This window comes from Nitrospirota bacterium (genome assembly GCA_030684575.1).
Lineage (GTDB): Bacteria > Nitrospirota > Nitrospiria > Nitrospirales > Nitrospiraceae > Palsa-1315.
On record JAUXVD010000022.1, the window covers coordinates 7501 to 64515 of the forward strand.

General features: G+C 57.1%; 55 protein-coding genes and 2 pseudogenes (2 of these 57 cut by a window edge). 28 read left to right on the top strand and 29 right to left on the bottom strand.

Annotation, left to right across the window (positions count from 1 at the left end):
* A protein-coding gene (locus Q8N00_16505) for a hypothetical protein (GenBank protein ID MDP2384386.1) crosses the window boundary here: on the bottom strand, positions 1-56 show its 5' end (the start). The gene continues 184 nt to the left of window position 1, outside the view; 56 of the gene's 240 nt are visible here — the first part of the coding sequence; it begins with the start codon at positions 54-56; the stop codon falls past the left edge of the window.
* An 88-nt stretch (positions 57-144) separates the two neighbouring features.
* Positions 145-483, bottom strand: a complete 339-nt coding sequence (locus Q8N00_16510) for a hypothetical protein (GenBank protein MDP2384387.1) — start codon at positions 481-483, stop codon at positions 145-147.
* A gap of 469 nt (positions 484-952) precedes the next feature.
* Here Q8N00_16510 and Q8N00_16515 point away from each other — a divergent pair, with 469 nt between their 5' ends.
* The 7 genes and pseudogenes from Q8N00_16515 to Q8N00_16545 all read left to right on the top strand — a co-directional run bounded on the left by Q8N00_16515 (position 953) and on the right by Q8N00_16545 (position 5034).
* The gene (locus Q8N00_16515; GenBank protein ID MDP2384388.1) at positions 953-1357 is read left to right on the top strand and encodes a hypothetical protein; all 405 of its coding nucleotides are present in this window, start codon (positions 953-955) and stop codon (positions 1355-1357) included.
* A gap of 167 nt (positions 1358-1524) precedes the next feature.
* Positions 1525-2296 (top strand): annotated as a pseudogene (locus Q8N00_16520) (dienelactone hydrolase family protein).
* Positions 2297-2500: 204 nt separating this feature from the next.
* Entirely contained in the window at positions 2501-2650 is a 150-nt protein-coding gene (locus tag Q8N00_16525; protein ID MDP2384389.1) for a hypothetical protein, read from the top strand.
* An 83-nt stretch (positions 2651-2733) separates the two neighbouring features.
* Complete coding sequence (locus Q8N00_16530) at positions 2734-3096, top strand: response regulator (GenBank protein ID MDP2384390.1); 363 nt, start codon at positions 2734-2736, stop codon at positions 3094-3096.
* 338 nt (positions 3097-3434) lie between these two features.
* On the top strand, positions 3435-3629 hold the full coding sequence (locus Q8N00_16535; GenBank protein MDP2384391.1) for a hypothetical protein: 195 nt from the start codon (positions 3435-3437) through the stop codon (positions 3627-3629).
* Between the two features lie 178 nt (positions 3630-3807).
* Positions 3808-4005, top strand: a complete 198-nt coding sequence (locus tag Q8N00_16540) for a hypothetical protein (protein MDP2384392.1) — start codon at positions 3808-3810, stop codon at positions 4003-4005.
* A 228-nt stretch (positions 4006-4233) separates the two neighbouring features.
* On the top strand, positions 4234-5034 hold the full coding sequence (locus Q8N00_16545) for a class I SAM-dependent methyltransferase (protein ID MDP2384393.1): 801 nt from the start codon (positions 4234-4236) through the stop codon (positions 5032-5034).
* A gap of 573 nt (positions 5035-5607) precedes the next feature.
* On the opposite strand, the gene Q8N00_16550 is transcribed toward Q8N00_16545, so the two are convergent.
* The 4 genes from Q8N00_16550 to Q8N00_16565 all read right to left on the bottom strand — a co-directional run bounded on the left by Q8N00_16550 (position 5608) and on the right by Q8N00_16565 (position 7750).
* Positions 5608-5946 carry an RNA-binding protein gene (locus Q8N00_16550; protein ID MDP2384394.1) on the bottom strand — a complete coding sequence of 113 codons (339 nt, stop codon included), beginning with the start codon at positions 5944-5946 and terminating at the stop codon, positions 5608-5610.
* 307 nt (positions 5947-6253) lie between these two features.
* The gene (locus Q8N00_16555; GenBank protein MDP2384395.1) at positions 6254-6556 is read right to left on the bottom strand and encodes a hypothetical protein; all 303 of its coding nucleotides are present in this window, start codon (positions 6554-6556) and stop codon (positions 6254-6256) included.
* 30 nt (positions 6557-6586) lie between these two features.
* Positions 6587-6850, bottom strand: a complete 264-nt coding sequence (locus Q8N00_16560; GenBank protein MDP2384396.1) for an RNA-binding protein — start codon at positions 6848-6850, stop codon at positions 6587-6589.
* Between the two features lie 21 nt (positions 6851-6871).
* Positions 6872-7750, bottom strand: coding sequence for a fatty acid desaturase (locus tag Q8N00_16565; GenBank protein MDP2384397.1), 879 nt, complete (start codon positions 7748-7750; stop codon positions 6872-6874).
* 650 nt (positions 7751-8400) lie between these two features.
* On the opposite strand from Q8N00_16565, the gene Q8N00_16570 reads away from it, so the two are divergent.
* From Q8N00_16570 to Q8N00_16580, 3 genes are all read left to right on the top strand, one after another.
* Positions 8401-9654, top strand: a complete 1254-nt coding sequence (locus tag Q8N00_16570) for a DEAD/DEAH box helicase (GenBank protein ID MDP2384398.1) — start codon at positions 8401-8403, stop codon at positions 9652-9654.
* 1272 nt (positions 9655-10926) lie between these two features.
* Positions 10927-11307, top strand: a complete 381-nt coding sequence (locus Q8N00_16575) for a PilZ domain-containing protein (GenBank protein ID MDP2384399.1) — start codon at positions 10927-10929, stop codon at positions 11305-11307.
* A gap of 47 nt (positions 11308-11354) precedes the next feature.
* Positions 11355-11705: a PilZ domain-containing protein gene (locus tag Q8N00_16580; protein MDP2384400.1), complete on the top strand. Its 351-nt coding sequence runs from the start codon at positions 11355-11357 to the stop codon at positions 11703-11705.
* A 201-nt stretch (positions 11706-11906) separates the two neighbouring features.
* Here Q8N00_16580 and Q8N00_16585 read toward each other — a convergent pair whose 3' ends face one another.
* From Q8N00_16585 to Q8N00_16610, 6 genes are all read right to left on the bottom strand, one after another.
* Positions 11907-14228, bottom strand: a complete 2322-nt coding sequence (locus Q8N00_16585; protein ID MDP2384401.1) for a GspE/PulE family protein — start codon at positions 14226-14228, stop codon at positions 11907-11909.
* A gap of 207 nt (positions 14229-14435) precedes the next feature.
* On the bottom strand, positions 14436-16136 hold the full coding sequence (locus Q8N00_16590; protein ID MDP2384402.1) for a proline--tRNA ligase: 1701 nt from the start codon (positions 16134-16136) through the stop codon (positions 14436-14438).
* A gap of 126 nt (positions 16137-16262) precedes the next feature.
* Complete coding sequence (gene rseP, locus Q8N00_16595; GenBank protein MDP2384403.1) at positions 16263-17648, bottom strand: RIP metalloprotease RseP; 1386 nt, start codon at positions 17646-17648, stop codon at positions 16263-16265.
* Between the two features lie 29 nt (positions 17649-17677).
* Positions 17678-18838 (bottom strand): 1-deoxy-D-xylulose-5-phosphate reductoisomerase, encoded by a 1161-nt coding sequence (locus Q8N00_16600; GenBank protein MDP2384404.1) that lies wholly within the window; start codon positions 18836-18838, stop codon positions 17678-17680.
* Positions 18839-18848: 10 nt separating this feature from the next.
* Positions 18849-19724, bottom strand: coding sequence for a phosphatidate cytidylyltransferase (locus Q8N00_16605; protein ID MDP2384405.1), 876 nt, complete (start codon positions 19722-19724; stop codon positions 18849-18851).
* Between the two features lie 20 nt (positions 19725-19744).
* Complete coding sequence (locus Q8N00_16610; GenBank protein ID MDP2384406.1) at positions 19745-20530, bottom strand: isoprenyl transferase; 786 nt, start codon at positions 20528-20530, stop codon at positions 19745-19747.
* Between the two features lie 210 nt (positions 20531-20740).
* Between Q8N00_16610 and tldD the strand changes: the two genes are divergently transcribed.
* From tldD to Q8N00_16630, 4 genes are read left to right on the top strand one after another with little or no spacing between them, the layout of a single operon-like run.
* Positions 20741-22171 carry a metalloprotease TldD gene (gene tldD, locus Q8N00_16615; GenBank protein MDP2384407.1) on the top strand — a complete coding sequence of 477 codons (1431 nt, stop codon included), beginning with the start codon at positions 20741-20743 and terminating at the stop codon, positions 22169-22171.
* The gene (locus Q8N00_16620; protein ID MDP2384408.1) at positions 22168-23535 is read left to right on the top strand and encodes a metallopeptidase TldD-related protein; all 1368 of its coding nucleotides are present in this window, start codon (positions 22168-22170) and stop codon (positions 23533-23535) included. Before tldD ends, Q8N00_16620 begins: the two co-directional genes overlap by 4 nt.
* 18 nt (positions 23536-23553) lie before the next feature.
* Positions 23554-24105, top strand: a complete 552-nt coding sequence (locus Q8N00_16625) for a YbhB/YbcL family Raf kinase inhibitor-like protein (protein MDP2384409.1) — start codon at positions 23554-23556, stop codon at positions 24103-24105.
* 50 nt (positions 24106-24155) lie between these two features.
* Complete coding sequence (locus Q8N00_16630) at positions 24156-24611, top strand: hypothetical protein (protein ID MDP2384410.1); 456 nt, start codon at positions 24156-24158, stop codon at positions 24609-24611.
* 902 nt (positions 24612-25513) lie between these two features.
* Here Q8N00_16630 and Q8N00_16635 read toward each other — a convergent pair.
* Positions 25514-27010: an MFS transporter gene (locus Q8N00_16635; protein MDP2384411.1), complete on the bottom strand. Its 1497-nt coding sequence runs from the start codon at positions 27008-27010 to the stop codon at positions 25514-25516.
* Positions 27007-27552: a hypothetical protein gene (locus Q8N00_16640; protein ID MDP2384412.1), complete on the bottom strand. Its 546-nt coding sequence runs from the start codon at positions 27550-27552 to the stop codon at positions 27007-27009. The genes Q8N00_16635 and Q8N00_16640 overlap by 4 nt, the downstream gene beginning before the upstream one ends.
* 137 nt (positions 27553-27689) lie before the next feature.
* Here Q8N00_16640 and Q8N00_16645 point away from each other — a divergent pair, with 137 nt between their 5' ends.
* Positions 27690-28586: a LysR family transcriptional regulator gene (locus tag Q8N00_16645; GenBank protein ID MDP2384413.1), complete on the top strand. Its 897-nt coding sequence runs from the start codon at positions 27690-27692 to the stop codon at positions 28584-28586.
* Between the two features lie 237 nt (positions 28587-28823).
* On the opposite strand, the gene Q8N00_16650 is transcribed toward Q8N00_16645, so the two are convergent.
* The 8 genes from Q8N00_16650 to Q8N00_16685 all read right to left on the bottom strand — a co-directional run bounded on the left by Q8N00_16650 (position 28824) and on the right by Q8N00_16685 (position 36845).
* The gene (locus Q8N00_16650; protein MDP2384414.1) at positions 28824-29477 is read right to left on the bottom strand and encodes a uracil-DNA glycosylase; all 654 of its coding nucleotides are present in this window, start codon (positions 29475-29477) and stop codon (positions 28824-28826) included.
* Positions 29478-29820: 343 nt separating this feature from the next.
* On the bottom strand, positions 29821-30135 hold the full coding sequence (locus Q8N00_16655) for a hypothetical protein (protein MDP2384415.1): 315 nt from the start codon (positions 30133-30135) through the stop codon (positions 29821-29823).
* A 42-nt stretch (positions 30136-30177) separates the two neighbouring features.
* The gene (locus tag Q8N00_16660) at positions 30178-31503 is read right to left on the bottom strand and encodes an FAD-dependent oxidoreductase (protein MDP2384416.1); all 1326 of its coding nucleotides are present in this window, start codon (positions 31501-31503) and stop codon (positions 30178-30180) included.
* Positions 31500-32369: a presqualene diphosphate synthase HpnD gene (hpnD, locus tag Q8N00_16665; GenBank protein ID MDP2384417.1), complete on the bottom strand. Its 870-nt coding sequence runs from the start codon at positions 32367-32369 to the stop codon at positions 31500-31502. Before hpnD ends, Q8N00_16660 begins: the two co-directional genes overlap by 4 nt.
* 4 nt (positions 32370-32373) lie before the next feature.
* On the bottom strand, positions 32374-33300 hold the full coding sequence (locus Q8N00_16670; GenBank protein MDP2384418.1) for a cobalamin-binding protein: 927 nt from the start codon (positions 33298-33300) through the stop codon (positions 32374-32376).
* A 12-nt stretch (positions 33301-33312) separates the two neighbouring features.
* Positions 33313-34008, bottom strand: coding sequence for an HAD family phosphatase (locus Q8N00_16675; protein ID MDP2384419.1), 696 nt, complete (start codon positions 34006-34008; stop codon positions 33313-33315).
* A gap of 206 nt (positions 34009-34214) precedes the next feature.
* Positions 34215-34955 (bottom strand): hypothetical protein, encoded by a 741-nt coding sequence (locus tag Q8N00_16680; protein ID MDP2384420.1) that lies wholly within the window; start codon positions 34953-34955, stop codon positions 34215-34217.
* Positions 34956-35072: 117 nt separating this feature from the next.
* Complete coding sequence (locus tag Q8N00_16685) at positions 35073-36845, bottom strand: adenosylcobalamin-dependent ribonucleoside-diphosphate reductase (GenBank protein ID MDP2384421.1); 1773 nt, start codon at positions 36843-36845, stop codon at positions 35073-35075.
* Positions 36846-36955: 110 nt separating this feature from the next.
* Here Q8N00_16685 and Q8N00_16690 point away from each other — a divergent pair, with 110 nt between their 5' ends.
* The 3 genes from Q8N00_16690 (at position 36956) to Q8N00_16700 (ending at position 39283) form a co-directional block, all read left to right on the top strand.
* Positions 36956-37369, top strand: a complete 414-nt coding sequence (locus tag Q8N00_16690; GenBank protein ID MDP2384422.1) for a secondary thiamine-phosphate synthase enzyme YjbQ — start codon at positions 36956-36958, stop codon at positions 37367-37369.
* Positions 37370-37495: 126 nt separating this feature from the next.
* Complete coding sequence (locus Q8N00_16695) at positions 37496-38509, top strand: hypothetical protein (GenBank protein MDP2384423.1); 1014 nt, start codon at positions 37496-37498, stop codon at positions 38507-38509.
* Positions 38510-38650: 141 nt separating this feature from the next.
* Entirely contained in the window at positions 38651-39283 is a 633-nt protein-coding gene (locus Q8N00_16700; protein MDP2384424.1) for a cysteine rich repeat-containing protein, read from the top strand.
* 11 nt (positions 39284-39294) lie between these two features.
* On the opposite strand, the gene Q8N00_16705 is transcribed toward Q8N00_16700, so the two are convergent.
* The 7 genes from Q8N00_16705 to Q8N00_16735 all read right to left on the bottom strand — a co-directional run bounded on the left by Q8N00_16705 (position 39295) and on the right by Q8N00_16735 (position 46837).
* A complete protein-coding gene (locus Q8N00_16705) occupies positions 39295-40011 on the bottom strand; it encodes an FHA domain-containing protein (protein MDP2384425.1) in 717 nt (238 codons plus the stop codon).
* A 34-nt stretch (positions 40012-40045) separates the two neighbouring features.
* Positions 40046-40846, bottom strand: a complete 801-nt coding sequence (locus Q8N00_16710) for a Stp1/IreP family PP2C-type Ser/Thr phosphatase (GenBank protein ID MDP2384426.1) — start codon at positions 40844-40846, stop codon at positions 40046-40048.
* 27 nt (positions 40847-40873) lie between these two features.
* On the bottom strand, positions 40874-42280 hold the full coding sequence (locus Q8N00_16715; GenBank protein MDP2384427.1) for a serine/threonine-protein kinase: 1407 nt from the start codon (positions 42278-42280) through the stop codon (positions 40874-40876).
* A 124-nt stretch (positions 42281-42404) separates the two neighbouring features.
* Positions 42405-43253: a PHP domain-containing protein gene (locus Q8N00_16720; GenBank protein ID MDP2384428.1), complete on the bottom strand. Its 849-nt coding sequence runs from the start codon at positions 43251-43253 to the stop codon at positions 42405-42407.
* Positions 43250-44200 (bottom strand): dihydroneopterin aldolase, encoded by a 951-nt coding sequence (gene folB / locus Q8N00_16725; protein ID MDP2384429.1) that lies wholly within the window; start codon positions 44198-44200, stop codon positions 43250-43252. The genes Q8N00_16720 and folB overlap by 4 nt, the downstream gene beginning before the upstream one ends.
* Positions 44201-44202: 2 nt before the next feature.
* On the bottom strand, positions 44203-44508 hold the full coding sequence (locus tag Q8N00_16730) for a hypothetical protein (protein ID MDP2384430.1): 306 nt from the start codon (positions 44506-44508) through the stop codon (positions 44203-44205).
* A gap of 448 nt (positions 44509-44956) precedes the next feature.
* A complete protein-coding gene (locus tag Q8N00_16735; protein ID MDP2384431.1) occupies positions 44957-46837 on the bottom strand; it encodes an AAA family ATPase in 1881 nt (626 codons plus the stop codon).
* Between the two features lie 395 nt (positions 46838-47232).
* Between Q8N00_16735 and moaC the strand changes: the two genes are divergently transcribed.
* The 10 genes and pseudogenes from moaC to recN form a co-directional block, all read left to right on the top strand.
* Entirely contained in the window at positions 47233-47727 is a 495-nt protein-coding gene (moaC, locus tag Q8N00_16740; GenBank protein ID MDP2384432.1) for a cyclic pyranopterin monophosphate synthase MoaC, read from the top strand.
* A gap of 6 nt (positions 47728-47733) precedes the next feature.
* Positions 47734-47970 (top strand): annotated as a pseudogene (locus Q8N00_16745) (MoaD/ThiS family protein).
* An 18-nt stretch (positions 47971-47988) separates the two neighbouring features.
* Positions 47989-48429, top strand: coding sequence for a molybdenum cofactor biosynthesis protein MoaE (locus Q8N00_16750; protein MDP2384433.1), 441 nt, complete (start codon positions 47989-47991; stop codon positions 48427-48429).
* A 51-nt stretch (positions 48430-48480) separates the two neighbouring features.
* Positions 48481-49545: a GTP 3',8-cyclase MoaA gene (gene moaA, locus Q8N00_16755; protein ID MDP2384434.1), complete on the top strand. Its 1065-nt coding sequence runs from the start codon at positions 48481-48483 to the stop codon at positions 49543-49545.
* 53 nt (positions 49546-49598) lie between these two features.
* On the top strand, positions 49599-50306 hold the full coding sequence (locus Q8N00_16760) for an urease accessory protein (GenBank protein MDP2384435.1): 708 nt from the start codon (positions 49599-49601) through the stop codon (positions 50304-50306).
* A gap of 221 nt (positions 50307-50527) precedes the next feature.
* The gene (gene accD, locus Q8N00_16765; GenBank protein MDP2384436.1) at positions 50528-51364 is read left to right on the top strand and encodes an acetyl-CoA carboxylase, carboxyltransferase subunit beta; all 837 of its coding nucleotides are present in this window, start codon (positions 50528-50530) and stop codon (positions 51362-51364) included.
* 55 nt (positions 51365-51419) lie between these two features.
* Complete coding sequence (locus Q8N00_16770; GenBank protein MDP2384437.1) at positions 51420-52715, top strand: folylpolyglutamate synthase/dihydrofolate synthase family protein; 1296 nt, start codon at positions 51420-51422, stop codon at positions 52713-52715.
* A 10-nt stretch (positions 52716-52725) separates the two neighbouring features.
* Positions 52726-55182, top strand: a complete 2457-nt coding sequence (lptD, locus tag Q8N00_16775; GenBank protein ID MDP2384438.1) for an LPS assembly protein LptD — start codon at positions 52726-52728, stop codon at positions 55180-55182.
* Positions 55183-55316: 134 nt separating this feature from the next.
* Positions 55317-55664: a thioredoxin gene (trxA, locus tag Q8N00_16780; GenBank protein ID MDP2384439.1), complete on the top strand. Its 348-nt coding sequence runs from the start codon at positions 55317-55319 to the stop codon at positions 55662-55664.
* 20 nt (positions 55665-55684) lie between these two features.
* On the top strand, positions 55685-57015 hold the 5' portion of the coding sequence (gene recN / locus Q8N00_16785; GenBank protein ID MDP2384440.1) for a DNA repair protein RecN. The gene runs 361 nt beyond the window's last position; only the first 1331 of its 1692 coding nucleotides appear in the window; its start codon is at positions 55685-55687; its stop codon lies off the right edge, out of view.

Genomic DNA, 57015 nt, shown 5'->3' on the forward strand with positions numbered 1-57015 from the left:
ATCTGATTGGTGACCAAGATCACTTTCTGGCCTTTGGCGTAGCAGGTCTCTGTCATGGTCGATTATACATCCGGGTTTCTGCGGTAGTCATTTCACGGCGATGGCACGCGCAGTATGAGCGCCACCGCACTCGCTCAAAGCCTGTTAGGCTGGTTTAATGAAGCGATCCGCTGCCAGCACACTGTGGAGCGATTGTGTGACGGCGCGGCGATACGGTGCCTTCTGCCGCAACATAATGACGAGATCTTCATCGTCGATCAGGATAGACAAATCGTCTTCTGTTACGAGTTGGCGATCCGGTGCCCCGATGTTCATGCGATATTGCGTTTTTCCATCCGGGTTCCGGTTGGGGCCGGTGACAATCTCGGTAAGCCCATCGATAAATCCAATGTGTCCTTCATGACGATGTTTGACCTTTGTGCCATCGGGAATACGGACCCAGGCCTTGGCTGTTCGTGGCTGCGCAGGTTTTACGGTATTCATAGTCATGGTCTCTCCCTGTAATCCGATATGGAGTGAAGAAAAACTGCCGGTCTTTTCATCGTGCATCCCACGGTATGGAAATGTCATCGATGCGCGTTGTTCCGGCGAACGGTCTCGAATTAAGCACGAAATGAGTCAGCACGGCGTTGACGGAGAGACGGCGGAGATAGTTCACACGACCGTTCACGGGCGTCGTCAACAGGGAAGGAATAAGAATATTCTTCGTTCAACATAGGCACTGTTACTGTACCATAGGCGGCTCTGGCATAGCTAATAATGGAGGGAATATCTTCGGTCTTACATGGGACATGTGTGCCGTCGTTCTGTGTTCATTCTTGTTCATACCGCCAGGGACAGGCCCATCTGTACCTGCGATTCTCCCCATCCGTTTTTGATCAGTTGGGGTGATATGATGGCGTTCGTTGATCGAAGGCGTGCTCATCCATCTTCTTACGAAGGGATATTAGCGATGACGTTGACTCGTTGCACGATCGGAATTGTGTTGGGTGTCGTGTTGTCTGCCGGGTTCGGCTACGCGGCAGACCCGGCCGAGGTGGAATCGTTTGTGAAAGCCAGGATTGAGATCGGCGAGATGATGACGAGTTATTTTCAAGGCGGGGAGCGATTCAAGGAGGGACAGCGTCCGTCGCCAGAGCAGATGAAGGAAATGGGCGCGGACATCAATGCAAAGCTCAGCACGCTCTTGGCGAAGCATCACCTGTCGATTGAAGAGTATCGGAAGCGCAGCCCGGATGTTTTTGCGGATGAGGCGTCCGTCAAAGCCTACCTTAACGAGCATCAGGACTTAAAGGCTCGTTATGACGCGCTCCCGCTGGATCGAATGGGCCGCGGCAGCAGTGGGCGTGGGTATTAGTGAGACGCAGCAGGGGGACGTAGGTGGTTCTTGCTGCACGGGCTTCCGCTTTTTAATCGAGAATCATGATGCAGTGCTTGTCTCTGTGACCTCTCACGGTCGACGTTGCCCTGTTCTATCTGCGAGCGATGAGGGGTGAGTTTTCTGTTGCTACATTGGAACCTGGGATGATCGTCAACGAGACCGACTCGGCTGATATTCCCACTCCCACTGGGCCTATGCGTACGTAGCTCTTTCGGCCAGCGGCTGAGGGGCGGTATCCTGGCCTTGTGCTGTATTCAGAGACCTTCCAAGTGACGGGGCCCATCCGGTGAACAGCCGTGATGTTGGCGAGCCATGGATTTGTGGTGGCGGTTCCCGAGATCTACCACGAACTGGAGCCGGCCAGCACGGTGCTGGCCTACGATGAGGCGGGCGCCGAGCGCGAGAATCGGCACAAGATGACCAAGATATTGTCGAGCTACGATGGCGATGCGCGTGCAGTGCTGGACTATCTGAAATCCTCCTCGCATTGCACGGGCAAGCTGGGGGTTATGGGACTGTGCATTGGAGGACATTTAGCGTTTCGCGCGGCCATGCAGGCTGACGTGCTAGCGACCACCTGTTGCTACGCAACGGACATTCACAAGCGCAGTTTGGGCAAGGGCATGTACGACAACAGCCTGGGCCGGATCGGCGAGGTCACAGGTGAGTTGCTGATGATATGGGGCAGGCAGGACCCTCACATTCCTCGGGAGGGTCCTGCGCTGCTTTACAACGTGTTGAGTGAGCCGGTATGCGTTTCCAGGGCATGAGTTCAATGCCGCGCATGCCTTTCTTCGCGACGAAGGTCCTCGCTACGATCCGGCTGCAGCCAAAATCTGTTACGACATGGTTCTGGAGCTCTTCACTCGCAAACTGGGAGAAGGCGATCGGAGCACGTCTAGAGCTTCGTTCTAAATAACCCCGTATCGGGCTAGGGTTGGGCTCCTTTGAGGGTTTGGTTCCTCGTCTCGCGTATGCCTATGTATCTTTATCTGCTCCTGCTGACCGCATCAGCCATCCATCAGAAATGCGTGCTCCTAGAACTTCCACCGTCGAAGTCAGACTGCTTCCTGTGGTAGTCTCGTGGCAGATGAGACTACATCACGAGGGGATGTTGTTGTGAAGCAGGGTTATCGCTTGATTATTGTCGATAAAGACGGTGTGTTGGTCTCTGAGTTCCAACTCACGGAGCGCGCGCTGGCCCAGCCAGAGGCTTTTGTTGAGGGGATTAAAGACTCCATTGATGGTATCGAAGAAGAGGAGTCATAAGGGGACGGCGCTGCGTACGTGATTCATGTGCATGGTGCTCAGGAATGTCCTTCTCATCGAGAGCCACGGGAGTGTTTCGTATCATGGCAACGATTCTGATCATCGATGATGAAGAGTCCATCCGTATTCTTCTCCGTTCCGCTCTGGAAGCGGCAGGGCATGAGGTTACGGAGGCTGCCAACGGCCGCCAGGGGCTTGAGTTGTACCGTCGGAAACCAACGGACTTGGTCATCACAGACATCCTCATGCCCGAGTTGAACGGGCTGGACATGCTTCTGGAGCTGACACGTGAATTCCTCAACGCCAAGGTGGTCGCCATCTCAGGTGCGGGAGGGGAAAAGAACGTGTTAGATGTCGCTAAGCTTCTCGGGGCACGACAGACGTTTCGGAAACCGTTTAGCATGCCTCAGCTGCTCGGTGCCGTGCGATACGAATTAGATCATTAGCATAGTTGAAACCGTCTCGCTTCTCTCGCGTCAGGGGCCATGATCTGTGGCGCTGGTGGAACGCCCTGACATCCTGTTAATAGCGCTTGACCAGGCTCTCTATGGCGTCTAGCATAGGGCTGTGCTGGGTTGAGCCTCGCTGACTGTTCTATCCCTCGCGCTAGTTCTGTCCTTCCCGCGCGTCCGATCCCCCAGTCTCCGCCGCTCCTGGTTCAACATATTTGTAGTGTGCTGTGGCTATCGTGTGTGCACCAGGACCGAAGCAGATCGGTTTGTTGGGGACACATGATGACATAGAGGAGCAGCAGGCCTCGAATAATATTTAAAGGAGAGACATCATGACACCGGAAGAACAGATTGTGAAAATGAAGAAGGCGATCACGCAGGCCGTGAAGGTGATGGGTGATCGGTTTGGATCGACTGAAGAAGATGTTACGAGGGCGATTGATGAGCTGAAGGCGTCCATGCAGACGGCGCCGGCCGCAGTAGTTCCGCCACTTCAGAGTGCGGCTGCCGTGTCCGCCGGAGTGTAGTGCGCGCATTTTTAGATTGTGCGGCATAATCGAAATGCCTCCTGTGACTGCGTCGCCACGTAATCAGCCTGCCGGTCATGGGAGGGTTCTCTTCCCGTAGTCGCACTGGATCATATGTTATCGCCGTAGATGCCTGCTTGATTGCAGCACCTATTCACCAAGAAAGAGTACAGCCATCATGTCGGACGATGCCAAAGATAAGAAGGTTCCTGTCCCAGCCAAGCCGTCCAGCACTCCCATACGAAAAGTTATCGATGGCGATCTTACCTGCACTGAGTCCCAGATTGAGGACCTACTCTCTGAAGGCGAGTCCAGTAAACCGCTGAGCAAGAGCGACAAGGGCCTCCATGTGAAACGCCAGCCAAAATCCTCGTAGGTTTCCCGTTGGTCTCAGGGGTGAGGTGCGGCGCCTATTCTCCTGAACCTGCCGAATCCAGGGTAACGTCTCTTTTTTCACGGCCCTCCAGAGTAATCCTGCGAAGTGTTTCTGCTGAAAAGCTTGGCTGCGCTGGGCGGTCGCGGTTGACACTTCGTGAAACGGATGGTGGTTCAGGTCGGGGCATCTTGGGCATCTGGGCCGACATTACGAGAGGGGAAGAGCTCCATGAGTGAACGTACAGCTGATGTGAGTGCCCGGTGGCCTCTCCCTCCCGACGACTATTGGTCCACTCCCTTTGCTGAGTCGTTATTGCAGCATGTAGATCTTCGTCCAGGGCTGTCCATTCTCGACATTGCTTCCGGGCATGGGATCCCTGCGTTCTATTTGGCCGAGCAGGTGGGGCTCACCGGGAACGTCTTGGCTGTCGATCTCAGTGGACGCCAAGTGGAGAGCGCGCGAGTCATCCAAGGCAAACATCTTCCGTGGCTACGGTTTGAGTGTCAGGACATGCGTGCCTTGCCTTCGCACTTGCCCTGTTTCGATCGCATTACGGGCAACCTGTCCGTCATGTTTTTCCGCCCGAACCGTTTCGATGTCCTCCAGGGATTACTGGAGCATCTCAAGCCTGGAGGTCAGCTGGTGCTGACGTTTCCTTCGCTAGGCACGTTTGATTCACTCTGGCGTCGGATCGACCAAGAGATGGCTGTTGGTGGACTCTTGGCTGAGCGTCGTCGGCTTGAGGCCTATCTTGCTGAACGTCCGTCGGCCGAAGACGTTCGTGGTTGGCTGGAGCGGCTGCATCTGACGCGCATGACGGTGGCTGAGTATCCTTTGGAAGTGGCAACTGGAGCGGGCCAGTCGTTTCTTCAACATCCGCTACTTCGTGGTGGATTTCTTGATGATGCGTACGAATGTTTTGATGATCAGAAATTGGCGAATGAAGTCATGACAAGGGTGTCTGAAGATGTGGAAAGCTTCACGCCACTCATTGCGCAGCGATGTGTGTTGTCCGGCTGGAAGTCTTAGCAGGATGGCTCTTTGAGCATTACGCAGGAATATGCTGCACGTATGCCACTGGTGTGGGACACCGGAACTCTGCTGTGCCGTAATGGTATCTCGTAACCTGAAAGGTTGGTAGTGCGTGGTTATTTGTCTGAGGCGTTTTGGCTAAAACTGATATCCAAGCTCTATGATATATATGTCTACGCCAAGGCTGGAGGAGCCGTATAGGCCGGCATCGGAGAAGTGTTGGACCCGAAAGCCGGCACAGTTCTGAGTGAATGGATTGATTTGCCCTCCCGCCTTCACCGCAAGTGTAATCTGGGTGATTGCATAGAATGGCCGGCATCAAAGAGAGCACGTTCTTACTCCCGCATAGATGTGACAGTGTGCAGGCAAGACAGCTGCCGCATTCAAGAGGCCCGCGCATATAATCGATCTGAAGCTGCGACCTGTCATGGCCACTATAGGCCAAGTATTGTTTGCGGCGACGAGCTGAATGTGTTGTTGGAGGAACAGGGTGTGAGTGAATGGGCAATAACATGAAGGGGCGCTTCATGAGAAGCGCCCCTTCTATAGTAGCTGCTGGTAAGCGCTTCGTTAGAAGCGGCTGCGACCGCCGCGATCGCCACCGCCGCCACCGCCGCCAAAACGACCACCGCCACCACCGCTACCGCCGCCGGTACGTGGTTCTTGTGGCTTGGCTTCATTGACAGTCAGGGGACGTCCGTCCATCTGTGAGCCGTTCAACGCCGCAATCGCGGCCTTGGCTTCTTCTTGTGTGGCCATCTCGACGAAGCCGAAGCCTCGTGATTGCCCGGTGAACTTGTCCGTGATCACGCGCGCAGACTCGACGGTGCCATGCGCGGCAAAGAGGGTGGTGAGCTGTGATTCAGTTGCCGCATACGGCAACCCGCCGACATAAAGTTTTGAACCCATGGGGGTTCCTCCTTCTGAAATTGATATTGTCTGCGACTCGAGAACGAATACACGAGGGGAAGGAACGGGCCGAAGACGCGAACGATGGAGCGGCTTGGGTCGAACTTCCGATCAGATTCTCGGCAACAACAATATCGGTGATGGGCCGTTCTATTTGCTGTTTCATGCGAGGCCCGCCGCATGAAACAGGAGCACCTTAACAGAGACGCACGTGAAAAGCTATAGCCGCTATTTCTTCAGCGCGGTGGGGACCTGTGCAGTGGGGAGTGGCGAGCGAGGGCCGGGTCGAGCGATTCAGTTGGCGGTGCTATACATCTGCGTTTCCGGTTGGGCCGGGGCCGGGCCAAATGAGGTAGGGCGGCTTTTTCATCGTCTCAGCCGAGCGCGGGTAGAGGCGCTGGGCATGGTTGTAGGCGTCTTCTTGCGCCACGAGGCAGGTGGCTGCGGCGAGATGGTTGGAGACGACGCGGAAGGCTCCTCGATCATCGGCTTCGATGGTCGCCATGTAGAGGGCACAGGAGAAATTGCCCTCTTTTGAACAGGCTGTGCTGATCAAGAGGTGTGACCCATCGGGAAAGGTCATGATCGGGTCTAAGTTCGTACGGCCCATGGTGATTCCTTCTCCAAGATATGTGCGAGGTTAAGCTGGTTGGTTTGCATAGGGAGTCACGTATAGCCTGAGGAGGTGTCCCTCCCATTCGGTGCCTTCAAGGGCCACCACGGCGCTCAATGCCTGTTCACCGGACCCCATTTCGACGAATCCGTATCCGGCGGACTTTCCTGTATGTTTGAACCGGACCACATAGGCTCTGGCAACCAGTCCATAGGAAGCGAACAGCCCGCGTAGCTCGCAGTCTGAGACCTTGTCCGGGAGTCCTCCCACGTATAGGACTCGTTTCCCCATCGAGATTTCCTTCGTGACGTATTAGGTTGTCCGAGTGAGCGAGTCTTCGACGTACGAGCCTGTCCGCAGCGATGTCGCAAGTCCTAGTGAGTAGAGTCCGAGGATGAGCCATTTCGAGGGATCAAAGTGGTACCAGCGATGGCCGTTTCGGTAGTCGGTCGGATACATATGATGGTAGTTATGGTACCCCTCGCCAAACGTCACAAGAGACACGAGCCAGCTGTCTCGGCTGGAGTCAGACGTGCCGTGTGGCTGCCGTCCCCACAGATGGCAGACGGAATTAATGCAAAACGTGGAGTTGAGCACGGCAAACGTTCGTCCCACACCGGCGAGGAGAAAACAGCCGATGCCGCCCATGATGCCGTTGTGGAGGAAACCGATGAGAAATGTGCCGGCCAAACCCGTAAGGACCAGAAGCGGGTAATGTTGGTGTTGCCAGATCGCAACGGGATCGTTCGCGACGCGCGTCGCATATTTTGGGTCGGCATATTGATCAGGGGTAAAGAGCCATCCGCAGTGGCTATGCCAGAATCCCAGTTGTGCGTTGTACGGATCTTTGACCTCGTCGCAATGTGCGTGATGTCGCAGATGATCGGATGCCCATTTGATAGCGGAGTTTTGCAATGCCCAAGCACCCGCGATTAACAGTGTGCCCTTAACCCAGTTCGGGCAGTCGAAGCTTCGGTGGGCCATCAGCCGATGGTAGCCGACCGTGATGCCCAGCCCACTGGCAACATAGAGGAGTCCAAAGAGCGACCAGTCCAGCCAGCTATAGTGATAAACGTATCCATAGAGCGGAACTCCGATCATGGCACCTATGGCAATGGCGCAAAACAATATGATCGTCCAGACCTTGTTGTAGCGTCGGCTGATCGCAATCGGAAGTCCTGTCGATGTCATAGCGATCGTGGGTGGACGTGGAGTCGCGCGTTGAGGGGCTGTCTGGCTCATAAGGTCTCTTCGTTTCGGGGGATGCGTACTGCGGCCTCAGGCCGATAGTATACGCGGCATTTTTACTCATTCAAGGGCCGTGCGGTCCTGTGGTCGTCTGCCGATCGTACGGCTCGAACAGAGATGAGTACGGCACGGACTGGTCCAGTTGTTCGATCTCTTTGATGAGATCTGTATGCAGGGCAGGGCGGAAACTAGAGCATCGATCGCGCAGGATCTAGGGGGAGGGAGTCATGGCGCGAGGGATAGAGTAGTGACCGAGCTTGAACCTGTTTCAAGATAACACAGTTCATTGAGGATAGCGACCGATCTGTTCTATTGTGCCATGATTCGTATCTCTCAGCATTGGAAGTCCCGGCTAAATTCATGAGAGACTTTGCCGAGCCCTTTGATCTTTCGAGAGAGTTGACGCTGGAATGGGCTTGCTGTACGATGAATGTACATCGTAGTCGCAGTGTCCGGCGGTACGACTGTATACACCATAACGGACTTCGCGATCGCATCGCGACCAGGTCCTGTCGGAGTTGATCCCTTTCTGGTTTCTCTCCCCTCGGCTCTCTGATCCCGTCTTAATGCGATCACACTGAAAGGATAGTGCAGTGGATACCTCTGTTCACACGAGTTTTCACACCCTTGGTTTGTCCGAGCCGCTTCTGCGTGATTTAACGGCAGCCGGGTTGTTGGTTCCTACTCCCATTCAAGCCCAGGCCATTCCCCCAGCTCTTGAGGGCCGTGACGTGATCGGGTGCGCACAAACCGGTACGGGGAAGACGGCGGCATTTGTGGTGCCAATGATCGAGCGCCTCGCAGTCCTGCCAAAAGGTCATCCCCAGGCATTGATTCTCGCGCCAACGAGAGAGTTGGCGCTGCAGATTTTTGGCTCAATCGAGAAGCTCGGTCGTAGCCACAATATCTCTGCCACGGTTATCGTCGGTGGGAGCGACATGCAGGCGCAGATTCGAGGGCTGCGTCAGCGGCCCGATATCCTGGTTGCCACGCCGGGCCGTTTGCTGGATCATATGTGGAACGGGACGGTCAATATGGCCCCCATTAAGATCCTGGTGCTTGATGAGGCCGATCGAATGCTTGATATGGGCTTTGCTCCACAGATCAATCAGATCCTTGACGCGCTCCCGTTGGAGCGGCAGACGTTACTTTTCTCCGCCACGCTTCCGACGGACGTGACTCGCTTGGTTCAGGCGAGCTTGAAGGATGCCGTTCGTGTGATGGTGACGCCGCATTCGACGACGGCAGAGGGTGTGACCCAGGCGGTGCATTATACATCGCCCCAGGAGAAGACCAATCTGTTGGTGTCGTTGTTAGGGGTGGAACGAGGGACCGTTCTCGTATTTGCCAGGACAAAGAGTCGGGTCGATCGACTCGGGCAAACGCTTGAACAGGCGGGTCACCGCGTTGCGGTAATCCATGGAGACCGAACGCTGCCTCAGCGCCTTCGTGCTCTCGATGGATTTAAGCGAGGACAGGTCAGAATCCTTGTCGCGACGGATGTGGCAGCCCGTGGGATTGATGTGGCGAATATCGGTCACGTGGTGAATTACGATTTGCCCAACTCGCCGGAGGACTACATTCATCGTATCGGGCGGACAGCCAGGATGAAGATGACCGGGCGAGCGACTAGTTTTGTGACCGCCGATGATCGCGATCAATTGCGCGCGATTGAAACGTTGTTAGGTCATGCGGTACCGCTTGCAGGGGGAAGTCCTGGCCCTAGTGATCGTGCGCATTCGAGAGTGGGAGCTGATCGTTCAAGAGGTGATCGTCAGCGTTGGGCTCGTCCAGGTGAGGACCGACGTCAGCAGCAGGCTGGTCCTGTCGTGCCAGAGGGAAGCTAGGTTTCGCAGGGCAGCGTCGAGCAAGAGGGATTATGGCAGCGCCGGTATTCCTTGATTGATATTATAGAGTGTAGTGGACATGAGGAGTGCCGTCGATGGGATGCCGAAATTGCTCGTCGGCTCTGACCTACGCTGGAGATCGTGATCGGACAGTAGCGATTAGGACGATGCGCAGATCCTGATAGATGAGAGTGACGTGGTACGAATGGTAAGGCCGAGGGGTGAGCATCGCTAGATAGTCACTGCAGGCGAGGGTAATATTTCCCGCTGATTGTTGTGTGCAGGCGGTGTAGGGCTGGAGTGATGTGATGCGCGAGGTGCGCAGTCACATCACTTCCTAATATAGCGGCTCTTGCGGCCCCCACTGGAGACCGGCCAAATCCGGATCTTCTCCTCCCTCTTCGGTAGAGGGGCGATCTGGCTTTTCAGTCTTGCGTTGCTCTCGTCTGGCGTCTTTATCGCGCCGCTGGACCTGTTTCGCTTTCTCGCGGTCTCGTTTTGCGATGGTCGTTTTTCCTGCTCGTCCGATGATGCCCTCCTTTGCGTGACGACTCGTCGTGATTCGTCAATCGCTTGCCGTTATGGTCTGGCCCCGTCTACGATGGCGACGGTTCCGTCGCTCCTCGGCGTCTCTTGCTGGTTGAGTCAGGAGCATGATTGGTAGTTTTTGCTTCGCGCTCAGCCGTACGCGAGCGAGTGCCCTGGCCGAATCCACGGCTAGCCATGTTTGATACTTGTTGGCGGATATCCTCCATGGAGGTCGTCAGGCTTGGATCGAGAGGACTTGGAAGGCCGAGTACCTCCCACCTAATTTTTGGTTTCCTTGTTGCCCTTGCGCGGTTCTTTCTCGTTTTGTCGGCTCGCCACCCAGTGGATAGCTTCATAGATGCTCCTTTATAGAACCTGGCATCTCCGGTTTGGACCGATGCTCGATGGAGATGAGGGGGTCGGATAGAAATGCTTCAATCACTTCGCCCATCGGTCTGCTCGGTATTTGCGCAGACCTTCAATGGAACGTAAGAGCAGCTCGTCCGAACTGAATCAAGCGCGCTGGGACGATCGAGTGAGATGGGGCCGCGCGAGACAAAAAACTGGCTCGTACGAACAGGCAGAATACCATGGGGTCTGGTGAGAGTCAAACCTGGTATTTGCTGAAGGCGTGGTCATGGTGGAGTGGTTCGTTCCGTGTTATGAGGCAACGAGTGGAATTCTTGAAATGATTTTCTGCGTAGAGTGCTCTGGAGTACAGTAGCGACAGGGTAGGGATGCTCCATGGAACAACTCCCATATCGATCCTCTGGCTCGAATAAGTTTCGCCGACATTCTCGAGTGCGCATCTCTGCTCCGTTCGCCTGTGCTTTGTCTCGCCGTCAGGCCAGGCATTGGTTACGTCGGCCTCCTATCGACCTGGGTGTGGTCTACGATCTTTCAATATGCGGGGCGCGAGTCAGTACAGAGGCTGAGATCAAGCCTGGAGATGAAATCACATTGAGCCTGCGTCTTCCCAAACAAATCAAACCTGCCGAAATTGCCGTGGCTACGGTGCAGTGGACAAAGGATCAATTTTTCGGCCTGGCTTTTACGGAGTTGTCTCCAGCTGCACAGAGCCGTCTGGAAAAGTATGTGGCGGTCATGTCAGCGAGCGTCGCATAATTTCCCCTTGTCCAGGATGCGTGGAAGGTTGTGGATGAGAGGTTGGAATGGGGACTGAGTCAAGACGATACCCGCGTCATCGTATTCCGGCACCATTCGCCTGTTCGTTCGCGCGCATTGGATTACAACGATGGGCAGCGGCTGAACGTGCAGGATTGGGCGTCGTGCTTGATGTGTCGTTGAACGGTGCGAAAGTCATGAGCCCCGCCTCCATGAATCAGGGGGATCAACTCGCAGTCAGTCTTCGCCTGCCGGATCAGGCTGCAACGATGAATGTTGATGCGACGGTGCGATGGGGTAATCGTCATACATTTGGAGTGGAATTTATTGCGCTCTCTCCACGTGTTGAAACTCGCCTGCGGAAATTTCTCTCCCGTGTTTCCTCGCCACAGTCATAAGATCATTTGCTTCAAGGCTTTTCTTAATTAAGGGGCGGCTGATGCCGCTGTCTACCTGAAATATCTGCGGATATACGATCGGCATTCGATCATGCTGAGTTGGTAGGCCTGCATAGTCGTGATGCAGTGAGGGAGGACCCGAGAGGGCTGAGGTTGCTAGGGGAGACAGCGGGCGTTGTGAGGGCAGCTCTTCAGCTGTGCCTACTTGATCGCCACGGCCTTCACTTCTTTGAATGTGGTGTGGCCAAGGAGGGTTTTCTGGACCCCGTCCTGCATGAGGGTCGTCATGCCGTCTTCGATGGCTGCCTTCACCATCTCTTCAGTTTTGGCTTTCGACTGAATCATGCGTTTGATGCGGTCCGATCCTAGGAGCAGTTCGTGCAGGGCCACGCGTCCCTTAAAGCCTGTGCGATTGCAGGTCTCGCATCCCTTTCCGCGTGCCAGGCGGAAAGTATTGTCCTGCGGGATGCCCAGCTTGTCCCAATTTTCAGGTCCGTACCCCTGGCGAATCTCCTCATACTCAACTGCAGTTCCGACGTATTGTTCCTTGCAGTCCTTGCAGATCCGGCGAGTGAGGCGCTGGGCAAGGACTCCTAACATCGCATCGGCAAAACTAAAGGAGTCGCAACCCATATCCAGAAGCCTGGTGACCGTCTCCACCGCGCTGTTGGTGTGGAGTGTGCTCATGACGAGGTGTCCGGTCAATGAGGCTTCAATGCCGATTTCAGCCGTTTCTTTATCTCGCATTTCTCCAACCATAATCACGTCTGGGTCTGCTCGAAGAAATGCGCGCATGGCTTTGGCAAAGGTGAAATCGATCTTGGGTTGAACCTGCACTTGCCGAAGTCCGTATTGCGTGATTTCGACGGGGTCTTCTGCCGTCCAGATCTTGATATCCGGTGTATTGATGAAGCCGAGCACGGAATGGAGGGTCGTGGTTTTTCCGGATCCAGTAGGTCCGACGCAGAGAATGATGCCATAGGGTTTTGCCGCGATCTCTTTGATCGCCGCGAGATTCCGGTCTGAAAATCCCATCTTGTCGAGAGGCAAGGGCTCACTGGCTGCGAGTAGACGCATGACCACGTCTTCGTTATATCCAGCAGTCGGAATCGTTGCGACGCGCAACTCGATTTCCTTGTTTTCCGATAGTTTAAACTTGATCTTGCCGTCCTGAGGTTTGCGCCGTTCTGCAATGTCGAGGCTGGCCATAATCTTCAGGCGCGACACGATGGCCCGGCGATAACTCTGAGGGATCTTCATGTATTCGAAACAATCGCCGTCGACCCGGAAACGAACAAGGGTCTCACGTTTTTCGCCATAGGGTTCGACGTGAATGTCTGAGGCGCCCTGGCGATAGGCATCGGCAATGATTTGATTCGCCAGCCGGACGATGGCGTTGTCGTTTTCGTCGAGCCCGCCTCCGGCGTCTTCCGCTGCGGCTTCTTGGGCTTCGTTGACGAGTTCGCCGAGAATGTCGGAGACGTTTTCGTCCAGCTTTCTGGTGCTGCCGGTATCGCCCTGTCCCTGTCCTGTGGCGGAGCTGAGGAATTGCGCAATATCACGGCGGAGGCTGACGGCAAACCGAATGTTGAGGCCTGGAAACGTGCGCTTGATATCTGCAACACGGTCGAGATCGCCGGGGTCGTCCGTCAAAATCTCGATGGCGGTTCTATCCCGCTTGAGGGGCATCCAATGGTTTTTTCTGAGGTAGTCGACGTTGAGATTTTTGAGGAGTTCGACATCGACAATCGTTCGATCGCTGTACTCGATGTAGGGGCATTTGTGAAACTGCGCGAACGATTTGCCGATCTCAAGCTTGGGCACCTTGTATTTTTCGATCAAGATGCTCTCGAAGTCTGACACGCCTTTCTTGGATTCGGCGAGGGCATTGTCCAGTTCGTTTTGAGTGATACGGCTATTCGTCACCAGAAGATCGAACTTGGTCGGGTTCTTTTTTGAAACCTTGCGAAGATTGAAGAAGGCAATGCCGAGGGCTTTTGCTATTTCGGCGACAGACTCTTCATCTTTTCTGGTAAAGCGGGCGCCACTTTTCTTGTTGAGCAGTTGGAGCACACCCATTAAATACTTATTTTCTGCCACGATCGGATAGGTCAAGACCTGCTTGGTTTTGAATCCGGTTCGCTTGTCGTAGGAGTTGTCGTGCAGGAGTGCAGGGTGAACGCCCTGCAGCTCCGCAATGTTGTATGCGTCGGCGATATTTACAGGGCGGAGATATTTCGCGCAGAACCCGGGCAGGCTTTGTTCCGTGATGGGGATGCGGATTTCCTCGACGCTATCGATGTGAGGGACTTTCGAGAAAATTTCTTTCTTGTCCGAATCAAACGCATAGATAGTGAGATCTTCGGCGTCAAAGAGACTGAGGATGTCTGTATGCAAGTCGAGGAGAATATGGTCGAGATTGCTGGCGGCATTGATTTGGTCAGCGATACGTTTGATGTTTTCGGTAGAGGCAACTTTTTGCTGCAGCTCCTGGAGGTTTTGCGGGATGGGATTGGCTTGCATTAGGCAAATTCCTGCATGTCACGCATGGTGGTTATCGCCGGATTGAAGCGCATATGCGGGCCTGGCGTTTGCGAGCACAATTGCTCTGAAGTGGAGGTCGAATGTGAGTCTAGCTGATCGCGAGTGGAAGGCAAGGAAAAGGCGGTTTCAGTCTGGCGAGCTTCCGAGCCCCACAAGATGAGTGCCGCTACGGGGAACGATGAGGTGCTAACTTGTTTGGGTGCGAGTCAGATGAGCGGCAACTTGAGCGGGAGGCATTTTGAGTTTGACTCCGTCCTTCCGAGTCTTGACCTCCACGACTCCTTCGGCGAGGCCTTTGTCGCCAATGACGACTTGGAACGGGGCTCCCATGAGGTCTGCATCGTTGAACTTCACACCTGCTCGTTCATCCCGGTCATCCCATAGGACTTCAAGTCCAGCGGCCTGCAGTTCGTCGTAGAGCTGCGCGGTGACGTGAGCCGTTTGGTCAGACTTGGTGAGCGGGAGGAGATGCACATGGAATGGAGCAATGGGGAAGGGCCAAATAATGCCTTTGTCGTCATGGTTCTGTTCGATCGCCGATGCGGCAGTCCGTCCCACTCCGATGCCGTAACAGCCCATCACCGCGAGGCATTCTTTGCCTTGCGCATCCAGGAAGGAGGCCTTCATGAGCTCACTGTATTTGGTGCCGAGCATAAAGACGTGCCCGACTTCAATGCCCCGCGTCGCTTTCAACGTCCCGTCTTTTCTCGGTGACGGGTCTCCTGCGCAGGCGCTGCGGAGGTCGGCAAACTGCTCGACCTGAAAGTCACGCTCCCGATTCGCATCGACATAGTGCGTATCAAGTTGATTGCCGCCGACGACCATGTTGCGCAAGGCTTTGACCGCATGGTCGGCGATAATCCGAACATCTTTCAACCCGATAGGTCCGGCAAATCCGACCGGCGCGCCCGTGACTTGCTCGACAGCGGCGGGTGTCGCGAGCTCAAGATCCGTCACGTGAAGAAGCCGTTGAATCTTAATTTCATTGGCCTCATGGTCGCCTCGGATCAGCACGGCCACGGTCTCTTTCCCCGTCGAGTAGAGAAGCGTTTTGACGAGGTGAGCAGGGGAGACGTTCAGGAATTTTGTGACTTCTTCGACGGTTCGGCAACGGGGCGTCTGGACGGCACGCAGGGGACGGGGTGCTTCGGTGTCCATCTCCGTAGGAGGAAGCACTTCGGCCTGTTCGACGTTAGCGGCGTAGGTGCCGGTATCGCTATACACGATGGTGTTCTCGCCCGTATCGGCGAGCACCATGAACTCGTGAGATGAGCTCCCGCCAATCAGTCCGGTGTCGGCTTCTACGGCACGAAAGGTCAGGCCGCAGCGTGTGAAAATACGCTGATAGGCGTCGTACATCTTCTGATAGCTGACCCTGGCGCTCGCTTCATCCTGGTCGAAGCTGTAGGCGTCCTTCATGATGAACTCACGTCCCCGCATGAGCCCGAAGCGGGGGCGGATTTCGTCGCGAAACTTTGTTTGGATCTGATAGAAGTTCAGCGGCATCTGCCGATAGGAGCGGACTTCGCGCCTGAATAAATCGGTGATCACTTCCTCATGGGTCGGTCCCAAACAAAACTCGCGCTCATGGCGATCTTTAAAACGGATCAATTCCTTGCCGTAGAAATTCCATCGGCCTGTTTCCTGCCACAGCTCTGCAGGAGAGGCAATGGGCATGAGAAGTTCTTGTGCCCCAGCCCGATTCATTTCCTCGCGAATGATCTGTTCGACTTTTCGGATGACCCTGAGTCCGAGCGGAAGATAGGTATAGATGCCGGCTGCCACTTTGCGAATCAGCCCCGCTCTGAGCATGAGCCTATGGCTGACGGTTTCCGCTTCGACCGGTTCTTCGCGCAATGTCGGGATTAAGACTTGAGAGGTACGCATAATTCTGTGAGAAGGATCAATAAATAAGGGATCACGCCTGCAGGTCGTTGTGCTCGAAATGTCAGTGATCGAGGAGTTGTTTCACTGAGATGAAGAGGTTCAACGTTGAGAGCTTCGCCTCAGGTCTTATCGTAAAAAGATCCGCTCAAGGTCATTCCAGAACGCAAAAATCATCACGCCCACTAATAACACGAGGCCTGCCTGTTGTGCTACTTCTCTTTGGCGTTCACCGAGTGGCTTCCTGAGGATAGCCTCAATCAGGAAAAATAACAGATGGCCGCCGTCGAGAATGGGGATAGGGAGCAAGTTGAGGACGCCTAGATTGATGCTCAGAATGGCGATGAGAAAGACTACACTTGAGGCCCCTTGCGCAGCGGCTTCTCCTGAAATATTCGCGATCGTCAGCGGTCCGCCGATATTTTTACTGGAGATGTCCCCCACGATCATCTTGTAGAGACCGATGGCCGTCAACTCGGTCCAGCCCCACGTGGCCCCCAAGCCGTCATAGAGAGACAGCAGCGGGGTGCTCGAGCGCATGATCGAACGGCCTGGTCCTGAAATGCCGATTTTGCCGACCTCGACTGATTGGCCATTGACCATGGTCTTCTCGGCAGAGGGCGTCACGGTCAGTGGAATCCGCTGTCCTTCCCGCAAGACCTCGATTTTGAGTGGGCGGCTAGGGCTTTCTTTCACCATACCGGTCATTTGCGACCAGGTATGGATTGTGTGGCCCTCGATGTTGACGACATGGTCGCCTGCCTGTAGTCCGGCTTTGGCTGCCGGAGAGCCTTGCATGACGGACGTCACGAGGGGCGGTGTTTCCTCGACGCCCAAATAATAGGCGGGCTCTTGGGTTGAGGCCTGTGGTCCAGGGGTAGTGGTGGGCGTCACCGATAGTGTTTTGACCTGGCCGTCTCGTTTGATCTCAAGCGTCAGCGCCTGGCCTTTGCTTTTCGCGACAGCGTCGAATAGTTCCGTCCTGGTCGAGATCTCCTGTCCGTTGACTCGGCTGATATGATCGCCGATCTGGATGCCGGCGGTGTCAGCAGGAGAGCCGGGGACCATGGCTTCGACATCGGGATTCAAGTCCTGGAAGGTGGGGACGAATAGGGGCGCTCCGGTTGCGAGCCATCCCGCAAAAATAAAATAGGCCAGAATGAAATTAAATCCAGGTCCTGCGGCGACGATCAGGACTTTCCCCCATAGGCCTTGGTGCGCAAAGGACCGGGTCCGATCCTCTGGCGTGGTGGCCTCGGTTTCATCTTCGCCGAACAGCTTGACGTAGCCACCCAGTGGAATGGCTGAGAGCAGATATTCGGTTTCGCCCATTTGGCGGCCGAAAATCTTCGGTCCGAATCCCAGGGAAAATTTAAGGACCTTGACGCCGACCCAGCGAGCGGCCAGGTAATGCCCGAGTTCATGGAACGCGACGAGCACGCCGAGGACGACCAGGAACCACCAGGCCTTCTGCAAGAGCAACCAGAGGGTATCGGGGGACCAGGTGAATGCCATGAACACGGTGTATGCTCCTTCGTGTAAAACTAGCGTGCCAATGCGACGACCAACGACTCTGCCTTCTCTCGGGCCCAGCGATCCGCTTCCAGGGCCTCTTCCAGCGTATCTACTTCTTTGGGATTATGGGCGCTCATCGTGCTGCGAATAATGTCCACAATATCGGTAAACCTGACGCCCCCATTCAGGAACGCCTCAACCGCCACTTCGTTGGCGGCATTCATCGTGGCCGGCATCGTTCCGCCGATCTGCAGCGATTCAAATCCAAGGCCTAAACAGGGAAACCGGTCGTGATCCGGTTTGCAGAACGTCAATTTGCCAATCTCCGTCAGATCCAGCGACGGGAGGTCCAGTGGCAGGCGCCCCGGGTAGCGCATGGCATAGGAAATAGGCGTTCGCATATCCGGTAATCCCAACTGCGCAATCATCGAACGATCTTCATACTCTACCAGAGAATGGATGATGCTTTCTCGATGGATCATCACTTCGATCTGGGACTCCGGGATGTCGAAGAGCCAGCGGGCCTCTACGACTTCAAGTCCCTTATTCATGAGGGTGGCAGAATCGATGGTGATTTTGGCGCCCATTTTCCAATTGGGATGTTGGAGCGCCCGTTCGGGGGTCACCTCGCGTAGTTCGTCCTTCGTCAAAGTCCAGAGGGCTCCGCCGGACGCCGTTAAGATAAGGCGGCGGACATCTTCTTTGCGATGGCCTTCTAACGACTGAAAAATGGCGCTATGTTCGCTATCGACCGGGAAAATACGGACGCCATGTCGCCGCGCCTCGTCCTGCATCAGTTTTCCCGCCATGACCATCGGCTCTTTATTGGCCAAGGCAATTTGTTTTCCGCTCCGGATCGCAGCCAGGGTGGGGACAAGCCCGGCGCCACCGACGATGGCTGAGATGACGAGCTCCGCTTCGGGCGCGGAGGCGACGTGACTCAACCCTTCTTGACCGTCCAGGATTTCAACGGGCAGTCCTGCGCAGCGCTGCCGGAGCCTGGCGGCCGCGGCGGCATTCGAGAGGGCCACGATGCGGGGCTTGTAACGGCGGATCTGTTCTTCGAGTTTGTCATCATTGCTTCCCGCCGTCAGCCCTGCCACACGGAACTCTTCCGGGAACCGGTCCACGATATCTAAGGTGCTGGTGCCGATCGATCCAGTCGATCCAAGAATGACGATTGTTTTCATAGCTGATCCCTCACTCGATAACTCGTAGGCGGCTTACCATCGTTATATAGTAGTAGAAGGCAGGGGCGGTGAACAAGAGACTATCCAGCCGGTCGAGCATGCCGCCATGTCCTGGCAGAATTCCTCCGGAGTCTTTGATGCCGACGCTTCGTTTCATGGCCGATTCGGTCAGGTCGCCCCAGAGACCTGTGATGGTGAGCAGGGTGCCTAAGATCAGACAGTCGAGGCCAGACAACTCCGGAAGAAACCACCAACGAACCGCATATGCGGCGAGTATCGCACCAATCAAGCCGCCGACCAAGCCCTCGTAGGTTTTTTTCGGACTGATCGTGGGCGCCAAGCGATGTCGTCCGTAGAGGGTGCCGACGTAGTAGGCGCCGGTATCGGATGCCCAGGTCACCAACAGAAGAAAGAAGATCAGCCATTCGCCGAGAGGCAGCAGTCTCGTCATCGAGAGTGGGCCAAGCGTGAGGCCCAGGTAGAGTACGCCGAACAAGGTCATGGCGCTGTTCTTCAGGCTCTGGTCGAGGGGCATGCGGCTGAATAGCGGAACGGAAATAATGCCGATCAATGTCGCGAGAAGGCTCGGGACGATGATGCTCGGCTGGTGTGCACCGAGAATCACCGCAGCGAATCCTGTCAGGCCGATGCCTATCAGCCAGGAGTCACTGTGGTCGCTGAAACATAATCGATAGAATTCGAACAGCGCGAGCGCGCCGGCCAGTACCACGACGCCTGAAAATGCGAGAGGCGGGAGGTAGCGAATGACGGCATACAAGAGTGGTGCGAGGACCAGGACGGTATAAATCCGACGGGGGTCGAACCGGGGCGCTGCAGACGGTGTTGGGCCTGCCGGCTGTTGCCCGGCGGTGTCGGCTTGCTGCATGTGGGACTGTAGATCGACCACTATGAAGAAATGGTGCTGAGTACGCGACCGAATCGCCGCTCGCGGCGCTGGTATTCCAGCAAGGCCAGCAAGAGTTCGCGGCGACGGAAGTCGGGCCAGAGGGTTGGCGTGAAGTAGAGCTCGGTGTAGGCCAGCTGCCAGAGCAGAAAATTGCTGATTCGCGTTTCGCCGCTGGTGCGAATCAACAGGTCTGGGTCGGGCAGGTCATGGGTGTAGAGGTATTGTTGGATTCTGGACTCATCAACCTCGTTCGGCTGCAGCTTTCCGTCTTGTGCCTCACGCAGAAGCTCCCGCACCGCGTCGACAATCTCAGTCCGTCCGCCATAACTGAGGGCGACGGTCAGATGCAGTTTGTCGAGATGGGCGGTTTCTTGTTCGGCGGCCCGGACCCATTGGAGAGCGGAGGCCGGGAGGGCGTCGAGTCGACCGATCGTTCGAAACCGGACGCCCTGTTCAATGAGTTTCGTGCGTTCCGTCGACAGGTAGTATTCGAGCAGGCCCATGAGCGAGGAGATTTCCTGCGCAGGGCGGTTCCAATTTTCCTGTGAAAACGCGTAGATGGTCAGGGCGTGGATGCCAAGTTCCAGGCAGACGGTGATCATTTCCCGAACGGACTGAATGCCTTCCCGATGACCGGCGATGCGGGGAAGGGTGCGGAGTTCTGCCCAGCGGCCGTTGCCATCCATGATAATGGCGACGTGTTTGGGCAAGAGGTCTGAATCGAGTTTTGTGGCCAGTTCTCCGATGGATAACTGGTCCATGGCCGATGATTCGTTCGTGCTCATGCGATGTAGCTCGTTACGATCCTTACTCTTGGGTGAAATCTTATGGCAGGCGAACAAAGTCTACTGGCGAGGGGGAGCAAAGTCAAACGAATTTTCGTAAAAGTCCTGTAAAAGCGATGAGTTGGACGATCTTGCATTGCGCCTGCAGAAATGAATCAGCTATACTCCAGCGTCCATTCGCATGCCAATCGTCATGAGGATTCTCACACCATGGGTGAACTTGTTCAATTAGCCTCCTTTGGTCTGACCGAAAGTGAAGTATTCTCGGCGCTCGGACGGGTCAAAGTCCGTGATGTCGACTATGCCGACCTGTATTTTGAGTCGTGTGTCTCCGAGTCCGTCTCGATGGAAGAGTCCCTCGTCAAACGTGCGACGAAGAATGTGTCGCAGGGTGTGGGGGTGCGAGCGACGGCAGGGGAGAAAACGGGTTTTGCCTATTCCGATGAACTGACGAAGAAGGATCTCGAGTTGGCAGCCGATACGGCGCGCTACATTGCCAATTCGCCAAGCGAGGATCTGGCGATTTCAGTGCCTGTCCGCCAACGTCCAACACGAGACCTTTACCCGGTTGAACGGGCCCGGGCTGAAGTGGCGACGGCGGATCGCGTGTCCCTCTTGAATGCCATCGATGCCGAGGCGCGCCGCTATGACCCGCGGATCAAGAATGTGATGGCCGCGTTTAACACGGAATATAAGGTGGTCGTGGTTGCCACCTCCGATGGCACGTTGATCGGAGATGTCCAGCCGCTGTCACGGTTGCAAGTTACCTGTATCGCCGAAGAGAACGGGCAACGCCAAGCCGGTTCGTTCGGCGGAGGGGGGCGTGTCGGATTCGAGTTCTACCACGAGGGTGATCGGCATCTGCGGTTTGCGCGTGAAGCGGCTCGTGCAGCGATTCTCAACCTGTCTGCGATTGAGGCGCCGGCCGGTGTCATGCCGGTCGTGTTGGGGGGAGGTTGGCCGGGGATTCTGTTACACGAAGCCATCGGCCATGGGCTGGAGGCGGACTTCAATCGCAAGAAGACATCAGCATTTTCGAATCTCCTGGGCAAACGAGTGGCCTCCGATATCTGCACGATTGTCGATGATGGAACCCTGCCGGACCGCCGGGGCTCGCTCAACATGGACGATGAAGGGACTCCGACCGGTCGCACGGTACTCATTGAGAACGGGATCTTGCGCGGCTATATCACCGATAAACTCAATGCGCGGTTGATGGGCATCCCTCTGACCGGCAACGGACGGCGCGAGAGTTATCAAAGCGTGGTCTTGCCGCGAATGACCAATACGTTCATGTTAGCCGGGACGTCGGCTCCTGAGGACATCATTCGCTCGGTCGATCGCGGCCTCTATGCCGTGTCGTTCGGTGGCGGGCAGGTGGACATCACCAACGGTAAGTTCGTGTTTTCAGCCAGCGAAGCCTACTTGATCGAAGGTGGGAAGATTACGCGACCGGTTAAAGGCGCGACATTGATCGGCAGCGGACCGGATATTCTCACCAAGGTCTCGATGGTCGGGCACGATCTCACGCTCGACGAGGGCATCGGCACATGTGGCAAGGAAGGGCAGTCCGTTCCGGTAGGTGTCGGTCTGCCGACCATTCGAATCGATGAAATTACTGTGGGCGGGACGCAGCGATGAACCAGCCAATGCAGCAACGCGAAGGGTATCGCCAACTCGCCATGGATCTGTTGGCGAAGGCAAAGGCGAGTGGCGCGACGGAAGCGGACATCATTATTGCCGACGGTGAAACATTTTCCGTGCAAGTCCGGCTGGGCGCCGTCGATCGTCTCACGAAAGCAAGGGAGAAGCATCTCGGGCTACGTGTCTTTGTCGGGAATCGTTCTGCCAGTACCTCGACGTCGGATTTTTCAGCGGACTCTTTGAATCAACTCGTGGCCGAAACCTGTGTTTTAGCAAAGGCCGTCGTGGAAGATCCGGTATCCGGGTTGCCGGCTGCGGATCAGATGGCAGGGGAGCGGCCGGATTTAGATCTGTACGATTCAACCAGGCTCAACACGGAGCAGCAGATCGATTTAGCGAAGCGGGTAGAGGCTGCCGCCATGTCTTCGGACGAGCGCGTGACGAACTCTGAAGGGGGCGACTTCGATTCCTCCTCCGGGCGCGTGGTCTTGGGCAACAGTCATGGCTTCCTGGGCGAGTATCAGAGTTCCAGTTTTTCAATAGCGGCATCGCCTGTCGCGACCGATCCGGAGACCGGGGCCATGCAGCGAGACTCCTGGCATGCCGTGCAGCGGAAGTTTGCCAATCTGGATTCCCCGGAAGCGGTGGGATTGGAAGCAGCGCGGCGGACGGTCAGAAAACTCGGGGCGAGGAAGGTGGCGACCCAGCGGGCGCCTGTCATTTTCGATGCGGAGATGGCCGGAAGTCTCTTGGGAAATCTCTGCAGCGCGGTGTCCGGATACTCGCTCTATAAAGGGGCGTCGTTTCTGGCAGGGCAACTGGACAAACCGCTGGCCCCTGAGTATGTGACGGTCTATGACGACGGGCGCGTGGTCGGAGGACTGGGCTCTCGGCCGTTCGACGGCGAAGGCCTCCCGACCAGAAAGACGATTGTGGTGGAGCGAGGGGTCTTGAAGAGCTACTTGCTCGATACCTATTCCGGACGGAAGCTTGGTATGGCGTCGACCGGCAACGCCTCCCGCAGCGTCGGTGAAAGTCCGTCGGTCGGTCCGACGAACTTTTATCTCGCGCCCGGGACGAAGTCGGCGCAAGACATTATCAAGACGGTGAAGCAGGGGCTCTATGTCACGGATCTCATCGGGTTTGGTATCAATATGGTGACCGGCGATTATTCACGGGGTGCGGCCGGGTTTTGGATCGAGGGAGGCGAGTTGGCGTACCCTGTCGAAGAGATTACGATTGCGGGTAAATTGCAAGAGATGTTCGCAGGCATCGAGATGATCGGTAACGATCTCGTGTTCCGTGGACGTATTGCCAGTCCGACGATCAAGATCGGTGACATGACGATCGCCGGCAGTTGAGGGCAAGGAGGCCGGAGTATGATGAACCACATATGGGCCTTGATGGTGCTGCTGATGTTTCCGGCGTCAACCTTCGCCGCAGACTTTCGCGTGATGAGCCCCACAATCAAAGAGCAGGGCAATATCGGCAACGAACATGTCTTTAACGGCTTCGGTTGCACCGGCCGTAATGTGTCGCCGGAACTGAAGTGGGAGCAGGCGCCGAAGGATACCAAGAGTTTTGCCCTGACGGTCTATGATCCTGACGCTCCGACGGGAAGCGGTTGGTGGCATTGGGTGGTCTTCAACATTCCTCCCGGCATCACCTCCCTCCCGGCTGGTGCAGGCCAATTGGACGGCAGCAACGCGCCACAGGGCGCGGTTCAGAGTATCACCGATTTCGGTCAGCCTGGGTACGGCGGTCCCTGCCCACCGCAAGGTGATAAGCCCCATCGATATATTGTTACGGTCTATGCGTTGAAAGTGGATCAGCTCCCGCTCAAGAAAGAGGCGTCCGGCGCGATGGTGGGGTACTATCTGAATCAGAATGCGTTAGGCAAAGCTTCCCTCACCGCCACCTATGGACGATGAATTGTCATACAACCGGTCGCCTGAAAGAGTGACTAAAGGAACCACGCACCATGCCGCTTGATGCCGAACTTGGAAAGACGATGCTCCAGTTGATTACGTCGCGCTATGACGATCGACATTGGCGTAAGAAGATCGAGAAGACCTTGGGGCTGCCGCAATCCGGTGTCGGAGATCCCGTACAACATCAGATCTTCATGTATCTCAAGATCGAGCTCAAGGCCTACAAGTCGCGCCGCGCCGATCCGGACTCCTGGATCATCGGAGGATATGCGACGAAAGAGATTATCGACCGAGCGAAGTTTCAGCCTCAGCTGGTTGGTCCAGAGGTCACGAAGGATGAAGTTTCGTTTCTTGGCACCGATCCAGGGAAAGAGATCGATGAAGCCTGGTGGGACGAGATGGTCGTGTCCTGGTTCGATGTGCCGGAAGAAGAACAACCGGTCGAAGAAGAAGGTGGCGAAGCCGCCGATTCAGAGTCCTCAGCTGAGATGAAAGCAAAAGCCTAGGATTGCCGATCGGGAGGATGCGTGCCGCCGCAAGACCTCCTGAATCACCCAACTACGCCTTGCTCGCTCGAAGCCTGTAAACTCGCCGAGCCTCGAACAGTACAGGATGGGCCGCCCGCTGCTGCTTCCGCTCTTGCCAGCGCCCTGCTGGCTCGCCTTCACGCTCAGTCACGCTTGGCACAGAAACTAGCTTCGTTACGACCAATGGTCGAACGGAGCGTCGAACAGTCTGTGCCACCCGCTGGAAGCGTGCCGCGCGACTGCGCTATGGCGAGACTCAGCAGTGGCGCTGATGCACGCGTCAGCAGCAACGGGCGGCGTTGGGGAGAAGGGGGCATCATGCTCGGCAAGTTGGGTCCCGATTCATCCGGTCAGCGGCGGCCACGATCCTCCCAATCGACTTTGAAAAATAAATTGAGCCCAAGGGGACTGGCTCAGCCGTCTTCGGCGGTGCCTGTCCCGCTCCCAGACCGCCGCCCGCTGCCGCTTCCGCTCTTGCCAGCACCCCGCTGGCTCGCCTTCACGCTCAGTCATGCTTGGCACAGAAACTAGCTCCGTTCCGACCATTGGTCGAACGGAGCGTCGAACAGTCTGTGCCACCCGCTGGGAGCGGGCTGCGCGTCCCCTGCAACGCTTTGTTATGCGGCATTTGATTGCGCACTGTATTGGCTGGTTGCGACCAAAAGTAGACATACGCTACTTTTGACTTGAGGGTCTGCTGGCACTCTAAAGCCGGTGCTCTCCTCACGAATTACGATGCCTGCATATATGAAATCCGAATTAACTCACCACTCCCAGAGCAAGTGTCCGATTGCGCAATGTGCGGCGGTAAGTTCCAACCGGGATGGCGAGCGTGACGACGATCAGAATCGCCGCGACTGCGAACGTGACTCGCATACCGGTTAGCGCGGCGACATCGGACTGATCTTCAGCATGCTCACGAGGCCTGCCACAAACGTCAACACCGCTCCTATCCCAAGACCAATCTGAGGCGCTGCATCGGTGGATGTTAGGGTGAAGAGCAGGGTCATGATCACCGCACCAGCGGTTTGCCCAAACAACCGGGCGGTGCCCTGCATACCTCCCGCGGCGCCACTCCGCTCGTTTGGTGCCGAGAGGAACATGGTGCGGTTGTTGGCCACATTAAAGAGGCCGAAACCGAGGCCACACAGCATGGTAAGCGGCACGAGCAGCAGCGGGTCGCCCTTCAGCGGCCACAGTGCGGTGGCCCCGAGCCCAGTCGCGAGACACAAACCGCCCACGGCACTAAGCCAGGCTGTCGACACGCGGTCCGCGAGACGGCTGGCGAACGGGGCGGCGATAGCCACGGTCAACGGCCAGGCCGTCATATAAAGCCCGGCTATCAACATGTCCTGCCCAAGCTCGTGCTGCAGGTAAAAAGGTAGCGCAACCATGCCCGCGGTCTGCCCAGCAAAACAACAAGCCGAGGCGATCACCGAAAAGCGGAATGAATCGGCGCGGAGCAAGTCGAGCGGGATCAGTGGTGCCTCCTTCGGCATTTCACGCTGAGCCAGCGCCACCATCTCAAGGGCTGCTGCGGCGAACAGGACGGCAGCCAGCGCCGGTCTGGTTGGAAGCAGTTCCGCGCCAATGACCAATGACGCAAAGGCTCCGGCATTCAACGCGACACTGAACAGGTCAAGCCGACGTGCCGTCCCGTCGACAGCCGGTAGCGCGCGGGTGGCGAGTAGCACCAACACACCCAAGGGTAGGTTGACGACGAAGAGCCAGGGCCAGTTTGCGGCTGATAGGACTGCCGCGCCGATCGCCGGACCGGCGGCAGACGACAGCGCCACGGCAAGGGCGTTCCAGCCGATAGCGGTGCCGAGCCGCCGATGTGGAACCACGACGCGCAGCAGCGCGACGCCGAGCGCCATGACGGCGGCGCCCCCGAGCCCCTGGAGGAAGCGGGCCGCGACGAGCCAAGGCAGGGACGGTGACAATGCGCACAACACGGACGCTCCAGTGAACAGCGCGACCCCCACAGTGAAAACCCGGCGATAGCCCAAGCTTTCCCCGAGCGCAGCGCAGGGCAGCAGGGCCATCAAGAGGGCGGTCTGGTAGGCGGTGATGACCCAGACCGACATGGCTGGCGTCACATGCAGCGATCGCGCAATCGTCGGCAGAGCGACGTTTGCAATGGCCGCGTCCAGCACCACGAGCACCATGGCAGCCAGCACGGAGGCGATCGCAACCTTGCGTCTTGGCTCGCCCAGCCCCGACATTGCATCATCGGTATGCCCCGTGGATCGCATTTCCTTGTGGTCATCAGCGCGAGCGGGCGATGTCGATCCGCGGGTCATGGAGGAAGGCACATGCAAAGCGCTGAATATCGGCGCCACACGGCGTCCTATGGCTTGGCTTAAGGCCATGGTCATGGCGCCCCTAAGGTCCAGATGCCGTCCCGCTCAACATACCTCGTCACTCTGTGTTCTTCTTTGTCCTCCTTCTGCAAATCTCTCTCTGTAAAGCCGAATAACAGTGCGGCCCCGGAAATGCACCGTGTGTCGTGAGTATCTCCGGGTAGATACACCTGAACCTGTCCGGGTCGTACCAACGTAGAATCCCTTTTCACGAGTTTGACGCTACCGTTCGGGGCCTCGATTCGAGCATAGGTTCCCATCTCGATTTCGCCTTGCTGAATCGCATAGATGACCCACCCTCTGCCGTGATCATGGGGTGGCCTGTAGAGCCCTGTATGTTCCGTGTGGGCCAACAGCACGAACCCGTGTGCCGGATCCCGATACAGTTCGTTGTAGGCCGGAGCGTCCCGGTGCAGTGCCGCCAACCATTCCTCCGTGGAGGGCGCTTGGACGAGCTCCTCCAACTGCTGGCGGCAACCTGCGACCACTTCGGAGGTAAGAGGTCCCCAAATCTGCCTAACCCTCTCAATGAACTTTTCCAGCGAATTCTTAGCCATGTTTTTCCTTTCAGCTCGTCGTGGATGGACCCTGTTCAATCGATAGGCGAAGTATAAGTAACGTACACACATGGCGGAAGACGCACTGATTGCATAGTGTCATTGCGTTTGACGCCATATCTCGACATAATGGATCCATGGCGCGACCCGACTTCAATTTACTTGTCACCCTTGATGTGTTGCTCGCGGAAGGCAACGTGACGCGTGCGGCCCAACGATTGCGGCTCAGCTCGTCGGCAATGAGCCGGGCGCTGGCGCGATTACGCGAGACGACGGGCGATCCTTTACTGGTCAGGGCCGGACGGGGTCTCGTTCCCACGCCACGCGCGCTCGAACTCCGTGAGCGAGTCAGTCAGCTCGTGCAGGACGGAGAAGCGGTCCTGCGACCTGTCGAGAAGCTCAATCTCAAGCAGATAGTTCGAATGTTCACGCTGCGAACCAGCGAAGGCTTTGTGGAGAACTTCGGACCGGACCTCATTGCGCGCGTCGGCAAGGAGGCTCCCGGCGTGCGGCTGCGCTTCGTGCAGAAGCCAAACAAAGACAGCGCGCCGCTTCGCGACGGGACCGTCGATCTGGAAACAGGGGTTGTGGAGAAGACGACGGCTCCGGAGCTGCGTGTACAGGCATTGTTCCGAGACCGTTACATTGGCGTCGTGCGAAAAGGGCACCCGCTGAGCAAGGGAAAGATCACGCCCTCCCGTTATGCGTCAGGCCGACACATCTGCGTCTCGCGGGAGGGGCTCGCCTGGGAACCGATTGATGAAGCATTGAAGGCGTTAGGGCTGGAGCGGGACATCGTCACGATCGTCGGTGGCTTTTCCACCTCGCTGGGCCTGGCTCGCGCCTCAGACCTGATCGCCAGTGTGGCCGAACGCCACACCGGAAATTTGCGCGCCGGAATGCATAGCTTCCCCCTTCCGGTCTCCATGCCAGAATTCACGGTTTCATTGCTCTGGCACCCGCGGCTGGATGCCGATCACGCGCATCGCTGGTTGCGCGGCCACGTTCGGAATATCTGTGCGGCGATCCGCTGAAGGACTGAGTCGCCCCAAATTTTCCAGCAGAACTCAGCCCTAAAGGTGGGTGTTTGACCGCTTGGAGCATCTGAACAGACTTTGTGCCCCTGAAGACAACAATGTCTGCTTTGGCAGAGGGGTGGTCAATCGCAGCGAGTTTTTGAATGGCCGCACTTGGCCGATAGCGGTCATTGCGTCAGGAAGGCTGCCCAGCGCAGTGCTACGGAACTAATAAGTCTTTCGCAGGCGGCCCAACTATCCGAACAGATCCATCTGGGTCTGTTGAGGCGGTTCGATGTCCAGCGTGGGTGCAGCAATGGGTGTCGCTGTAGTGGGTTCGGCTGGTTTGGTATTCCGGTCCAGAAACTCTCTGAGTTTTTTGAAGTCTTCACGAAGCGGTTCGAGCATGCTGCCTTGGTGTAAGGCCGCGGCTGGATGCAGCAGGGGGAAGAGCACAAAGTCTTTCATGTAGAACGCCTGCCCGCGAACCTTGGTAATCCCTACCTTCCGTTCCAGCAAGGTTTGTGTCGCCCAATTTCCCAACGTGCAGACGAGTGTAGGATGGATCATGGCAATCTGTTGCAGCAGAAACGGTTTGCACGTCTCGACTTCATCCGGCTCCGGGTCGCGGTTGTTCGGGGGGCGGCACTTGATCACGTTCGCGATGTAGATGTCGCTCCGTGACAAGCCTGCTGATTGCAGCAAGTCGTTTAAGAGTTTTCCTGCCGCTCCGACAAATGGTTCCCCCTGCCGGTCTTCGTTAAAGCCAGGCGCTTCTCCCACAAACATGACGCTCGCATGCGGATTTCCCACACCAAACACGACCTGGCTCCGGCCGAGTGTCGCCAGTTTGCACAGCTGGCAATTATGGAGAGATTTCGTAAGATCCTGAAGGGGTGTCGTGCTCATGGTTGAATAGAACCATCAAGAAGGTGGGCAATATCTTAGGAAGCTGAGCCAATGATGTCAATGTAAGCCAGAAGCGGCAGCATGAATGGTGCCACGTGCCATCAGAACAGTGTGAGTACTATGTGAAGAGCGATGAAGTTGGAACGTTTTGTGAGGATGGTCAAAAAGGTCTTCCGGCGAGGCCGCAGCGAGTGAAGGCCCGAGGCCGTACCCTCTGGGGCGCACGGTGCGACGAATAAGGAGTACCACGTTTGTGCGCGCCGCCGAGTGGTGAGGCGGCCGGGTCCCCGTTGAGGGTCTGAACGGTGCGAGAACGAAGCCGGAGGCCTTTTTCACCATCCGTCTACTCGACTCGGTAGCCTTTGGCAGCCAGGCAGGTATCGCGCATGGCATTGATGGTCGAGATCCCGTGCAGGGCGCGGGCATGGTCGGCGGGGCTTTGGGGGCCTGAGCCGAAGGGAAAGGGGGTGCGTTGGTTGTAGAACTGGTTTTCGTTCGCCAGTCTCGCCTTGTACTCGCACTCCATATAATCCCGTTCCAGATCTCGCTGACTTAGCCCTTGGGGATTGTCTCCACGCTCAAAGGAACCTGGCGCACATCCGGTACAGATCAGCGCAATGGCTACTAGCAAGGCGGGTTTCATCAACAGTTGTCCCATACTCAAAGACCTACCATTGGATAGTGCCATCGTCAAGCGGACCTATTGGCCAGCGATGGCATCGGCGCAATGGTTGCCACTGACAATCGCGCTTTCCAGGTTGGGCGGCCATCCTGTATCGGTCCAGGCCCCAGCCACGAGCAAGTTGGCGATCGGACTCCGTTGAATGGGCCGATGCAATTTCGTGCCGGGCCTGAGTGAGAGGGTGGCGTTGGGTATCGTGCGGCGGCGGATCGGCCCGAGCCTGCATCCGGGTCGGAGAAGTCCCAACGATCTGAGCATGTCAGGGATGAGGCTTTCTAGGTTGGAGTCCGGTCGAGTCTGCGCAAGTTGATGGTCGGTTGAGATCAGGGAGAAGTCTGTGCGGTCAGGCGTTGCCGCTGTGATGAGTAGCGAGTGAAACGGGGTATCGCCTAAGAGGATGAGGCGAGGGGTGGCGCAGGGTTGCTCGGCTTGCAGATGCAAGAGTGTGCCGTCTTGCGAACCCAGTTCCCCAAGCTGCTGGAAGTAGGCATAGAGGGTCAGCCATCGCTCCGGAAGTAACGGTGTGAGTTGCTGCGGGGGCAGGGCGGCGATATACCAATCGGCCTGCAGCAGTGACCCATTTTTCAAGAGGACGCCTGTGATGCGATCTCGCTCATACCTGAACTGTGCCGAGTCGGTCTTGCGTAAGATGGTCGCCCCGCCCGTCGTCAGTCCCTCAGTGATGGGTTGGATCAGGCAGGTCTGCAGCGAGTCCTGGACAATCGAGATGCGGTTATCGTGACGAGTGCTCATGAACAGAGGCCGCAGCGATGTGATGAAGGCATCCGCGGACAATGCAGTGAGTGCATTGCCCGTCAGCCAGCGCGCGAGAGGATTCCAGACGATACGGCAAGTCTGTGCGCTTTGTCCGATTGACGCCAGCCATTCCTCGGCGGTGCGCTGTTCCAGGTCGGCAGGCAGGCGCTCATTGTCCTCCCACAGCCGTTCCAATCGGGATACTAATCGCCATCGTTCCTTCCAGGGGAGGCCTGTAAACCTTAGTAGGCTAACCCAGGTATGAAGGGGGGCGGGGAGCCAGGCACGCGGATAACGGGCAATGGTGCTCTCGTTGAGGCGAAATTCTAGAGGGATATGGAGCCCTATCGGCTGCTGGAGATTGGCATGGAGGGAGCGTAGTAAGGCCTGTGTTGCGTGATGGCACCCGAGGACTGTGAGCGGTTCAGAACCGTCGTACAGAGGCGTATCAGCGGGGGCATCCGCCACGAGTGGTAGAGGGTCGACGATCGTGACTCGATATCCATGTTGAATGAGCCGGTAGGCGGCGGTGAGCCCGGCTGGACCTCCACCAAGAATTACGACGGACTGAGCATGCGTGGGCGTCACGAGAATTTTGCGCGGAGCCAGACTCCGGCGGCAAGGGCCAGCCGATGATTGGTTGAGAGGCGGACGCGAGGGCCGAAAATCTGATGGCCCGGTTCCTCGATTTTTTTCAGGATGCGGAAATAGACCGCACGCATGATTTCCGAGACGGTCAGCGCGCTCCGGTCATGCGCTGGCAGGGATTCGAACGCGGCTTGTGCCTTGGCGTAGTACTCATGGGCCCGTGCGGCCTCGAAGGAGAGCAACGCGTGGAGCGCGGGATTCTCCTTCCGTTGTAGAATCATCTGCTCGGTGCATCCGAATTTTATCAGGTCTTCCTGTGGCAGGTAGATGCGGCCCTGGGCTGCATCGGTTTCGATGTCCCGCAGGATGTTCGTCAGTTGGAACGCCATGCCGAGAGCGACGGCGTAGTCTTGGGCCCTGGCTGAGGTCGGCCCGAAAATATGCAGGCAGATGAGTCCGACCACCGATGCGACGCGATAGCAGTAGAGCGAGAGATCTTGAAACGACGCGTATCGTGCCGCCGAGAGGTCCATGCCCACGCCCTTAATCAGCTCCTCGAAATAGGCCTGTGGGATCGATAGCTGTCTGACATGGGTGGCCAGGCTGATGGTGACCGGGAAGGTCGGTGTGCCTTGATAGGCCGCCTCCAGCTCGTTCCACCACCGTTGGAGCTCGGCCTCGGGTTTGCTGTCTGCCGGAGGCTCATCGACCGCGTTATCGACTTCCTTGCAGAAGGCATAGACCGTGTACATCGCCGCGCGCCTGGCTCGTGGGAGGAAGAGGAATGAATAGTAGAAATTACTCCCGCTCTTCTTGGTGAGCGTGGTGCAGTAGGCTTGCGCGTCGGTCGAGGAGAGTATGGTCATGGCATTAGTGCTGAGGTTGTGGCTCCAGGCGACTGGCCATGGAATCGTGCATGGGGTATTGGTCTGATGGATGGAGGATGGCGGCCAACAGTTCAATCCCGTCAATCAGGCGCGGGCCAGGCCGGCTAAAATACGAGGAGGCATCAACCAGGAATGTATGCTCTCTCAGTTTTGAGGGGATGGGCCATTGACCAGGTTGCTGCATGAGCTGGGATAGTTCCGTACGTGTCCGTTCAATTGAGAAGCCGCAGGGCATGACGATGAGTACGTCCGGGGACGCGGCGACGATATCGTCCCACGTCACCACGCGCGAAGGGGTGCCAGGCTGCGCTAGGACATCCTGTCCGCCTGCAAGTTGAACCATCTCAGGAACCCAATGACCTGCGACGTACAAGGGAGAGAGCCATTCGATACAGACCACGCGCGGGCGATGCGAGAGGCCTTGGACGCGAGTGCGAACGGCTTCGAGTCGCTCGCGTAACTGCGCGGCGAGACGATGGCCCTCTGCCGAGCGGCCTGCCGCGTCGCCGATCCGCACGACATCATCGATGACATCGTGGACCGTACCGGGGTTCAATGTCAGGACGGTCGGTTGGTGAGGCATGGCTCGCAGGGCCTCCTGCAGTTGATCCGGCGTGACGGCACAGACATGACAGAGGTCTTGGGAGAGGATCAGATCGGGGCGCGAGTCGCACAAGCGGTCATGGTTGAGCCGATAGAGCCGCTGGCCGGAGGCCACGAGCTGCGCGACTTGTCGATCGATCTCAGCGCTGGTCAGCCCATGAGGAGGGATTATCGGCTCAACCATGATGGGCACGTTCCCGACCGATGGCGGGTAGTCGCACTCATGACTGATTCCAACTAACTCCTCGCTCAGGCCGAGCGCGGCGATCACTTCGGTAGCACTGGGCAGCAGCGAACAGATTCTCATATCACTCGGTTCTTATGGGACGGGCCATAACCGCTCACGGAGTTCGCTGAGTCGAATCTGTGTGAGACTCGGGGTTATGGCATGGGCTTCATGCAGATCTTGGATCGTGTGCGTGTTCGCCACGGCGAGGACCTTCATCCCGGCTGTTTTCGCGCCGCGCAGGCCGGGGATGGAATCCTCGATGACCAAACAAGATTCCGGGGCGATGGTCTGCTTCGGGCGTTGTCGATTCAAGGCGTCGAGGGCATGGAGAAACGGCTCGGGATCGGGTTTCCCCTTGGTGACGTCTTCGGCGCCGGTGATGTGGAGAAACTCTTTGCGCAGCCCGGCCTGTTCGAGGATGAATTCGATCTCATGGCGGAGGGCGCCGGATGCAATGGCTAAGGGATACGTCGCTGCGGCTTCCTGCACCAATTCACGTACTCCCGGGAAAATGACCAGATGTCCCTTCACCGATTCCAGATAGGCCTGGGCTTTCCGTTGCATCAATGCCGTGATGGTCGCGAGATCGGTGGGGCGTTGATGTGCGGTGAGTGCCGCGAGAAAGCAGCCTCGATCGTCGTAGCCCAGGTAGTTGGCGTAGTAGTCGGACTCGGTCAGGCCGATGCCGATTTCAGCGAGCGTCTGGCGGAAACCGGCGAAATGGAGGGGTTCGGTGTCTGCGATGACTCCATCAAAATCAAAGATGATAGCGGAGAGTGTGTTCATGAGGGTTGTTCGAAAATATTGGCATGCCCACGAGATTGAGCAGGCTGTGGAAAAACTCGGTGAAAAATAAAAATACCGCGAAAACGCCGCTGGCGGTTTTTTTCAGCATCCTGCTAAAACTGGCGAATTATAGCACAGGAAGACCAACTGAACAGTCGAGAATGTGCCAGGCTTGGCAGCCAGTTTGGACCGGAGGAATAGAAGGATTAGAACTTCAGGCGGAGGCGCTTCTCCGATACCCAACCCTTCGCCCCTTCATCTGTGCGCACCTGGTACATCCAGCCGCTGGGTTGTAGATCGCCGTCGAGGACCGTCAGGGTCGCGCCAAAACGAACGACCGGCCCTGGCTTGCTGCCTGATGCGTCGGCGAACAGCGGACTGCTTCCCCCGGGAGCCGTTTCGTCCATCGTGGTCGTGACTTTCTGGCCCTCGCTGAACAGCGGAGCGGATACAGTCATGGCTGGTGCAGTTGGTTTCACGGCGGCTTGAGGCGGCGTCATGGCCGGGACCGCCGGGGGGGCAACAGCAGTGGGGATCGAGGCTGATGGGGCTGGCGCAGGCACCGGCGTCACATCGCTTGGATTGGGAGTCGCTTGTGGTGCTGGTACCGATGGTGTCATGGGTGCTGGCTTTGGGTTCATGGCCACCGGGGGTGGCGTGCTTTCCCCCAGGTACGGGCTCAGCCATTCGGTCATGAGCTCAGGTTCCATGGTGGCGATATAGGCACCGCCGCCGATGAGAGCCAGGAGCAGTAGCCAGAGGATCGGGCGACCGCCGCCTGATTTTTTGTGAGGGTTCAGCGGGCCGGTTGCTCTCGTGGTGGTGGTTTGATCGAGTTCTTCTTCCGTGAATTCCAAGTCCGGTTCCGGTTGGCGGGCGAAGAGGAGCGACCAATTCACATCAAAATAATTCCCGACTGATGTCAGGGTTCCAACGAGCGCAGCCATCGAGTACCTCCCTGCTGAACGATTCGGTTCGATATAGAATACGTCTGTGAATATACGTATCACCATCGTCTGGTACTGTCAATTTTGTTGGGGAATTTGGCCGATGTCTGGCCCTTCTCAACAGGGATTCGCAGGGTGACAGGACAGGACTTGTTGTTCCCGGCTACCTGTTCGAAAGACGGTGAGGCCTTTGCACTTGAGTCGATAGGCGAGCAGAAATGCCGCGGCGACTTCGGATTTGGTCGCGGTGCCCGGTAAATTAATGGTTTTCGAGACGCCGCTGTCGCTGGAGCGCTGAAACACCGCCTGCATACGCACATGCTGCTCGGCCGAGACATCATGGGCCGTGACGAAGAGGCGTCGCAGCTCTTCTGGAATGTCTGTCATATGTTGGATCGAAGGATGCGCCGAGAGGTTGGCTTGAAGTGCGTCGAGATCGAGGCCGAGGGCCTCTGCGCGGTGGACGAAGGCCGGATGACAGGAGGTGAGCACAACGCCGTCCATGATGCGGCGGACTTCCTGCACCCCGTAGAGCGGTTCAATGCCTGGTGAGCAGTTGGCGATGAGGCTGATGCTGCCAGTCGGTGCAATGGTGGTGACCGTGGCGTTTCGATGCCGCTGACCGAGCGTCTGGAGCCGACTGCCTCGATAGGCAGGAAAGACGCCGCGTTCGGTGGCGAGATCAGCGGATGCGCGATGGGCGTGAGATTGAAAAAACTCCATCAGGATGCCGGCTGTGTGGATGGCCGCCTCGGAGCTGTAGGGGATATTGAGGGCGATCAGCAAGTCGGCAAAACCCATGATGCCCAGGCCGATCTTCCTTGTGCGCTTCGTCATGCGGTCGATGTGGGGAAGGGGGAAACGGTTGCGATCGATCACATTGTCGAGGAAGCGCACGGCGAGAGGAATGATGCCGGCTAATCGAACGAAGTCGATGGTGGGTCCTGCGTTCGAGGGCATGACGAAGTTGGCGACATTGATGGAGCCGAGGGTGCAGGACTCAAAGGGCAGGAGCGGCTGTTCGCCACAGGGGTTCGTCGACTCGATGGTGCCGAGGCGGGGAGTGGGATTTGCCCGATTGATCGTGTCCAGAAAAACCACCCCCGGCTCGCCGCTGGTCCATGCGGCTTCGACGAGCCGATCGAAGACCAGCTGTGCCGGAAGCCGTTTCGTCGGTTTATTGGTGCGGGGATTGATCAGGGCGTAGGTCCGGCGGCGCGTGAGTGCCTGCATGAACGAATCGGTGATGCCGACGGAGAGATTGAAATTCGTCATTTCGGTCGGGGTTTGTTTGAGCGCAATGAAGTCTAGAATGTCCGGGTGGTCGATACGGAGGATGCCCATATTCGCGCCACGTCTGGTCCCGCCTTGCTTGATAATATCCGTCGAGAGGTTGAAGAGGCGCATGAAGGAAATGGGGCCGGAGGCTACACCGCTCGACGACGAGACCAGGTCGTTGTGCGGACGGAGGTGACTAAACGAAAATCCGGTGCCGCCGCCCGATTGGTGGATGAGGGCCTGATGCTTCAGACTGTCATAAATGGAGTTGAGGGAATCTTCGACGGGGAGGACAAAACAGGCGGAGAGTTGTTGCAGCCGACGTCCGGCGTTCATCAGCGTGGGAGAATTGGGAAGAAAGTCGAGACGGGCCATGCAGTCGTACCATCGTTGAGCGGCGTGGGGTAGCCGGCTGGCGCTGGGGTAGAGTCGTTCTGCTTGTGCGATGTCCGTGGCCACGCGCCAGAACATGTGCGCCGGGGTCTCGACGATCGTTCCCGTCGTATTCTTGCCCAGATAGCGTCCGCGGAGGACGACCATGGCATGGTCTGAAAGGCGCAGCCGTGGGACCTTCGGCGGGTTTGAGGGAGTGCGCGTCTTCTTGACGGACATGTTTCTAGTATATACCGCCGCATCTGATTGATCGATGATGTTTGCCGTTTTGTCCTGCTTGCATCTTGACGGTCCGGTTCGGCAGAATGAACCTCCACTGACCGACGACCATGAAATCCTATCGCGAAGAGCTCTGGTTCGAAACGAAGACGCGGCGCGCCTATCTCAATATCACGCAACAGGTCGAGGCGGCGGTCAAGAAGAGCGGGGTCCAAGAGGGGCTCGTCCTGGTCAACGCCATGCATATCACGGCGAGCGTCTACATTAACGACGATGAACCGGGCTTACTCAAGGACTATGACCGTTTCTTGGACATACTGGTTCCTCAGGCCGCGACCTATCGGCACAACGAGACCGGCGAAGATAACGGCGACGCGCACATTAAGCGTCAGCTGATGGGCCGAGAAGTTGTCGTCGCGATTACCGAAGGCCGGTTGGACTTCGGTCCCTGGGAACAGATCTTCTACGGAGAGTTCGATGGCATGCGGCGAAAACGTGTACTGGTAAAGGTGATTGGCGCGTGAGCCCGATGTCGTCTCATCAAGGGGCAGGATCCTGTGGGAATAAACCACTGGAGCGCTTGCTACCACAGGGAAAGTTTGGCAACATGGGGCCAATGATGCACGGTTGTGCGGTAGGAGTCTGTTGATATGTTGAGTTGGTCTCGCCCCGACCCCCTCACCCGAGATCTCGTGCACTTGATCAATGCCCGGCGCCATGACCATGGCGATACCGATGCGGCGATCGATACATTGCAGGCCTTCTTGGAGCAGGGACGGGAATACGATCTTCTTACGGTGCTGGCGGCGCTGGATGAGGACATGGCAGAGTGGCTCTTCGATCTCCTCGCAGAGGCCTCCTGCTCTGTGCTCATAGATGGGCCGGCCGATGACAAACTGTCCTATGCCATCATGGCGGCCTTGGAGCTTCCTCTCCAGGCGAATCTGACCCATCCTCTCAAGCTCAAGATCGACCCGGTCGCCACGGCAGACTTGCTGCATCGGCATCTCCGCCTCTCAGCCGGGACCGTGGTGCGAGTCGAATCGCGCCTCCTGACCGATTCGACGCTAGAGCCGCTCAGTCTCCAGGGCTTGAACGACCATTTGAGCTCAGTTGCGGATTCGCAACGGACCACATCGATTGCGGCTCGGCTCTATCCGCCCGTCGAGAGTACGGCCTTTCTCTTCTTCGAGTTGATCGGGGTGCCGGACTCTGGACTGCCCGATGCGCTGGAAGACCGGCATCGACGGGCGCTCCTTGAAGGTCTTGTGGAGCAATGTCCCGAGTTGGCGCTCGCCCCCGATATGCTTGAGGCGCCGGTCTACGCCGCCTACGCCATGTTCGATGCGCAAAATGCCGTGCGGCTCCATCGCTTGGCGGATGAGACCGCAGCGGTCTGGCGCGATCTGGATCCCCTCGTGCGTGCCCGCACGATCGTGCACCTCCATACGCAATGTGGGAACGGTGTTTACATGCCGGTCTGGACCGATCTGTTTGACCCGGAGCTGCCAGAAGACCATGGTCCCGTATGGACCTCTCCCGATGTCTGGGTCTTCACCGCCGATTTGCCGATCGAATGGCCTGGAGAGATGCTCACTAATCGTCTCCTCGCCGAGGGCTGCACCAGGTTCGAGAATCACATCGTCGAGACACCCGAGAACTGACCGTCGCTCCCTCCGTTTTTTCTCCCAGTTATTCTGTCCAGCGCGATCTCTCTCGAAAATCCTCGTCCGTAAAAACCGGACATTTCATCGATTTTTCTCACGGCTTATCCTATGCTGAGATCGGTCAGATAGGGGGCAATCATGGCTCAGCAGCAGTCTTCAATCGGGATCATGGCCGGAGCCGTGACTCTTCTTGGTCTCGGGCTCGTCTGGGGGACGGTGGCGGCTAATTTCCCGTCACAAGAAGAGCTGTCTGCGTCTGCCGTATCGGCTGAGACCCGTCCAGTGGCACATCCTTCGTCTCCTGTGTCTGCGCCGCCTGAGTTGGACCTCAGCATCCCCGGTGCGCCTCCGATGACCTCAACGGTTGTCAGGCCGAGGCGAGAGGAGGAACGGTTGTCCGGTGCACGCGTTGATGTTCCCGCAGTGACGCGGTTCAACCCCCAAGCCGCACAGGTCGCGAAATTGAGATGCGAATCCGAGATCGAAGAATTGTGTCCGGATTCTCAGGACGGTGCTGCACGCACGCATTGTCTTGAGCAGCGGGCCAGAAAATTGTCTCCGCTTTGCCAAAGCCAGGTGCGCGAGCGATTTGTGAAATGGAAAGAAGATCGAGGCCGGATGATGGCCGCCTGCGATGAGGATGTGAAACGGTTTTGCCCCGACGTCGTACCCGGGGGCGGGCAGATTCTCCAATGTCTCCAATCGCATGCTCCGGACGTATCAGACCGATGCTATGAGACTCTTCCGAAGGGCGCGCTCTACGTTCAATAGTCGTATGCGTCTTAGCGAGCGGCCTGTTTGGATCCGGAAAGCAGATAGAACGTGAGTCGTACGCCTGCCACTTCGATCTGGTCACCATCTTTCAGAATCTGTTGTCCCACAACATCTGTGCCGTTGACGAGTAGCGACTTCGTGCCTTGAGAGGGGCTAATGGCGTAGTTCTGGCCTCGTTGGGCGATGCGTGCTGCGGATTTTGGAGCAAACCAGCCGGTCAACCGAATGGCCGCTCCGTCTTGTGATCCGATGAGAGAGACGTGTTTACCGAGGGAGTACTCCAACCGATCGGTCTTCCCGGCTACAACCAGGATCTTGGCGCTGAGCGACGGTTCCTCGGCGGTACGGTTCGATCCTGTGAGCGCGATGGTTCGATCTACATCGACTGATGGGGGAGTCGCCATCGTACCGGCTGTCGCCTGCTCTTGGAAGACGATCCGGTGTTGGCCGATGGTAATCACATCCGTGTCTTGGAGTTGGTGGCGCGTGATCGGTTGTCCATTGATGGCCGTGCCGTTGGTGCTCTTCAAGTCTTCGAGAAAAAAGACAGCCTGAATCTTGACGATCCGTGCATGGTGCCCCGAGACGGCTGGGTCATCGATGGCGAGGGTATTGTCGGCCTTTCGACCGATCGTCACGGTCTTATGGGTCAACTCGATCTGCTGTGAGCTCTTCCCGTGAAGTTTGATCAGTAATGTGGCTGGCTGTGTCAGCGCTTCTGGCATGATGTGGCCTCCCGTACAAGATTCCTCTGATGGGTCATGCGACAAACCGTTGTTTGAGCCGCTCCCATAGTCCGGTATGGAGTGTTTTCTGGAGGGCCACGATGATCACGGTGGTGTTATCGTCGCCGCCGGCCTCATTCGCCATGGCGATGAGGCGATCGGACAGCGCAGGGATGTCGTCTGAACCGCTCAGGACTTGCAGTATGTCGCTCGGGCGGACCCCTCGGGTGAGTCCGTCAGAACAGAGCAATAACAGGTCCCCACTCTTGACCGGAACCTCCGTCAGTTCAACGTCGACGCGGCTATCGACACCGAGGGCTCTCGTCACGATATTTCTTCGGGGAGATCGTTCCGCCTCTTCTTCTGTCATGACCCCCTTGAGCATTTGTTCGGCGACCCAGGAATGGTCTGTGGTGAGGGCATGGATGGCTGCGTTTCGGATGAGATAGAGACGGCTATCACCGACATGGGCGATGGCGAGCATTTCTTCTGAGAGTCGTGCGGCGACTACGGTGGTGCCCATGCCTTCATAGTCAGGCCTGCTCCACGACTCGCGAAGGATGACCTCGTTCGCCGCCCGGATCGCACTGGCGAGACGATTGGCCGCCGCAGACATCGCAGGGTCGCAGGGGCCGATCAGTGGAAGGGTTGGGTTGGTGGCGGCGTCGGTGAGATGTGTGTGAATCGCTTCGACGGCGAATGCGCTGGCAACCTCGCCGGCATTACTGCCGCCCATGCCGTCGCAGACGACATAGAGTCCGAGCGCAGGGTCGACCACAAAACAGTCTTCGTTGTGGGGGCGCTTGAGGCCGGTATCGGACTTGGCGCTATGCACTCGTTCGAAGGACAGACGACACCTCCCTTAGGCCGCGAGACTCTGTAAGCAGGCACGGAGCTCGCGCGCGAATTCGTCCGCACGCCGATACCGGTGAGGCAATTCTTTCTGTAATGCCCGATCGACGATCTCCTGCACCATCGGGGGAAGATCCGGCCGCAAGGTGTGAATGGCAGGATGCGGGTGATGGGCGATGCTGAACAGCAGAGCCGACAAATTATCGGCGGTGAACGGCGGTTGCCCCGTGAGGAGTTCGAACAACACGACGCCGAGCGAGAAAATATCCGATCGACCGTCCACTTTTTTTCCGGAGATTTGTTCCGGGGACATGTACGTCGGTGTGCCCATCACCATATTCGTCTGTGTCTTGCTGCTCGAAGCGATTTTTGCAATGCCGAAATCCATGACTTTCACGATGCGATCTTTTGTTAGCATGATGTTCGCCGGCTTGATGTCGCGATGGACCACTCCTTGTTGATGGGCATAGTCCAGCGCGTCCGCGGCGGTGGCCACAATCAGAAGGACCTCGTGGAGCGGCATCAAGTTGGGTTGCCGGGCCCATTGTTTCAGCGGTGTTCCTTCGATGAGCTCCATCGCGATATACCCCAGGTCGTTTTCTTCTCCTGCGTCATAGATCGTCACGATATTGGGATGGGAAAGACGCCCGGTGGATTCTGCTTCGCGAAAAAACCGCGCCTTGATGTCTTGTAGCTTGTCGTTGTTGTCGATCTGGTCGAGCCGCATGGTTTTGATGGCCACGAACCGTTGGATCGTGGGATCTTTCCCCAGGTAGACCAGTCCCATCGCCCCACGCCCCAGTTCTTTCAAGACCCTATAACGCCCGAGCATGCCAGGGGTGGAGGGGGTAGAGGTGATGATCGTCGACGTAGCGGAGTGATTCTTCGGTTCCGACGAAGCCTCTGTTGTCTCTTGCTCTTCTTCCTCCTCTTCGGCCAACGCCTGCACCCCTTGGCGCCTGGTCTGGAGGGGGGGGTCGAAGGCATTGCAGAGCGAACGATGGTTCATGAGCCACGCCGTCGTGAGCCAGAGCCCGGAGCCGACAAGTCCGATGGCATAGCCCGAGGCGAATCGAGCAGAGCCGATCTGCTCAACGAGTGGCAGTCCGACCTTTCTCAAGGCTTTATTGGCGAAGAGGATGACGATCAGGGTCGTGAGTGGAAGGACGAGGCTGCGGAGAAAGCTTGAGCCCCGTCCATTGTCCGGGATCTGCTGTGACGCGGCAAGGGCAAGAAGCCAGAGGAAGGTCAGCGCAAGCAGGTCTGCGCCCAATCGAATGACGTGAGGCCCACTGAGCGCCAGGTACGGAACCGTGGCGGATTGGGCTACGGCCATATTGCTCAGCAAAGGGCCAGCCAGGAGCACGGCCAAGATGGCAAAGGTATAGGGAGCGATCCAAGTCCAGGATTTCGACATAAGAATTTATGAGACTGTTCGTGAACGTCTCAAAGTGTAGCGGATGGGATGGGAGAGTCAACGAATTGTGGTAAATGCGCGCCGGCGTTGGCAAGCACGAGAGGAGGGGAGAACGGTCTATTTGTCAGGCCTGTGCGGCAGCCTTTTTCAGTGGATCGAGCAATTTCTCGGATACTTTCAAGCCGCCCTTTCCGGTGCCGACCTCGATATCCGGTTTGGTGATGCCGTGGAAATCGCTTCCACCGGTGATCAGCAAGTCCAGCCGCTTGGCCAGGTCGTGGTATTCCCTGGTCTGTCGCTTCGTGTGGCTACTATAGTGGACTTCGATGCCACCGAGGCCCTCGGCTTTCAAGGCGATCAGGAGTGCGTTCAGGCTTTCTCCCGACACCTTGGCCCAGGTGGGGTGGGCCAGCACGGCGACGCCGCCGGCCGCTCTAATCCAGGCGATGGCATCTGCCGGCGAAGGTAGCTCACGCGCTACATAGGCCGGGCGCCCTTCTGCCAGATAGCGGTCGAAGGCGTCTTTTGCCGACGTGACATAGTGTTTGTCCATCAAGACCCGCGCGATATGGGGGCGGCCGACCGCATCCGTGCCGGCCAGGGCTCGCACCTCTTCATAGGTCACATCCATTCCCAAGGCACGCAGCCGTTCGATGATCTGGGGGTTGCGGCTATGCCGGCTCTCGCGCAAGGAGGCTAAGCGGCGATTCAGTTCGGGGTCTTGCCACTGGAGGCAGTAGCCCAGGATATGCAGCTCACTGTTGCCCACACGGGAACTAATTTCTACGCCGGGGATGATTTCAATGCCCAGCTCAGCCCCGGCAGCGATGGCCTCGGGAATGCCGGTCACAATGTCGTGGTCTGTAATGGCCAGCGCGGTCACTCCAGCCTTGTGGGCGAACCGGAGCACGTCAGCCGGCGAGAAGCTGCCATCGGAGTGGGTCGTATGGAGGTGGAGATCGATGCGGCTCATGCCGGCTCGTGCGGCAGGCTACTTGGGCCTGCTTGTTGGGCGACGAGTTGCGCGGTATAGACCGCATCCGGTCCATGGCCGCCGTCATGCTCGCCTTCGTCGTACGACAAGAGGCGGAGGTTGGATGTGAGGCGGAGCAATTCATTATGGGCCAGGCAAAACTCCCAGCGGCGCGGATGACGATGGCGCAAATAGTTGTCGATGGTAAAGGTTTCGTAGATCAAGACCCCGTTGGGTTTCAGTGATTCGAGGAGTGCGGGAAACAATGCGCGATGGAGATAGAAGAAGACGAGGATGACGTCGTAGGTCTGTGCCGGAAACTCGGGCCGTTCATCCGTCGTTCGCTCAAGGTCCACCGTGCGGACCGTGAGGTTCTGGAGGTTCCGCTGCTTGGCCGTGGCTGCGAGTTGGGCCATAGTCTGCTCATCGCGGTCCATGGCATCGACCTGAAAACCCTGTGAGGCCAGAAAGAGCGAGTTGCGTCCGGACCCGGCCGCCACGTCGAGCGCCTTGCCCTTCGGTAAGCGGTGGAGTTGCTGCGTCAGAAACCGGGCCGGGGGCGGCCCCATGTCCTGAATTCGGTGAGTCAAGCGGGACCGTTCGAGCTGCACGCCGACCGAGCCGGTGACATGCTCCAGCGGAGGGGCCAGTTTTCTCACCCAGATCTTCGCCCGTTCGACGGGAAACTCGGCAAAGAGCATGGTAAGGAGCCGTTCGGAAAACGTTTCCAACAGGGCGCAGTCCTGCGTTGCGGCGATTTCAACGATCCGACCGGCCACCTCTGCATAATCGACCGCCTGGCGGATGTCATCCGAAGCCGCCGCCGGGTCAGTCTGGCATTCCAGCTCCAAGTCCACCGCCAAGGGCTGAGGCCGTCGGCGCTCCTCCGGCGTCACGCCGCAGCGCCCCTGAAACTCTAACCGTTCGATAATGATTTTTCCTGCCATGGTCACACGACGGTAATCGTGCCTTCAATGCTGAACCCTGTCTTCGAGATCGTCACCGGTGAGGCGCCAGCCTCCTTCAGTTTATCTCCCAGGCCGGATGAGGCGAGCGACTGCTGCAGGCCTTCAGCCGTCTGCCCGAGGAGAAAGTCGAGCCCGAGGACCGCGTAGTGGAGCGGGTGCCCATTCGGCCCATCGATCCGGAAGACATGGGCGCGACTGGTGCCTTCCTCGAAATCGGTAATGTGATGCTTCGGAAACTGCTCGCGCAGGTAGAGGCGGATCACATCGAATTTAGCGACATTGCTCACGAGAGTTCCTTTTGCCGTTCACGGCACATCTTGAGCACTCCGCCATTCGCAGGATGCTGAAAAAGGCCGCCAGCTTCGTTCTCGCCTTGAAAGCATCCTCAACGTACCCCTGAGGGTACGCCTCCGGTACTTTCGTCGGCTGCGGCCTTGCTGGACGGCCTTTTTGAGCATCCTTCCAGCGCGAGTTTTCTATCCAACACCTAGGATGAGGCTCAGGCCGAGCATTATACGCTCGGGATCTCCCCAAAGTCAGGAGGGTAAACGAGCTCCTGGAGCCCTTAAAAGACCGTCGTTCGTGGAGCGTGAAGCGTACTTCGTTTCAGATCAGACTCACCGAAGGGACGAACGACGAGAGGGGGAGCCGCGCCGTGAAGTGTTGGATTGCTAGGCCCGACCCCGTATATTCGTACCTTTTCCCCTTGGCCCCGAATCTTGTTCTTTGTGCAGACTAAGTGAATTCGATCTTGAAGTCGCCCATGCCAGCATTAGTTTGATGGCTTACGTGCACGTGCCGTTGTTTCTGGCCAAGCATTTCAGCGATTGCGATAACTGCGTTGAACTCTTTATGGGATACTCGAATTAGTTCTTGAACAGAAAAGACCTTGATTGTGGCTCGTTGAATCGTATCCAGGTGCGCTCGGACTTGATGTAGCTGCCAGGTCGGATTATTCACGACCGTAATTTGTAGGTTGTGAATGTAATCACTCAAATAATCACGAAGAACTCGCTCTACATCGACGCTCGCTTTGGACGGTAATGCGCACACTGCTTCAAATAGTTCCCCGTATCTCTCTTCTAATTCCGCAGTGGTCATGGCTTTCGCCATTTCCTCAATCTCCGCTCCAACGGCATGTCGCTTGGCGTCGTCTGTTAGCGCGTAGTGGTCTCCCGTGTACTTCGGCAGGTATCTTTCCAGCGTTCCGCCGGGCAAGAGAATGACATTTTTTCGTTTTAATGCAGCCACAATCTGCTTTAATCGTCCCTCAATGTCTTCGACATCTGCCTGAGACGTTGCAGCGATTAGAGGTGATCGATTACGACTAATTGCTGTCATTACCGATACACGGGCTTTTGCCCATTGTTTCCCATTCCATTGTGCTCTCGGCCCCAACCCTTTGAGGAACTCCACCAATCGCGCCAGTGGTTGCGAAATATGATTGACCGCGAGAAGTTGATCAACCACGCCCGTTAATTTGCTATCCAACTCCCCGCAGTACTTTGAAAAGTCGTTCCCTACACCCGCAGCTACTAAAAAGCTCTGCACCGAACCGTCTCTCTTCACACAGGCTCGAAGATTGCCTCCGAACAGGCTATCGAGGTCGTACAAGAAATGGGCACTCTTGCCAAAGGCTATGCATAAATCTAAGTAGCGATTCACTTCCTCGCAACCACCAGCGTCGATAATGCAGCTTCCTGCCCCAGCAACTGATACGCCGCGCGCTTCCTGCATAGTTCCAACGAGCTGAGCGTCTAGAGTTCCCTCGACGAAAATTGGGTTATCGGAGAAGAAGAGCTGTTTATGGTGCACGTTTAATCGTGGTACCAATGAGGAGAGTTTCGCTGTCGCATCGGGACCAAGATTGAGAATATGGTTTGGGGTTGAGTGGTTTAGGGTGAACGAAATAACAGACTTCACATCCTCGACAGATCGAAAGTCGAGGATAAAGGGGGAATGCGTGACCAGAAAAACAATCTTCTTTTTCTTGTCCGTGCTCGGGTCACCTGCAACCTTGCGTACTTCTTGCATGAAGAACGCTTGATATTGAGGGTGTAGGTTGAGCTCCGGTTCGTCGATAATCAAATATGGATGTTCGCTGTTATATAAATGCGTCAGGAGGACAAGCAGTTCCTTGATTCCATGACATTCATCGCGGTCAAGCCTGTAGGAGCTGCCGGTTTCTCCTAGTACAGCCCGTGCAAGAAGACTCCCTGAGTCCCATTCGAGATAGATTTTTCGATTAAACAGATGGCTGAGTGTCGCCTCGATCTGAATGCGGAGATCCATCCGTTCTTCTAGAAGTATGATTGTATCGATTCCTGACCCCTGGAGACCTGCTTGCTTCAATATGCTGAAATGGTTCTTGGCAAGCCCGGCAGAGAAATGGTCGCCAAAAGAATTTCTCAGCGCACTGATCTGCTCCATGCCACTGAGCCGATCCGTTCCGAGCATACGCACATTGGGCAGATGGGATTGCAGCGTTCCTGCGAATTTTGATTTCCCGCTGCCGTTGGGGCCGACCAGGAAATTGATGGCTCCGATTTGCGAGGTTTCAAACTTTTTCTGTAGCCATGGTAATGGAAGGTCGAATGACAATTCTTTGCTTATCATGCGTATTGCATCCCTATATAATTTATGCTCGTGAGTCGATCATTTTCGCGAAGCCCCGGTTGCGAGCGCTTCCCATAATAATTAAGGTAGCCGGATTCCACGTAGCAAGGCAGTCTCAGCAATCCGTTGTAGGCAAGTTTACTGCAGATCCAAGTGCGTATCTACTGTACGCCGGCAGGGTGTTTCCCCAATATCGTGCGTTCTTTCTCTTGTGTGAGGGGAGGCAGCTTGGTAGGTCCCACACCGCGCGCATTGAACGAGCACTGTTTCATCGTGCGCGTTCAGCGAGCGAAAGGGACCATCCAGGCCACCCTGCCCCTCTATTGACTGCCCTTTACCCCGGCTCCTATAATCCCCACCAGGATTGAGTCGTAACGCGCTGATTTAGCTAAAAAATGGCAGAATTTACGCATTTCAACGAGTCAGGCCGGGCGCGGATGGTCGACGTCAGCGCCAAACATTCGACCGAGCGGGTCGCTACGGCTCAGGCTACGGTTTTTCTCCTTCCAGAAACCCTTGAAAAGATTCAGCAGGGCAAGATCGCCAAGGGCGATGTCCTGTCCGTGGCGCAGGTTGCCGGCGTGATGGGGGCCAAGCGGACCCCGGACCTCATCCCCATGTGCCATCCACTGCTGATCACCAGCGTCGATATCTCCTTCAAAGAAGAATCCCAGCCAAACCACGCAGGCTTCTGTGCCATCAGCATCTTCGCCACGGTGAAAACCACGGGGCAAACCGGGGTCGAGATGGAAGCGATGACGGCGGCTACCGTGGCGGCATTGACCATCTACGATATGTGCAAAGCAGTCGATCGAGGGATGAGTTTCAGTGATGTATGTTTGCTCTCAAAGTCAGGCGGCAAGTCTGGAACGTACACGAGGCCAGGCTGAGCTATTATGGTCACGATTAAGCTATTCGGTATGACGAAGATGTTGGCAGGGAATCAAGGCTCTCTCTCGCTGGCATTGACGAATGGGCGACGAGTGAAAGATTTGGTTGAGCTTCTTGATGACGGATATCCGCAGATCGGGGAGTTGATTCATACCAAGAAGGTCCTGGTGTCGGTCAATCAGGAGATTGCCCACGAGGACATGGAAATTCGGGACGGCGATGAGATCGCATTATTGCCTCCCTTTGCAGGTGGATCTGGGATGGAACCAATAGATGAGAGCCAGCTCGTTCGGGTGCAGCGGGAGAACTTTTCCATCGATCGAGAGCTCGACCGGGTCAAGAGCCGATCGAAGCGGATCGGGGGGATCGCGACGTTTCTCGGAATTGCCCGGGATCGTTCGAAAGGGCGGGATGTCGACAGCATTACCTTCGAGCATTACGAAGGGATGGCGGAGAAGAAGCTCCGCGAGATTCGCGAGCGGGGGCTGAAAGATTTCGACATTCTGGAGCTTCTGATCATCCATCGGTATGGCGAGATCACGATCGGTGAGAACATCGTGTTGATCATTGCCGGTGCCGAGCATCGGGCTGAGGCGTTTCGTGCCTGCGAATGGGCGATCAGTGAATTGAAGCAGATCACGCCGATCTGGAAACTCGAACATACGCCGGAAGGTGAAGTCTGGGTTGAGGAGCATCCCTAGAGGCGTGACGAGGGCAGTCGTGAATCCTATGCTGAGGGGAAGGGGACGCCTGTGAATCCAGTAGGAGCCAGCGATTCGGTGGTGCCTGTCGGCGATACGTTCGGCCGACCGCTTCGCAGCTTGCGTCTGTCCGTGACAGATCGCTGCAACCTCCGTTGCAAGTATTGCATGCCGGAAGAGGACTATGTCTGGCTGCCGCGCGAGGATGTGCTGACCCATGAGGAAATGGCGAGCCTGACGGGCTATTTCACCGACCTCGGCGTGGATCGGGTGCGGCTGACCGGTGGAGAGCCTTTGCTCCGGCGTGATTTGCCCCGGTTGATCCGCATGCTGCTCCAAAACAGGCGGATCACGGACATCGCCCTGACCACGAACGGTATTCTGTTGGCTGATCAGGTTGAAGCGCTGTATGAGGCAGGCCTCCACCGCGTCACAGTCAGCCTCGACACCATGAGGCCGGAACGATTTCGACAACTGACTCGTCGTGATGAGTATGCGCGTGTGATGGAAGGAATTGCGTCGGTGGGTCGCGCGGGATTCACTGGCTTGAAGCTCGATACGGTGGCGATCAAGGGGTTCAATGACGATGAGCTGGTTGCGCTGATCGAGTTCGGGAAACGTGTGCAGGCGGAAGTGCGGTTTATCGAATATATGGACGTCGGCGGGGCGAACGAATGGTCGCAACAGAAAGTATTGTCCCGAGCCGAGATGCTGGCGCTGCTGAGCGGGCATTACGGGACGATCGAGCCGATGCCGGAGCGGGGCACTGCGCCGGCTCAGCGGTTTCTGTTGCCGGACGGGACGACCTTTGGGATCATCCCGTCAACGACCACGCCGTTTTGTGCAACCTGCGATCGTAGCCGGGTCACGGCCGACGGTATGTGGTACCGCTGTTTGTACGCGACGGCGGGAACGGATCTGCGCAAGCCACTCCGCGCCGGCGCCTCGGATGACGAGATGCGCGCGGTGATTCGGGCCGGCTGGGAAGGCCGCCGCGACCGGGGCGCAGAGGACCGCAAGGCGCTCGAGCGGGATGGGTTGCGTGTCGGGGGGCTCATCGGTATTGAGAAGCTCCGCGAAGATCCCCATCTCGAAATGCATGCCCGCGGCGGTTGACGTCCCACCTGGCTGCCGACCTCTGCCACGGGGCCAAATCTTGTCGATGGCTCATGCTGGATACTGAATTCCTCACAATCGTAGGACTCGGGTTTGTGCTGGGGCTTCGCCATGCCTTGGACTCAGACCATTTAGCGGCCGTTTCCACGGTGCTGGCGCAGCGGCCCTCGTTGCCTGCGTCCGGCATGATTGGATTCAGCTGGGGGCTGGGCCATACGGTGGTCTTGTTACTGGTCGGGGCGGTGGTCTTGGTGTTTCGTGTGCCGATTCCTGAATCTGTGGCGTTGGCGGCTGAGTTCGGCGTCGGTGCGATGCTCGTGTTGCTCGGTGGCATGCTCGGGGTGCGATTGCTCCGGGAGCGCTGGCATGTGCATACACATGCCCATGACGGTGCGCCGCATGTGCATTTACATAGTCATGCGTTGGTAGAAGATCACGGACATGGACATTGGTGGCGCGACTCCGTTCGGCCATTCTGTATCGGTATGGCCCATGGTCTGGCCGGGTCGGCCGCGCTGTTGATGATCGTGTTGTCCTCCGCGCGGTCGGTGTCGGAAGGGCTCATCTATATTGCGGTATTCGGTGTTGGTTCGATCCTGGGTATGATGTTGGTCGGGATCGTCGTGAGTCTTCCCATGTTGTGGTCGTTGAACTTCAGCCGTCCCCTGTTTCTCGCGGTCCAGGGGTTGGCAAGTCTTGGGAGTGTGGCCGTTGGACTCGCCCTGATGTTCCAGATCGCCTTCGGCGGTCAACCCTTTTGACTCCCGTATCGTGACGGTCATCGATGGGAAATCTACGTGCGTCATATGGGCGGCTATGGTATTCTGCCGTTCTCTTCGTGTGTCGTTCGTATTGGTGAGTGAGACGGGCGAGACTGGCGGGAAACGCGCGACTCGCAAAGATGACACTTCCGACCTGTCCCGCTTTTCGCGACAGTCTCGCGCGAATAACGAGTCCCGCTTGCGACTAAGAGGAGCGCGTTATGGCTTGGTTTAAAAAACAAAAAACGACTGAGGCGGAGGCCCCGAAACGATCCAAGCTTTCGGAGGGCATGTGGCTCAAGTGCAATCATTGCCGGGAGATCGTCTATCGTAAAGAGGTTGAACGGAACAATAAGGTCTGCCCGAAGTGCGATTACCATTTTCCCATCTCCGTCTTGGAGCGCATTGCGCTCTTGGTCGACTTCGGCTCATTCAAAGAATGGGATGCGGAGCTCGGCCCCTTGGACCCCCTGAGTTTTCAAGACACGAAGTCGTACAAGGATCGGGTCAAAGCGCATCAGGAGAAGACCGGCCGCAAAGACGCCATGGTGATCGGCGAGGGGATGATGAACGGTCGCCGGGTGGTGCTGTGTGTCTTCGACTTCAGTTTTATGGGCGGCAGCATGGGATCGGTGGTCGGCGAAAAAATTTGCCGGGCGATTGATCGCGCGCTGGAAACCCGCTTGCCGGTGATCCTGGTTACCACCTCCGGAGGCGCCAGGATGCAGGAGGGGATTCTTTCCCTGATGCAGATGGCCAAGACCTCTGCCGCGGTTGCCAAGCTGGGCGAGGCGAAATTGCCGTTTATTTGTTTGTTAGCCGATCCCACGTTCGGAGGCGTCACCGCGAGCGTCGCCATGTTGGGCGATGTGATTCTTGCCGAACCGAAAGCGCTGATCGGCTTCGCCGGGCCCCGCGTCATTGAGCAGACCATCAAGCAGCAGTTGCCGGATCAGTTTCAGCGCGCAGAGTTTCTGCTCGAGCATGGCATGATCGATATGATCGTGGAGCGCAAGCAACTGAAGGAAACCTTAAGCACACTCGTGGCCCACTTTTAAGCCTGGTTCCCCTATGACCTATCCGGGCTAACCTTCCATCCTGCCTGATCACACCATGACCTATTTGTCTGCCGTGAGCTTTCTCTTTCGCCTGCAAAAGCATGGCATTAAATTGGGTCTTGAGACGATGACGTCCCTGATGGGGCGACTCGGGATGCCGCAGAGCAAGTACCGCACGCTGCATATCGCCGGGACGAACGGAAAGGGCTCCACTGCGGCCATGACTGCCGCGATATTGCAGGCAGCAGGGTATCGAGTGGGGCTCTATACCTCGCCTCACCTCGTGGAGTTTCGAGAGCGGATTCGCGTGAACGGCGAGATGATTGCGGAGTCGCAGGTGACACAATTGACCGAACGCATTCAGACCTTCTGTCAACCGGACCTGTCGCCGACCTTCTTTGAATATACGACGGCGATGGCGTTTCAGCACTTTGCCGACTCAGGGGTGGATGTGGCCGTGCTGGAAGTCGGGTTGGGTGGGCGCTTCGATGCGACGAATGTCGTGACTCCCTTGGCCTGTGCGGTGACGACGATTGGCCTCGATCATCAGGAATATCTGGGGACCACACTCGCCTCGATCGCGTTCGAGAAGGCCGGCATTATCAAACAGGGGGTGCCGGTGGTGCTGGGGCGGCTGGATGATGAGGCACGGCGCACGATCGAGCAGGTGGCTAAGGAGCGGCAAGCTCCGGTGTTTCGCCTGCAAGAAGACTTTCACACAGAGGGGACGGGGCCTGAGGACTTTTCCTATCGCGGCATGGGTGTTCACTATGACGAATTGGCCTGTGCCTTAGAGGGGCGACATCAACTGGATAACGCGGCCTGTGCGTTGGCGCTTTTGGGTGCGGCATCCCCTCAAGGGATTGCGGTCACGGCTGAAGCGGTACGGGCGGGCTTGCTGGCGGTCGACTGGGCCGGGCGATTGGAGGTGGTCGATCACGATCCGACGATCCTGCTGGATGGCGCACATAATCCCGCTGCCGCCAGGGTTTTGGCTCACTACCTCACCGAGTATGCCGGATCTCATCCGTCCCGCCCTGTCGTCCTGGTCCTTGGCATGATGCGCGATAAGGACCATCGAGGGTTTGTCGAGCCGCTGAAGGGCCTGGTGGATGAAGTCGTGTTGACACAGGCGGATCTTCCCCGTTCATTCACCGCGCAGGAACTTCGAGCTGCGCTCGATAGTGTGTTGCCGCATTCACATGTCATGTCCTCGCTCGGTGCGGCGATGGCCTTGGCCAGACAGCTGGCCACACCGGATGGGCTGATCTGCGTTACGGGCTCGCTCATGCTGGTGGGTGAGTGTAAGGCCTGGATCCGTGGCTGTGGACTGTCGCCGCTTCGGGGCTGATATGACAGGCATGGTGAGGCGGTTATCCAGGTGTCTGGCCGGTTGGTTGCTGGTGGGGCTGCTGTTCCCGGTCCTTGGGCATGCCGTGGGGAATCAGGCTAAGTCCGTTCCAGTGGCGACATCCTCAGGTGGGCTCCCGCTCGATATCACTGCAGAACGAATCGATTATCTCCAAGAGCAAGAGACCTACGAAGCCAATGGCTCGGTGGTGGTGAATCAGGGCACCATGCGTCTCACGGCCGATCACATGACGATTCATGCCTTGCCCGGCGTCGTGATCGCCACGGGCCATGTCAGGCTCATCGATCCCAAAGCCGACCTCGCGGCCGAACGGTTGGAACTCAATGTGAATACCGAAGCGGGGGTGGTCACCCATGGGCGGGTCTATCTCAAAGCCTCGAATACCTCAGTCGAGGGTCGCCTCATGCAGCGGTTTTCAGAAGACCATTATCGGGTGAAAGAGGGCCGGTTTACGAACTGCGATGCGCAGGAGGGTGAGACGCCGGCCTGGCGGTTTGAGTTTAAAGATCTTGATCTGAATGCGGGCGATCACGTGGGCTTTACCGGCGGATGGCTCTGTGTGAACGATGTTCCGGTGGTTCCGATTCCCACGATGACCTATCCGCTCTCCAGTCGACGGAGTGGGTTTCTCATTCCGAATATCGGGTACGACAATCGATTCGGGACGCACCTCCAGGAAAGTTTTTATTGGGCCATCAATCCCAGCCAGGATCTGACGATCTCTCCTTCGTATTACAGCAGTCTCGGCTATGGAAGCGATTTCGAGTATCGCTATGTCCTGGACCAGAAATCGAGAGGGCAATGGTTTATCAGTTATCTGCAGCAGACGAAATTGCCGAATGTGTCAGGCGTCACCGATAACGGGGGCAGCGCGTCACAATCCCGCGCCCTCATCGCCGGGACCCATACCCAGCAGTTCACGCCGGATTTGTTGCTGCGCGCTCAGATAAGTTTTGTGACCGATCCAAACTACCTGCAGCAACTCAGCAACTCAGGTGCTCAACGGGCGCTCCCGAGCAGTGAGAATAATATCTTAGCCACGCAGCGGCTGCCCTATGGGAACCTCTATTTTCTCGGTCAATACCTGCAGCCTCTCCAGGCGGGAGGTAAGGATACGTTCCAGCGGTTGCCGGAAACCGGCTATAGCCTTCCCAACCTGTCGCTCTTCAACTCGCCGCTGCTCCTTGGGTTGGACAGTAATTATGTGAACTTCTATCGTGAGCAGGGCTTTACGCTCAACCGGGTGGATGTGATGCCCGGTCTCACCACCGATGTCATCGACTTGGGGCACATCATCGGGCTGACACCGCAAGTGAAGGTCCGGGAGGTCTATTACACTCGCGGCGTTGAGTCGAGTAATAGTCAGCATCGAGAGACGTTGTGGGCCGGCCTTGACGCAACCTCGAAACTCAGTCGACGATTCGGAGTGAAAGACGGTGGCTCGTTCCTGCATACGCTCGAACCGAGCGTCGTCTACGAGTATGTGCCGCCTACGGATCAGTCGAAGATTACGCAGATCGATCAGGTGGACGATCTGCCGAAGAAGAATTTGCTGACCTATGCCCTCCGCAGCCGGTTGCTGGAACAAGCGGGCAGCAGCAGTTTTAATTGGCTGGATTTCACGATGGCGCAGAGTTATCACGTGGGTGCGACGCAAACGAGAGCGCGTGATTTTACTCCGGGGGCCTCTCCGCAGCTCGGATCGATTACGCAACCGCTGCAGCCGGCGACGGTGGCCATTGACGGCAAGAAACTGTCCGACCTCTGGATGCGGGCCGTGATCGGTAATACGACGCCGCAGTTCACGCCGGCTCAGTTAGCAGGAGCCGCATTCGGTCGTGGCGCCGGGGTTGTCCCCGGTCAGCAGCCGGCCCTCAATCAGTATCTGACCATCGATACGTTTATCGATCCCTACCGATCCACGGTGAGTCAATTCAATACCGACCTTCGGGTGCAGCAGTCGAACTACTGGTATATGGAGGTCGGACAGCGATTTTCTCGCGACGGAAACCGTGTCCGACGTGGGGACATCTGGAATCCCATTTCGTTCAATGAGGTCTATGCCCCGACGACAGAGATCCAGTTTGTCACGGCAGGCGGTGGGTTTCGAACGCCCTGGGGTTGGACGATCGGCGCCAAGGGTTACTACGATGTGAAGAACGGCAAGAGCCCTGAATACGATGTGGTTGCGCTCTACCAGAATCCCTGCAAATGTTGGTCTCTGGGGCTCTACTATCTACAGTTCCCAGACCGTGCGCAGTACAACTTCATGTTGAGCCTGACGGGCATTGGTTGGACGGAAAACTTCGGTACAGCGGTGCTCCGAAGTATTCTCAGCCCGCTGCTTGTAGGGGAGAAAGGTCTGCCCTGGGCCGCGCCAGGTGGGCCATATGGAAGGGCACAGTCGCTTCTGCCCCAGACTGGAATGGGAGGGGTGGCCCGGTGAGTCGATGGTGCCGTGGAGCCGCGCGCGGCGCGTCGCGCATCGGCTCGATGGATTTGACTCCCCGAAGAGGGCTGGTATACGATGCCCTATCGATTTGAAATTTATTCCCGTACTCAGCGAAGGAGGAATACGACGTGGCTGGTGATGCACTGAAAGTTGAAGATGGAACGTGGGATGCCGATGTCATGAAGTCCACTGAACTGGTGATGGTCGACTTCTGGGCGGTTTGGTGTGGCCCCTGCCAAATGGTCGCTCCGATTATCGAGGAATTGGCTAAAGAATATGCCGGGAAAATGAAGGTGCGGAAGCTCAATACCGATGAGAATCCGGAAGTGGCAGGCCGCTATCAGGTCATGAGTATCCCGACGATTCTGTTTTTCAAGAACGGCCAGGTCGTGGAAAAACTCGTTGGCGCACGACCCAAGCGGCAGTTCAAAGAAATGATCGATTCCCTGCTGGCGCAACCAGCCGGCTCAGCCTAGGAATGTAGTCACCTGCCGCAATGCTCTCCGAGTTGCGCATCGTCAATTTCGCGCTCATTGAGCAGCTCAGTCTCCAATTCCAGTCAGGGTTTATCGTCCTGACCGGGGAGACCGGGGCTGGCAAATCTCTCCTCATCGATGCGATTGCGTTGCTGGTCGGTGGACGGGCCTCCACCGACCAGATTCGTACTGGTGAAGATGAGGCTCAGCTCGAAGCATCGTTCCACCTCCCGGACACCCATCCACTCCTCCAACGATTGCGGTCGCTAGACCTCATCGGTCAGCACGAGTCCGAACTGATTCTTCGGCGTGTCCTCTCCCGATCCGGTCGCCATCGCGTGTACCTCAACGGCAACCTCTGTCCCCTTCGTGTATTCGAAGAACTCGGGGGCACCCTCGTCGATATCCATGGTCAGCATGAGCAGCAATCGTTGTTGGTCACGGCCAAACAACTCGATGCCCTCGATGCGTTCGGACGCCTCCATGAGTTGCGTGGACGGTACGAGCAGACCTATCAGGGATGGAAAGATCTCCACGCGCAGTTGGATGCCTTGCAGCATGAAGGTGTCGATCGTGCACGACTTGAAGATATGTTGCGGTTTCAGTCGCAGGAGATCGAGCAAGCCGGCTTGCTGCCCGATGAAGAAGAACGGGTTCGTCATGAGCGGCAGCGACTGGTCCATGCGAACCGGCTGAGGGAGTTGGCCCATGAGGCCTATGTGGAATTGCAGGCGGATGAGCAGGCGGTCCTCACCAGGCTTGGGCGGATCGAACGGACCCTTGCAGAGCTGGCTCAGACCGACCCAGCAATGGGTGATTGTGAGCAGGTTGCTAAGGACTCCGCGATCCAGCTCAAAGAGCTTGCCGGACGGCTGCGCGATTATGCCGAACAGCTAGAGTTCGATCCGGACCGGTTGGCTGTTGTGGAGGACCGACTCGATCTCATCCAGCAACTGAAGAAAAAGTATGGAGGGTCTGTCGAGGCAGTACTTGCGACGGGGAGACGGGTGCAGGAGGAGCTGCAGCTCTTGGAAAATCGTGAGGAGCGTACCGCTGAGTTGACCGTACGGTTGGACGAAGCGGTTGGACGCCTTCGCACGCTCGCGCAGCAGCTGTCGAAGAAACGGATGGATGCAGCCAAGCGAATGACGGTGCTCGTGGGTGCGGAGCTGGTCGCATTGAAAATGGAGCAGGCTATTTTTCAGGTCACGGTTTCGAGTGATGAGTCGGATGAAGAGCTTGGACCGTCTGGGCGTGACCGAGCAGAGTTCCTGCTCTCAAGTAATCCTGGTGAGCCAGCGAGGCCGTTGGGACGAGTGGCCTCCGGCGGGGAACTATCGAGGATTATGTT

Excerpts from the sequence above, each read along its gene's own strand:
- Q8N00_16510 (MDP2384387.1), bottom strand. The coding sequence starts at position 483 with ATGAATACCGTAAAACCTGCGCAGCCACGAACAGCCAAGGCCTGGGTC.
- Q8N00_16515 (MDP2384388.1), top strand. The coding sequence starts at position 953 with ATGACGTTGACTCGTTGCACGATCGGAATTGTGTTGGGTGTCGTGTTG.
- Q8N00_16530 (MDP2384390.1), top strand. The coding sequence starts at position 2,734 with ATGGCAACGATTCTGATCATCGATGATGAAGAGTCCATCCGTATTCTT.
- Q8N00_16535 (MDP2384391.1), top strand. The coding sequence starts at position 3,435 with ATGACACCGGAAGAACAGATTGTGAAAATGAAGAAGGCGATCACGCAG.
- Q8N00_16540 (MDP2384392.1), top strand. The coding sequence starts at position 3,808 with ATGTCGGACGATGCCAAAGATAAGAAGGTTCCTGTCCCAGCCAAGCCG.
- Q8N00_16545 (MDP2384393.1), top strand. The coding sequence starts at position 4,234 with ATGAGTGAACGTACAGCTGATGTGAGTGCCCGGTGGCCTCTCCCTCCC.
- Q8N00_16550 (MDP2384394.1), bottom strand. The coding sequence starts at position 5,946 with ATGGGTTCAAAACTTTATGTCGGCGGGTTGCCGTATGCGGCAACTGAA.
- Q8N00_16555 (MDP2384395.1), bottom strand. The coding sequence starts at position 6,556 with ATGGGCCGTACGAACTTAGACCCGATCATGACCTTTCCCGATGGGTCA.
- Q8N00_16560 (MDP2384396.1), bottom strand. The coding sequence starts at position 6,850 with ATGGGGAAACGAGTCCTATACGTGGGAGGACTCCCGGACAAGGTCTCA.
- Q8N00_16565 (MDP2384397.1), bottom strand. The coding sequence starts at position 7,750 with ATGACATCGACAGGACTTCCGATTGCGATCAGCCGACGCTACAACAAG.
- Q8N00_16575 (MDP2384399.1), top strand. The coding sequence starts at position 10,927 with ATGGAACAACTCCCATATCGATCCTCTGGCTCGAATAAGTTTCGCCGA.
- Q8N00_16580 (MDP2384400.1), top strand. The coding sequence starts at position 11,355 with ATGGGGACTGAGTCAAGACGATACCCGCGTCATCGTATTCCGGCACCA.
- Q8N00_16585 (MDP2384401.1), bottom strand. The coding sequence starts at position 14,228 with ATGCAAGCCAATCCCATCCCGCAAAACCTCCAGGAGCTGCAGCAAAAA.
- Q8N00_16590 (MDP2384402.1), bottom strand. The coding sequence starts at position 16,136 with ATGCGTACCTCTCAAGTCTTAATCCCGACATTGCGCGAAGAACCGGTC.
- rseP (MDP2384403.1), bottom strand. The coding sequence starts at position 17,648 with ATGGCATTCACCTGGTCCCCCGATACCCTCTGGTTGCTCTTGCAGAAG.
- Q8N00_16600 (MDP2384404.1), bottom strand. The coding sequence starts at position 18,838 with ATGAAAACAATCGTCATTCTTGGATCGACTGGATCGATCGGCACCAGC.
- Q8N00_16605 (MDP2384405.1), bottom strand. The coding sequence starts at position 19,724 with ATGCAGCAAGCCGACACCGCCGGGCAACAGCCGGCAGGCCCAACACCG.
- Q8N00_16610 (MDP2384406.1), bottom strand. The coding sequence starts at position 20,530 with ATGAGCACGAACGAATCATCGGCCATGGACCAGTTATCCATCGGAGAA.
- tldD (MDP2384407.1), top strand. The coding sequence starts at position 20,741 with ATGGGTGAACTTGTTCAATTAGCCTCCTTTGGTCTGACCGAAAGTGAA.
- Q8N00_16620 (MDP2384408.1), top strand. The coding sequence starts at position 22,168 with ATGAACCAGCCAATGCAGCAACGCGAAGGGTATCGCCAACTCGCCATG.
- Q8N00_16625 (MDP2384409.1), top strand. The coding sequence starts at position 23,554 with ATGATGAACCACATATGGGCCTTGATGGTGCTGCTGATGTTTCCGGCG.
- Q8N00_16630 (MDP2384410.1), top strand. The coding sequence starts at position 24,156 with ATGCCGCTTGATGCCGAACTTGGAAAGACGATGCTCCAGTTGATTACG.
- Q8N00_16635 (MDP2384411.1), bottom strand. The coding sequence starts at position 27,010 with ATGACCATGGCCTTAAGCCAAGCCATAGGACGCCGTGTGGCGCCGATA.
- Q8N00_16640 (MDP2384412.1), bottom strand. The coding sequence starts at position 27,552 with ATGGCTAAGAATTCGCTGGAAAAGTTCATTGAGAGGGTTAGGCAGATT.
- Q8N00_16645 (MDP2384413.1), top strand. The coding sequence starts at position 27,690 with ATGGCGCGACCCGACTTCAATTTACTTGTCACCCTTGATGTGTTGCTC.
- Q8N00_16650 (MDP2384414.1), bottom strand. The coding sequence starts at position 29,477 with ATGAGCACGACACCCCTTCAGGATCTTACGAAATCTCTCCATAATTGC.
- Q8N00_16655 (MDP2384415.1), bottom strand. The coding sequence starts at position 30,135 with ATGGGACAACTGTTGATGAAACCCGCCTTGCTAGTAGCCATTGCGCTG.
- hpnD (MDP2384417.1), bottom strand. The coding sequence starts at position 32,369 with ATGACCATACTCTCCTCGACCGACGCGCAAGCCTACTGCACCACGCTC.
- Q8N00_16670 (MDP2384418.1), bottom strand. The coding sequence starts at position 33,300 with ATGAGAATCTGTTCGCTGCTGCCCAGTGCTACCGAAGTGATCGCCGCG.
- Q8N00_16675 (MDP2384419.1), bottom strand. The coding sequence starts at position 34,008 with ATGAACACACTCTCCGCTATCATCTTTGATTTTGATGGAGTCATCGCA.
- Q8N00_16680 (MDP2384420.1), bottom strand. The coding sequence starts at position 34,955 with ATGGCTGCGCTCGTTGGAACCCTGACATCAGTCGGGAATTATTTTGAT.
- Q8N00_16685 (MDP2384421.1), bottom strand. The coding sequence starts at position 36,845 with ATGTCCGTCAAGAAGACGCGCACTCCCTCAAACCCGCCGAAGGTCCCA.
- Q8N00_16690 (MDP2384422.1), top strand. The coding sequence starts at position 36,956 with ATGAAATCCTATCGCGAAGAGCTCTGGTTCGAAACGAAGACGCGGCGC.
- Q8N00_16695 (MDP2384423.1), top strand. The coding sequence starts at position 37,496 with ATGTTGAGTTGGTCTCGCCCCGACCCCCTCACCCGAGATCTCGTGCAC.
- Q8N00_16700 (MDP2384424.1), top strand. The coding sequence starts at position 38,651 with ATGGCTCAGCAGCAGTCTTCAATCGGGATCATGGCCGGAGCCGTGACT.
- Q8N00_16705 (MDP2384425.1), bottom strand. The coding sequence starts at position 40,011 with ATGCCAGAAGCGCTGACACAGCCAGCCACATTACTGATCAAACTTCAC.
- Q8N00_16715 (MDP2384427.1), bottom strand. The coding sequence starts at position 42,280 with ATGTCGAAATCCTGGACTTGGATCGCTCCCTATACCTTTGCCATCTTG.
- Q8N00_16720 (MDP2384428.1), bottom strand. The coding sequence starts at position 43,253 with ATGAGCCGCATCGATCTCCACCTCCATACGACCCACTCCGATGGCAGC.
- folB (MDP2384429.1), bottom strand. The coding sequence starts at position 44,200 with ATGGCAGGAAAAATCATTATCGAACGGTTAGAGTTTCAGGGGCGCTGC.
- Q8N00_16735 (MDP2384431.1), bottom strand. The coding sequence starts at position 46,837 with ATGATAAGCAAAGAATTGTCATTCGACCTTCCATTACCATGGCTACAG.
- moaC (MDP2384432.1), top strand. The coding sequence starts at position 47,233 with ATGGCAGAATTTACGCATTTCAACGAGTCAGGCCGGGCGCGGATGGTC.
- Q8N00_16750 (MDP2384433.1), top strand. The coding sequence starts at position 47,989 with ATGGAACCAATAGATGAGAGCCAGCTCGTTCGGGTGCAGCGGGAGAAC.
- Q8N00_16760 (MDP2384435.1), top strand. The coding sequence starts at position 49,599 with ATGCTGGATACTGAATTCCTCACAATCGTAGGACTCGGGTTTGTGCTG.
- accD (MDP2384436.1), top strand. The coding sequence starts at position 50,528 with ATGGCTTGGTTTAAAAAACAAAAAACGACTGAGGCGGAGGCCCCGAAA.
- Q8N00_16770 (MDP2384437.1), top strand. The coding sequence starts at position 51,420 with ATGACCTATTTGTCTGCCGTGAGCTTTCTCTTTCGCCTGCAAAAGCAT.
- lptD (MDP2384438.1), top strand. The coding sequence starts at position 52,726 with ATGGTGAGGCGGTTATCCAGGTGTCTGGCCGGTTGGTTGCTGGTGGGG.